We start from the raw sequence: 57,671 nt of genomic DNA, 5'->3' as shown, positions 1-57,671 counted from the left end.
TCCCGTACGCAACAGGACATCAGCATTGAGTCGCAATGATTTATTTTTAAAACCATTTTCAGTACTTTCAACATACTGTGCAGTTGGAAGTCCCTGCTCCCATGCCAATTGACCTACGGGCGTAATGCCTGTGCTGAAACTCGTACCAGGTCGATCGAAGGCAAAATCTGCAGCCATCGCACTTACACTCGCGGTTGAGCAAAGTATCAAGCTCAGTTGTTTTAATTTTGTCATGGGGCACCCAAATTAATTTAATTCTTTCGTCATTTTTGCGCCACGGCTACGTAATAACTCGAGTGTCTCACGTTCTTCCGGTAAAGCCTGTGACCAATCAATGGTATCAAAATCGCAGTCGAAAAATAAATCACTAATTGAACTCAGAATGGTATTCCCCTCTTCATCTTTGGTATTAGGATCAACTTGATGATCAAGTAAGCGTTGAACTGCAGGCACACATGCAGCACTCGCAGCATCCCAAAGTGGGCCGTAACATTCCTCTGCATCCCATAAATGGAAATTAGCTTTCGCTGCAATCAGTGCATCTAGAATATCAAGATGTACTTGTAATTTCTGTTGTTTTTCTTCTGTTGAAAGCGCATTTCCTTGCTCATACGCTTCACAAATTTCTTCCCACCATTGAAATAAAGTGTCTGACCACACAGAAACCGCAGGGCCTTTCTCTCCTGCGATAAAGTTTGGATCTAAACCTTCTGCTAACAGGCGCTGTACCTGTGCTAGGTCTAATTCTTCTAAGGCCTGTAAAAACACTTGTTGATGTGCTGTTAGCATTTACTTTCTCTACTATTTATCTATAACGACATTATGCCTAATAATGCAGATCATTATTCAATTAAATAAATCAAAACTGTTCATTCAAAATTTTATTCAAAAAAAAAAGCCCCGAAGGGCTTTTTGCTATTCCACATCCACTTCATCTTCTTTCAGTTGGATGGGCGCTCCACGAGGGTTCTCTTTTTTCTCGAATACATGTTCAAGACTACGCTTTAATCGGTCAATCGCACCATGAATCGCTGTGTCGATATTATGACCTCTGTGATTGACCACAACTGGTTTTAGTCCAGCTGGGCGAGCTTCGATCATACATTGAATATCGTCTGCACCGCCTTTATGGGCATTTTCATCACTTAAATGAACCGAAAAATGGGTAATTCTTTCACTATGGCGTTGAAACTCTGTATTTAGTTCTGCACGTACATAATCAATTAATCGCTCACTGTTTTGAATATTCTTATCTGTACGGATTTCTATGTTCATAAATATCATCCTCACTCTTCTTCTGAATCATTTTTGTGCAAAACTTTTTATCTTGGCACGTTTGTAGCTTGCAATCTAATTGCATCGAACATCTTCAATTGCTGTTTGGAATACGTCCCTCCACATTGAATGATGAACACTTTTTGAGTCTGCAGAACCGTGTCCTTATACTTTGAATATCGGGCCTAACTCAAAAATATGCAAGTGGTATTTTAAAAAATTAATAAAAGGATTACTCATTGTGACAAGTACTTACTTACGCGGACAGGCGCTTATTGATTCGATTCAAAATGCACCTTATTCCAGAGACTTGAGAGGTTATGGGGCGAATCCACCTCATCCTCATTGGCCTAATCAAGCGCGTATCGCAGTGCAATTTGTCTTAAATTATGAAGAAGGTGGTGAAAACCACATTGAGCACGGTGATCAAGGTTCAGAGCAATTTTTATCTGAAATCGTTGGTGCTGCCAGTTTTAATGCTAAGCATATGTCAATGGATTCTATGTATGAGTATGGGTCAAGAGTCGGTTTTTGGCGTATTCATAATGAGTTCAAGAAACGTCAATTACCCATGACTATTTTTGGTGTGGGAATGGCTTTGGCACGTCATCCAGATGTGGTCGAAGCAATTAAATCTGCGGATTACGATGTGGTATCTCATGGTCAACGTTGGTTGCATTATCAGAATATGGATATTGAGACCGAAAGGCAGCATATGGATCAAGCCATTAGTGTACTTGAAACGCTATTCGGACAAGCCCCAATCGGTTGGTACACAGGTCGAGATAGTCCCAACACACGTCAACTTTTAACTGAATTTCCTCAAATCAAATACGACTGTGATTATTACGGCGATGATTTACCTTTTTGGACACAGCTCACCCATCCCAATGGCGAGCAGCATCCGCATTTAATTATTCCTTATACTCTGGACACCAACGACATGAAGTTTAGTTCAGCAGGTGGCTTCAATCATGGTGAACAATTTTATCAATATCTAAAGGATGCCTTTGATGTCTTGTATGCCGAAGGGGAAACTGCACCAAAAATGATGTCTATTGGGATGCACTGCCGTCTTTTAGGACGCCCAGGACGCTTCAAGGCACTACAACAGTTCTTAGACTATGTTCAATCTCATGAACATGTTTGGATTTGTCGTCGTGGAGATATTGCGCAACATTGGATCGATCATTTCGCACCATAATTTCACATTCATGAGAAAAAGAGTGCTTTATAAAGTGCTCTTTTGATCTTTTTCAGTCACTTTTTCCACCAAATCTACGTTGGCATTGTTATTGCAATTTAAGCCTAAAGTTTCAATGTATAGGTTTGAATTGTGTTGCTTTCAGAATTTAATCAAACATCTGTTGAACATCAGAAAGCATTTTTATTGCAATGTGTTCATATCCCACGATGGGGCGAGGAAATCATTCATCACGGTCCTTTTGACACACGAGAAGGACTATTAAAGTATGCTGAACAACATGCCATTACATGGACATGGGATGAAATTTTAGCAGCCCTAAATACACACCCAAGGATTGGCGAAAGAAAAGCAAAACTTGAATTATCAGAACAAGAACAAACTTTTTCAAGGCGTGAACAAGCACGCATCACACATGATCAAGAAGTTCTAGATGCGTTATATAAAGGCAACTTGGCCTATGAAAAAAAATTCGGTTTTATTTTTCTGATTAAAGCTTCTGGTTTGAATAGTGAAGAGATTCTGACTGCATTGGAATACCGCTTGCTAAACGATTTTGAGACTGAAAAAAGAATCGTCCATCGCCAACTTTTAGAAATTGCTTTACTGCGCCTCTCACAGGAAATTCAAGCATGATCAGCTCACATATTTTAGATACCCACCTTGGACGTCCTGCAAGTAATGTTGAAGTTAAGCTTTTTTCTGCGTCTGGAGAGTTATTAGCGATAGCCAAAACCAATTCTGATGGACGTGTGACAGCAGCAGATTTTGGACTCGATCAAATTGATGTCGCTGAATACAGCATCGAATTTATGACGCAAACTTATTTCTCAGCGCAGAACATCCCAACTTTTTTTCCAAAAGCCGTCATTCATTTTTCAGTAACCGATGCTCACCAACATTATCACATTCCCTTGCTCATTAGCCCTTATGCCTACTCCACCTATCGTGGCAGCTGAGCACTCGCAAATTTAAAATATAGAGGGATTTATTATGACTGCACACGAACAACAACAATCACCCGAACATGAATATCTTGGTACTGGTAAAAGTGCTGCTTATGGCTTACAACATGTTTTAACCATGTATGGTGGTATTATAGCGCCTCCTCTGATCGTGGGTACGGCTGCAGGCTTATCAGGTATGGAAATTGGGCTACTCATCGCTGCTGCTTTATTTGTCGGTGGCTTAGCGACAATTTTACAAACCATAGGCGTTAAACATATTGGTGCACAATTGCCCTTGGTTCAGGGTGTCTCTTTTGCTGGTGTAGCCACAATGGTCGCAATTGTCACCACAGGTGGCGGATTACAGGCAGTCTATGGTGCCGTCATTGTGGCATCACTTTTAGGGTTTTTCTTAGCGCCCTACTTCTCTAAAATTATTCGATTTTTTCCCCCAGTTGTTACAGGCTGTGTAATTACAATCATAGGCTTATCACTCCTGCCAGTTGCTGTGCGTTGGATGATGGGCGGCAATAAAAGTGCACCTGATTGGGGAAGTGCTGAAAATATTTGTTTAGCGTTAGCGACGCTTGCAATCGTCATAATATTGAATATGGCTGGCAGTGCCACAATTCGACGCCTTTCAATTTTACTGGCAATTATTCTTGGCACTGTCTTAGCATTTATGTTTGGCTTTGGTGATTTTAGCAAAGTTGGGGAAGGTCATTGGTTACAGGTTCCTAGCTTCTTTGCATTTGGTATGCCGACCTTTGAGTTTACAGCAATACTTTCCATGATCATTGTTACCCTCGTGATTATGACTGAAACTACAGCTGATATTATTGCAGTCGGTGAAATTATCGGTACGGATGTAGATTCAAAACGTATTTCAGATGGTCTACGCGCAGATATGTTATCAAGTGCAGCAGCACCGATCTTTGGTTCATTTATGCAAAGTGCGTTTGCGCAAAACGTTGGTTTAGTTGCAATAACAGGGATTAAAAGTCGCTATGTTGTCGCTGCTGGCGGGATAATTCTGGTCGTACTTGGATTACTCCCAGTGATGGGGCGTTTTATTGCAGCGATTCCTGTGCCTGTACTTGGGGGGGCTGGCCTTGTTTTATTTGGTACAGTAGCCGCGAGTGGTATCCGTACACTGGCAAAAATTGATTATAACGATCAGAAAAACTTAATTATTGTCGCGACTTCAATTGCTGCAGGAATGGTACCCATTATTGACCATTCATTCTATTCCGACTTCCCAAAATGGGTCCAAACCTTGTTCCATTCGGGTATTAGCTCAACCTGCTTAATGGCGATAATCCTCAATATATTATTTAATCACTTAAAATTATTTGGACCGAAAATTAGTATTAAAAGTAAACAAATAATTGATTCTCATCATTAATTTAAACCATCTTTGTATCAATGCCTGCATAGGTGGGCATTAATTTTTCCTTTCATCCACTTTTGGCTTTATTTTTGCAAAAGAATCGTTATTCTGTTACCGCTTTCTCTGGGGATTCTTTTATGAAACTTAATCAAATCGCAGCACTTTGCGCCTTAGCTTCTACAGCAGCGTTTACTCAAGCAAGTCCAATTGTTTGGCAAGATTTCAGCCTAACTGGTCTTTATGGCGATAACTACCTAAACCCTTTCTCTCAACAAGAAGGTGAACGCTATACCATCACTGCTGAATATGCTGCAAAGCTTAAGTACTCGGATGTTTTCTTTTTCGTCGATCAACAATGGGGCGGAAAAGATGGTGATTCAACTTATCTTGAATTAGCTCCACGATTAAGTTTAAGTGAAGTTTCTGGCCAAAAACTAAGCGTTGGTCCAATCAAAGATGTATTGATTGCAACGACTTGGGAACACAACGCTGGTTATAACAACAATACTGAGTTCAATAACTTCTTGTATGGCGTAGGCTTTGCTTTAGATATTCCTTACACGCAATATGCAAATATTAACTTCTATCGAGTTGACAATGACTTGACTGAAGATGACTACCAAATGACGATCACTTACGCTGTTCCATTCAAGCTAGGCAATGAAGAATTCTTGGCAGATGCATTCCTTGATTGGTCTACAAATGAAGGTCCTGGTCATGCGAGTGAATTGAACTGGACAAGCCAATATAAATGGAATGTTGGTAAACATATCTCTCCAAAAACCAAATTGTATGTAGGTGTTGAACACTCTGTCTGGAACAATAAATTCGGTCAAAAAGGTCAAGACCAAAACGATGTAAGCGCATTGGTTAAATATCATTTCTAATTGATATTTATAATAAAAAAGCAAGACTAGTGTCTTGCTTTTTTTATGCTCAATAATCAAAATAAAGTTATAAATACTGACGATTAGAATAAAAAATGTCTTTTAAAATTCGTTTCGCAACTGAACAGGATTTAACTCAAATCCAAGATATTTACAACGATGAAATTCTGAATGGTTTTGCAACATGGAATGAGCAAGATCAAGACATTTATTATTATCAGAATTGGTATCGTCAGCATCTAATAGATCATTTCCCTATTTTTGTGGTTGAAAACGAACTCACCCAACAAATTGCAGGTTATGCTGAATATAGTACATTTAGAGCGATCAGTGGTTTTAGACAAACTGTCGAACACTCTGTGTATATTCATCCCAATTTTACACGTTTGGGTTTAGGCAAAGCTTTACTCCAACATTTAATTCAACACGCAAGCCAACATAAAATTCATGTCATGATCGCTGCTATAGATCATGAAAATTTTGCATCCATCAAATTACATGAATACTTTGGATTTAAACAAACAGGCTATTTACCTGAAGTCGGACAAAAATTTGGATCTTGGCGCAATCTCGTCTTATTCCAACTGAATCTAAATACTTAAAAAGGGCATTTAGCACTTTTAGTTGAAATCTTTAATCCAAAGGATTTCCAACAATATTACTGATAATACCTTTCATAATATGAGGTCCTTGTTCTTTTCTTAAGTCCTCATACCATTCACGAGTAATCGATTCGTCTTTCATATGCGTCACATCACAACGTTTACGCGCTCTCAATACCATTTCAGCAGTGCGTTCATTACGTTTGTTTTGATAACGTCTTAAAGCATCCTGAATTCCCAGTGTATTAATCTGTAATGCCCGAGCCAAATAAATGGCATCTTCCATCGCTTGGCAACCGCCCTGCCCAATATCAGGTGTTGTACTATGTGCTGCATCGCCAACAATCACCACTCGCCCTTTATAGAAATCTGCAAATGGTTCTATATCATGGATTTCAACACGATTGGTTCGCTGTTCATCAATAGCATCAATCAATGTTTGTACTGGCGGACACCAACCGTCAAAATATTGTTTTAGTAATTTTTTATACTGAGTACGATCATTTTCCAAACCTAATTCAAGTGGTACATCAAAGAAGAAATAAAAACGATTACCTGCGACTGGCATTAAAGAAGCTCGCTTCCCTTCTCCTACAAAGGTGGTCCACTGATCAGCAGGTGCCAGCGACTCAGAAATTTCGACCAACCCATTCCAATTCACATAACCTGCATAACGACGCTCAACTTGCTCACCTAAAACATAGGCACGCGTGATCGAATGAGTGCCATCCGCGCCGACCAATAAATCCGTGGTTATTTGTGTTCCGTCAGCAAAATGGATTTTGACGTCATCACCTTGATCCTCAAGTCCGATCATTTTTTTTGCAAGATGAATATCTTCACGTCCAAACTCATCCATTAACATATTTTGTAATTCAGCGCGAGAAACAGGATAAGGTCGCTGCCCGACTTCTTCAATCAATGGATATAAACTAAATTGCGTCATGACATCACCCGTAAGCCCATCGACATAAGCAAGGTGATCCATTTTCCCACCAAGTTGAGCGACTTGATCCGTGAGTCCTAGATAGTTCAAACATTTCACACCATTTGACCACAATGAAATCGCAGCACCCACGGGTAAAATTTTTTCAGTTTGTTCATATATTGAAACTTGATGACCAAATTTCTTCAGCGCAATTCCGGTCGTTAATCCTGCCATTCCGGCACCAATAATGGTGATATTCATTTTTACTTCCACAATTTTTTTTGCTTTAACCCACTGCTTAAAGCGAAAAACGTGCCATTTCCACCAATATAGCGCTACATAAGTGCAAGGTTGGCACATGCTGTGCATTCTTTTTAAAGCCCTTAAGCAGATGCGACATAACAACGCATTACGATTCTAAGAATGCATTCTTTTGATAAGAATCAAGTTTTAAAGTAATAATGGAAGATGACATGGCAACACTATTGGCACCGGAATTTGAAATCCCTACTCATTTACAGCAACTTACTAACCTTGCAGATGCCCGAATTGGTGCAAAAGTCACAACATGTTCTGATGATTTTTTTGCTGAAGCTCAACGTATGCTTCAGTTTGATGCGCCTATCTTTGTAGAAGGTAAATTTGATGATCATGGCAAGTGGATGGATGGATGGGAAACCCGTCGTAAACGTTACAGTGGTTATGATTGGGCGATTGTTCAGTTAGGTGTTGCAGGTAAAATTAAAGCACTCGATATTGATACCACTTTTTTTAGTGGTAATTATCCCGCTTCTGCTTCAGTAGAAGGGTGTTATGCACCAAATGAAAACTTAGATGATGCTGAATGGCACCAAATTTTACCAAATAGTATATTGGGACCAAGTCAGCACCATGTCTTTGAAGTTTCAATGAATCAGATCTTTACCCATCTTCGTTTAAATATTTTTCCAGATGGGGGTATCGCACGATTCCGCGTATATGGTGAAGTCAGCGTTAAAATCCAAGATCAAAGCCAAACCCTCGACCTGCTTGCACTTGAAAATGGTGGACGTGTTATTGCCTATAGTGATGCACACTTCGGACATCCACGTAATCTGATCAATCCAGGACGTGGGGTTAATATGGGTGATGGTTGGGAAACCGCGCGCCGTCGTGCACCCGGTTTCGACTGGTGTATTTTAGCTTTAGGGCAAGCTGGTCACATTGAAAAGATCGAGATTGATACAGCCCACTTTAAAGGAAATTATCCTGCTGAAGTGTCCATTCAAGCCATTTATATAGAAGATGCAACGGATCCTCAATTGATTCCACAAAGTATGTTTTGGCCTTTCTTATTAGATGCTCAACCAATGCAAATGGATCACATTCATAACTTTGTAAATGAAGTATTGGGACACGAAAAAATTTCTCATATTCGGGTGAATATGATTCCTGATGGAGGGATTAGTCGTATACGCCTCTGGGGTAAAGTGAATCCTTAGTTGAGCATTTGTTACTTTTAAAGTGATCTTATTTTGACTGCATTTTCGACTCAATTCTAAATTGAAAATGCAGTATCTTTTTAGCGAATTTTTATGATGCATACCATTACCCTACAACCTTTAACTTCCGAAAATTTTGCACCTTTTGGTGACGTCATTGCTTGCCAAGGAAATGATTATTTTCATATTAACGATGCGCATACAGAGCGTTATCATGCTTTAGTGACCACTGAAATTATTGGCGATGCCAAAGCCGGGATTAGTATTTTTCGAAATATTCAAAGTACCAATATTCCGTTCAAAATTTCGATGCTTGAACGTCATCCTCATGGATCACAAGCTTTTATCCCGATGCAGGGACAAAAGTTTTTAATAGTGGTTGCACCAGTCTTAAATGCGGATCAGCCCGATATTTCAAACCTGCAAGCTTTTATAACTAATGGCTCTCAAGGTGTAAACTATCGTACGGGGACTTGGCATCATCCACTTTTAACATTGGAAAGCCCGAGTGATTTTGCGGTGGTGGATCGGATTGGCAGTGGATCTAATTGTGACGTGTTTAAGTTTGATCAAATTGAAATATCACATTGAATCTGGTGCTTATGCATCTCAGTTATGCAGATCATGAGACCATCTAATTTTATGTCCATCTTTGACTATTATTTTACAACCAGGTAATCATTGTCATTCACCGATGTCGCATATTCTTCCATTCTTGAAATTAGTCCATTTTCAATGGTGTACTCTTGTACCCATTTTTGCTCAAATTCACCATCTTGACCATCAATCGTAAATTTTTCGCGTCCAAAAACCACTACTTTGTTACCTTCTTTGACCATACGTAAAATATCAAAGTATGCGACATGCATGGTTGTGAAATTGGTATTGAAGAACTGTTCTACACCCGTTTTTCCTTCAAATCGAATTGAAGGCAGTTTTTGTGAGCCATGGTGAATCAATACCGTATCCTCAGTTACTGTTGCAACAGCAGCCTGTAAATCTTGAGACCTAAATGCCTCAAACATTTGGTCTATGATTTGAAGTGAATTGATCATACTCATTTTATTTACTCTTTTTATCTTAGGATAAAAAGAGGTTAATGAAGGGAGAGTGAAAGATCACTATCAGCTGGTATAGCGATTTAAAGATTTTGCTAGAAACGATGAGTTCTATACGACTGCTTGATTTTGACAAGCTGACATCACATGTAACACCGCAGCAGTTCTCGTTTCCACAAACAGCTTCTCAAAAACGTGCTCTAAATGTTTATTGACGGTGCGTGGACTCAACTCCAAAATTTCTGCAATATCTCGGTTGGTTTTGCCAAGCGTTACCCAATGCATAACTTCAGCTTCACGTGGTGTTAAATTCGGACAAGCTTGAGCGATCTCTTCAACACTTGGCATGTGTGTTTGCTCTTTGATCTGAACCAAAACATGTTTAGGTAATTGTCCTTCTTTCAGCTTGGTCAATAAATTTAATTGTAATTGCTGATGCCCATGACCATATTGACCATGTAACATTTCTTCTTGATACGATTGCTGGAAAAGTGCTTTTAACCAATGATTTATACTCTTTCTAAAATGAGTAATATCAATTCCATGTTGCGTTAATAAACCTTGCACTACAGGTGTCTGCCAAATAATTTCCCCATCCATATTCATCGACAAAATTGCACTGCCTGTTGCATCGAGCATTTGTTTCTGTTGGTGCATTAAACGGGCTTGCAGTAAATGCGTTTTGACACGTGCTTGTACTTCATCGATATTCAGTGGCTTTGTCACATAATCTACGCCCCCGACTTGAAAGCCTTTTACAATATGTTCGGTTTCCGTCAAACCCGTCATAAATATGACAGGGATGTGCTCAGTCATTGGACTCGCTTTAAGCTGGATACAGGTTTCAAAGCCATCAATCTCAGGCATACTCCCATCCAATAAAATCATATCTGGCTGTGAACGGTGCGCAATTTCAATAGCAGTAAAACCATTGGTGGCAACTAAGACCTGATAGCCTGCTTGATCAAGACTTTCATGTAATAAACTTAGATTTTCAGGAATATCATCCACAATTAAAATACTTTCTAACATAGCTTAACTCCCTTCCAAATCAGATCTGATATCAGATAGGTGCTCGTGTAATCGTTGTAATGCACGTTGGGTATCGAAGCGTTGAATATCAAATTCTATGTGCTGCCATATAGAAGGATCACAGACATTGAGTTTCTTGCAAATTTCGAGCATCTCTTTGGCTCCACGGATATAACCAATACTCAAATAATCTTCTAGTTTGATTAGCGCTTGTTCTGGTGCTTCATCATCCTCATCAATTACGCTGACAGATAAAGCGTTGCCATCATGGTGTAAGGGTTCAACCTGTCTTTGAGGTTCTTCTGCGGCTTGATTCGGCTCATTCTGATGAAGCCAGTTTAAGCCTAATTTATCTCCAATCTTGTTCAGTAGCAGATTTAAGTCCACGGGTTTGACCAAAAAGTCTTCATTCAATACATCGGTTTCAGGGTTCTGCATTCGTTCATTGGCATCTGCGGAAATAATGATGATGGGAACATTGGTCATTTTATTATTTCTCAATAATTTCGCAGTTTCCCACCCTCCCATTAAAGGCATACTCAAATCCATTAAAATTAAATCTGGTCGAAACTCAGGGACTTTTCTTAGACATTGCAATCCCGATTCTGCTTCTTCAAGAATAAAGCCGAGAGGTTTAAGGAAATTTAAAACTAGTCCACGATCAGTTGCTTCATTGTCTACGACCAATATTTTACGGCGATGTCCCGTATAGCCAGATACCGTATTCGATGCGACATCAGCAATGGGATGAATGACCGACTTTGAAGGTAAATATAGTTTTATTTTAAAAATTGAACCGTTTTTTAACGTACTGCTTACCTTTAACTCCCCACCGAGAATATCCACCAATAGTTTAACAATTGGTAAACCCAAACCTGTTCCAGCAAAGCTACCTTGTACGACATTTTGTCCGCGCTCAAAAGGCTGGAATATTCGCTCTAGATCTGCTTCAGCAATCCCGCATCCCGTATCATGAATTTCAAAATATGCCGTCTGAAAGCGATAATCTACTCGAAATTTCACCTCTCCTTCGAGCGTAAATTTCAAAGCATTTCCCATTAAGTTGATAAGGATCTGTTCAAGTCTTTTTTTATCTATACGCACGTATTGTGGTATTTTTTCACTAATTTCGACCGTAAATTTCAGTTGTTTTTGTTGGAATTGTGGCTCAAACATATTCACGATTTGTTGGAGAAACTTCGGAAATTCAATATTCGACATTTCTAAAGAAATTTTACCTGTTTCAATCCTTGCAAGATCAAGTAAACCATCAATCAAGGACGTTAAATGCTGCCCACTACGACGAATCACACCCAGCGCAGCTTTTCCTTGTTCAGAGAGTTGTTCTTGTTTATTGAGTAACTGGCTATATCCTAAAATACTATTTAGAGGTGTTCTCAGTTCATGACTAATTCCAACAACATAACGACTTTTGGCCTCATTGGCTTTTTCAGCTTGAGTTCGTGCATCTTGTAATTGCCGATCTGTAATTTTATGCGCTTCAATTTCGTCCATGAGCAGTTGTGTTTGCATATTACTTTCAAGCTGAGCTTGTCGGCGACTTTCATCATTCAGCACCAACCACCATGCTGCAACACATAACAGTAAAAATAATACGGCATAAATTTTCACAAATAGCATCAGCAACTCATGCTGTTGAGTTGATCCAAATACTGTGCCGAATTTACTCAGTTCTTGTAAATAAACCAGACTTAAACTGACTGCCAATACCACACTCAGAACAAAGATCATCAAAATATAAAGACTCAATCTAGTATTGATGTATCTCAACCATTGGCGCGGTAGAAACCAAACTGCAAAATGCTTAAGTTGTACAGACCACCGTGCATGAGGCTTACATAAATCATGGCAACGAGCTTCTAAGGTACAGCACAAAGAACAAATAATATTGTTATAAGCAGGACAAGTCGCCATGTCAGCTGTTTCATACTCATGCTCACAAACCACACATCGTTGTGTCTCTATTGGTTTTAATGATTTATCTTCATGACGTGCGATGTAGTATTTGCCACGAGTAAAATAAGCAAGCATTGGGACACAGAAGATAGCTGAACCTAAAGCAATAAATCCTGCTAAGGATTTTGCGATATCACCAAATAATCCCCAATAGCATAAAATCGACAACAAGGATGCAATACATAAACTGCCAACACCGACTGGATTAATGTCATAGAGGTAAGCACGCCTAAATTCAATTCCTTTCGGGCTCAGCCCCAATGGCTTACAAATGACGAGATCAGCAACGATGGCACCCACCCATGCCAAGGCCACATTACTATAAAGCCCCAATACACGCTCCACCGCATGGATGACGCCTAGCTCCATCAACAATAGCGCAATAAAAATATTGAATACTAACCAGACCACACGTCCGGGATGACTGTGTGTTAAGCGTGCAAAGAAATTAGACCACGCCAATGAGCCAGCATAAGCGTTGGTTACGTTGATCTTTAACTGTGCGATACACACAAACATGACTGTAAGAAATAATGCAGCACCAGGGTGCTCAATGACTTGTTGGTAGGCGATCCAATATAGATAATTCGGATTGCTTAATTCATGATTCGGTACCATAAATTTAAGGGCGAGTACCATTAAAATCATGCCCATAAAAATTTTAATGAATCCCACCAATATCCATGCAGGACCGCCTAAAAATACCGCCCAATTCCATTTGTTTTGAGCATGTTTTTTGTCTGGCAAAAATCTTAAATAATCAGCTTGTTCACCAATCTGCGTAATCAGCGCAAACAAAACAGTGCAAGATGCGCCAAAAAAAGCCAAATTGAATCCTGCACTTTGACTTTGCGCGCCTTCTATTAGGGCAACTTCAGAGAGCAGAGTCGGATGCTTCACCAAAACAAAGCACCATGATAGTAATAATAAAAAAATCCATAATGGTTGGGTAAACGCTTGTACTTTATTAATAAATCCTATGCCTTTGATCACTAGGGGCAGAATAATAAGCGCAGAAATTAAATAACCTAGACTCAGCGGCACACCTAAACCAAGCTCAAGCGCCAAAGCCATGATAGCGGCTTCAAAAGCAAAGAAGATGAAAGTAAAACTGGCGTAAATGACTGAAGTTATAGATGAGCCGATATAGCCAAAGCCTGCGCCCCGTGTAAGTAGGTCAATATCAACATTGTATTTGGCCGCGTAATATCCAATAGGCCAACTGGTCAAAAAGATAATGATTGAAACGACCACTAAGGCCCAGAATGCATTGCTAAAGCCGTATTGCCATAACATGGTTGCACCAAGCGCTTCCATCGCTAGAAAACTGACTGCTGCAAGCGCTGTATTGGTCACCGTCCAAAGGGACCACCGTCTTACTGACCTCGGTGCGTAGCGTAGTGCATAGTCTTCAATACTCTCATCAACCACCCAAGTATTGTATTTACGGCGTGTATGAATCACCCGTTGCGGTGCTTGAGGAGTATTGCTAGATGAAACCATAAAGCTAGGCAATTTAAATAGACCCTTACAGTTAGCAAAATCTATGCCCAGCTTAACTTTCATCAAAAAACATTTTGAGGAACATCGATATACGTAAAGTGACGTATATGCTCATTTTTTAACACCCCTTAGGCTTAAGTCCATAGCAAGCGCAAACAATAAATCGCGCAATGGCCTTATCCACTTCATCAGGGGAACACCAATGACCTTAAAATCTAAAGTTAAAACATCTGGCTTACTCGCAGGACTACTCGCTGTTCCTTTTTTACTGGCACCTGTCTTGACCACTGCGAGTGCTCCAGCGACAGCAAAAGTAAATACAACCAAACTTAACGTAAATGATAAATTCGTCTATGTCGGTCAGCTTCATTCAGCGACGGGAACGATGGCAATCTCTGAAACAGGGGCCATCCAAGCAGAACGCTTAGCCATTGAGCAGATCAACAAACAAGGTGGTGTATTAGGTCGTCAGATTAAAATTGTTCAAGAAGATGGTGCATCTGACTGGCCAACTTTCGCTGAGAAAGCCCGAAAATTAACTGAAAAGGATCGTGTTGCAGCAATTTTTGGTTGCTGGACTTCAGCTTCTCGTAAAGCCGTATTACCTATTATTGAACGAAATAATTCACTTCTGTATTACCCAACATTCTATGAAGGTCTAGAACAATCTAAAAATGTGATTTATACCGGTCAAGAAGCTACACAACAGGTGCTTGAGTCTCTGAATTGGCTTGCACGTGAGAAAAAAGCCAAAACATTCTATTTGATCGGTTCTGACTATATTTGGCCACGTACCACCATGAAAATTGCCCGTACACACATTGAAAAAGTGTTGAAAGGTAAAGTCGTCGGTGAAGAATACTACCCGCTTGGCCATACGCAATTTGGTTCTTTAATTAACAAAACCAAACTTCGTAAACCAGATGCAATTGTCGCTGCCGTGGTGGGTGGATCAAACGTTTCATTCTATAAGCAAATGAAAGCTGCAGGCGTGACTGGCGATAAGCAAACACTGCTCACCTTCTCTGTGACAGAAGATGAATTACTGGGGATTGGTGGCGAAAATATGAAGGGTTTCTACTCTTCAATGAAATATTTCCAAAGTCTAAATAATCCAAGTAACGCAGCTTTCGTAAAAGCATTTAAAGCAAAATATGGTCCTAAAGCAGTAATTGGTGATGTGACTCAAGCCGCTTATCTTGGTCCGTGGTTATGGAAAGCCGCAGTTGAAAAAGCTGGTAGTTTTGATGTTGCCAAAGTTACCAAAGCCTCTCCAGGCATCGAAATGAAAAATGCGCCTGAAGGTTACGTGAAAATTGATGCCAATCATCATTTATGGAGCAAATCACGTATTGCACAAGTGCAAACCAATGGTCAATTCAAAGTGGTCTACGAATCAAAAGGTTTAATCAAGCCTAATCCATTCCCTAAAGGCTACTAAATCGACAGCACATGATCAGGAGAGCCCTCTCCTGATCTTTTCATTTCAAACCTATTATTTAAAGCTTGGAGGATGAGGCGATGGATTTATCTTTAGCTGACTTCGGTGCAATTTTTGCGATGCAAGGCTTTAATGGTCTTTCTGTTTTCTGTGTGCTGTTGTTAATGGCACTGGGCCTTGCAATTATTTTTGGGCAAATGGGTGTCATCAATATGGCACATGGTGAATTCCTCACAATAGGCGCGTATACCACATTTGTCATTTCAACCCTGACTGAAAGCTATTTTCCTCAATTGCTTCCCTATTATTTTATTGTAGCGATTGTGGCAGCTTTTCTGACAGCAGGCATTATCGGCTATATGGTCGAACGGCTCATGATTAGTCGGCTTTATCAGCGGCCACTCGATACTTTGCTTGCAACTTGGGGCTTGAGCTTAATCATGCAACAAGTGTTTCGCTCTACATTTGGTCCCAAAGAAGTGAGTCCAACACTACCTGATTGGCTTATGGGCTCTTATCAACCGACAGAGACGATTGATATTCCTATTAATGGCTTATTCCTTGTCGGTGTCACACTCACCGTGACCGCTTTCGTCTATTTCCTTATCTATCGTTCTCGCTGGGGCTTGCAGCTTCGTGCAACAAACCAAAACCGTTTCATGAGTGGTGCCGTTGGTATTAATACAAAGTGTGTGGACAGTCTAACATTCGCGTTAGGTTGTGGTTTGGCCGGTATTGCTGGTGCGGCGTTTACGACAATTGGCTCAACTGGTCCAACTGCAGGCTCTCTCTATATCGTAGACACGTTCTTGGTTGTGGTGTTTGGTGGAGCTGCAAGTCTATTAGGCACTATCGCTTCGGCTTTCAGTATTGCACAAGCCCAATCAATCCTAGAGTTCTTCCTGTCAGGCTCTGTTGCCAAAGTCATTACCTTAGCGACGGTCATCATCATTTTGATGTTACGTCCTCAAGGTTTGTTCTCAATCAAAGTTCGTAAATAGGTATTCAGGAGAGATTGATATGAGTAATCCAATGAATGCCTTGTTAGGCGGTAAAGAAGGTGCGATTGGACTGGCTATATTGGCAGTACTGATCCTACTTGTAATGCCCATGTTTTTAGATATTTTCCGTCTCAATTTAATGGGTAAATATCTTACGTTTGCCTTTGTCGCGATTGGTTTAGTGCTGTGCTGGGGTTACGGCGGCATTTTGAGTTTAGGTCAGGGTATTTTCTTTGGGATCGGTGGCTACTGTATGGCCATGTTCCTCAAACTTGAAGCTTCTGACATGCAATCCACAGCAGCTCAAACCACACCCGGTATTCCTGATTTTATGGACTGGAACCAAATTACCAGCCTACCAATGTTCTGGGAACCATTCCATAGTTTCACATTTACCCTATTCGCGATTGTAATTATTCCAATTTTATTGGCTTTTATTATTGGTTTTGCAATGTTTACTCGTCGTGTAGGAGACGTGTATTTCTCTATCATCATGCAAGCGATTGTGGCGATTTTGACAATTTTGATTATTGGTCAACAAGGCTTTACTGGCGGTATTAACGGTATTACTGATCTCAAGACATTACATGGCTGGGACATCCGTACGGATGAAGCAAAGTACGTTTTGTATTACATCAATGCATTGTTACTCATCGCAGTCATCATGATCAGTCGCTTTGTTCTCAGCTCAAAGTTAGGTCGCTTACTTTCTGCAATGCGTGAAAAAGAAGAACGTGTACGTTTTTCTGGCTATGACGTTTCAATGTACAAAGTCTTTATCTTCTGCTTTGCGGCAGTCGTTTCTTCCGTCGGTGGGGCAATGTTTACGCTGCAAGTCGGCTTCATGTCTCCAACGATTATTGGCATCGTCCCATCTATTGAAATGGTGATCTTGGCTGCAGTAGGCGGACGCTTATCACTGATTGGAGCTGTATATGGTGCAGTTTTAGTTAACCTCGGTAAAACTTACTTCTCTGAAGCATTCCCTGAAGTATGGTTGTACTTCCTTGGTGCATTGTTCATAGGCGTTGTGATGTTCTTACCGAATGGTTTAGCTGGCTTATATGAAAAATATGTTCGCCCACTTATCTTCAAAGATAAAAAAACAACGGCTTCGCCTACCCCCCATCAACCCACGGAGTCCAATAAAGATAGCAATGTTGAAGTAGAAGGAGGTATGAAATGAGTAAAGTCGGCGTAGAAATGGCAAAACCTGTACTTGTAATTGAAGACCTCACAGTCTCGTTTGACGGCTTTAAAGCCGTCAGCGATCTCAACTTCTATCTCGATAAAAACGAAGTTCACGTGGTGATCGGCCCTAATGGTGCAGGTAAAACAACAGTATTGGATTTGATTTGCGGTAAAACTAAAGCAACTTCTGGCACGATCAAATTTAATGATATTGAACTGACTAAGCTCAAAGAGTTCGAAATCGTTCGTAAAGGTGTCGGTCGTAAATTTCAAAATCCCAATATTTACGAAAACCTTTCAGTCTATGACAACCTCGAAATGTCTTTCCCACGTGGTCGTAATGTGTTTGGGGCTTTGTTCTTTAAGCGAACCAAAGATGTCGAAGAACGTATCCAAGAAGTCGCTTCAAAAATTTTCCTCACTGATTTATTACACACCTCCGCAGGCCTATTGTCTCATGGACAAAAACAATGGCTTGAAATAGGGATGTTGCTTATGCAAGACCCCGAGTTGTTAATGCTGGATGAACCTGTGGCAGGCATGAGTGTTTCTGAGCGCGAACAGACAGCACAACTGCTTCGTGAAATCAGTAAAGGACGCTCAGTCCTCGTGATTGAGCACGATATGGAGTTCGTAAAAACTATTGCAGATAAAGTGACTGTATTGCATCAAGGAAAAATCCTCGCAGCAGGAAAAATGGATGATGTGCAAAGTGATCCAAAAGTCATTGAAGTCTATCTCGGACACTAAGGAGGCCTTATGAGCGGATTATTAGAAATTAGTTCTTTGTGTTCAGGTTATAAACAAAGCCAAGTCATTCATGATCTAGAGCTTAAAATTCAACCCAAAGAAATTGTGGCGATTATGGGTCGAAATGGGATGGGAAAAACCACACTGTTTAAAACCCTTATCGGTGATATTAAAAATACTCAAGGCGAAATCAAGCTCGATGGTAAAAACTTAGAAAAGCTTGACCCGTATCAACGCGTGGAAAATGGTGTTGCCTATGTTCCTCAAGGTCGTATGATTTTCTCAACCATGTCTGTTCTAGAGAATATTCAAACGGGTCTCCCAGCGTCTGCCCATGGCAAAGTACCTGACGATCTGTATGAGCTTTTCCCTGTACTTTGGGATATGCGTAAACGCAAAGGGGGAAATTTATCTGGTGGACAACAGCAACAATTGGCAATTGCACGTGCACTCGCCACTAACCCCAAAGTATTGCTGCTCGATGAACCTACCGAGGGAATCCAGCCCTCGATTATTAAAGATATCGCGAAAACGCTAAAAGAAATTCGCGATCAACGAGACCTCACTATCGTGGTTTCCGAGCAAGTACTGAGCTTTACTATGGCGATGGCAGATCGCTTCTTGGTCATCGATAAAGGCCGTTTTGCTTATGAAGATGTCAGAGCGAATGTCGATGAAGCAACCATTAGCAAATATCTTTCAGTTTAAAGCACGTCATCTCATCAATTCTTAATTTGGCATCTCCCTCGATTTTTCGGGGGATTTTTTTGACCATTTGTTGGAGTGGTATTGTTATTTCGATCTAAAGACTCATTCGAAATATCGCTTCATATACGCAATTCACCGTATTTTGCATCGATCAATTTCACGCGAAACTCCTTACATAGATTTTAATTTTAAAGATATGGGGAGTAAGTTGAATGCGTCACGGTGATATCTCAAGTAGTCCAAATACAGTAGGTGTAGCAGTAGTGAACTATAAAATTCCACGCTTGCGCACCAAAGCAGAAGTACTTGAGAATGCAAAAAAAATTGCTGAAATGTTGAAAGGAATTAAACAAGGTATTCCAGGTATGGATCTCATTGTTTTTCCTGAATACAGCACCATGGGCATTATGTATGATCATGATGAAATGATGGCAACGGCAGCCACAATCCCAGGTGATGAAACGGCAATTTTCTCTCAAGCTTGTATTGAAGCAAATGTTTGGGGCGTATTCTCAATTACTGGGGAACAGCACGAAGAACACCCGCATAAAGTGCCATATAACACCTTAGTGCTCATCAATAACAAAGGTGAAATCGTTCAAAAATATCGCAAGATTATTCCATGGTGCCCAATTGAAGGCTGGTGCCCTGGAGATACGACTTATGTGACAGAGGGCCCTAAAGGCATCAAGATGTCACTCATTATCTGTGACGACGGTAATTACCCTGAAATTTGGCGCGACTGTGCGATGAAAGGTGCTGAACTTGTAGTGCGATGCCAAGGTTATATGTACCCGGCTGATGAGCAGCAAATCAATATGGCCAAATGTATGGCTTGGGCAAATAACGTTTATGTCGCTGTTGCCAATTGTACTGGTTTTGATGGGGTATATACCTACTTTGGACATTCGGCAGTGGTCGGCTTTGACGGACGTACATTAGGTGAATGTGGTACGGAAGAAAATGGTATCCAATACGCACAGTTATCACTCACAGAAATACGTGATGCACGTAAATACGATCAATCACAAAACCACTTGTTCAAGCTGCTACACCGTGGCTATACAGGCGTATACAACAATGGTGATGGTGATAAAGGGGTTGCCGATTGTCCATTCGACTTCTACAAGACATGGGTCTTAGACGCACAAAAAGCACAGGAAAATGTTGAGCAGTTTACGCGTTCAACCATTGGCGTTGCAGAGTGCCCAATTGGCAACTTACCTCACGAAGGGTTAGAGAAAGAAGCTTCTTAAAGAAGCTTCGTCCGACTTGATTTCAGGAGGTTTCGAACATGACATTTGCCAGTGACCGTATACATGCCAATCAGGAAAGTTTGGCAAAACAACGCTATGACATGCAAAGCAAGGAATGTATTGCACGTACTTCCCGATTCAGTTTTGAACCAGATGCCGTGATGACCCATCTACGTGAACATATTATTGGACAAGAAGCCGCACTTGATGAAATTGAAAATATGCTCACCACAGTGAAAGCAGATTTTAACGCAGCTCATCGTCCTTTAAGTGTCACACTGATGTTAGGTCCTACCGGTGTAGGAAAAACTGAAACAGTCCGCCTCATTGCTGAAGCGATACACGGTAAAGCTGATGCATTCTGCCGAATTGATATGAATACATTGGCACAAGAGCATTATGCAGCCGCCCTGACAGGTGCCCCACCAGGCTATGTCGGCTCTAAAGAAGGAAATACTTTATTCGATGAAGCCCTGATTCAAGGGAATTTCTCCAAACCTGGCATTGTTCTCTTTGATGAAATTGAAAAAGCCAGTACTGAAGTCATTCGAGGGCTACTCAATGTGCTTGAAACAGGAACTTTAAAATTAACTGCGGGTACAAAGGTTTTAGACTTTAAAAACTGCATGATTTTTATGACCAGTAATGTAGGTGCCAAAGATGCTCAAAAGCGTCTGAAACAACTCAGTCAATTACCAAAACCACTCCAGAATTTAGCCAAGCATTTGAAATTAGATGACAGTGAAATCACGACAAAAGCACTCGATAAAAAGTTTGATCCTGAGTTTCTAAATCGAATTGAGCGAATCTTACATTATCAGCCAGTTGAATCTGATTTTGCTGCAACCTTAGTCCAACTCGAAATTGACAAAATGAACCAACGTCTAAAAAAGCAAAGTCGAACCATTGCTTTGACCGATGCTGCCATTCGATTCCTGAGTTCAGGACATGATGTTCGATTTGGTGCTCGGGGTTTAAGCCGTCGTTTTAAAGTGTTAGTTGAACCCGCACTCGCGAAAGCTTTTCTAAACAACAAGCACATTAGTGAATTCATCATCGATTACGACAATACGAAGCTTCAAATTCAGATGATTGAGCCTGCAGTGAAACAACTTGATCCGTTACTGATACACGAAGCATCACAACAACACTGAGACCTAAACTTTATTTGACCTCAATACAGGGGATACATTATGCAACATATTAAAATCAAACCAGGAGTTCCACTTGCGGAGCAAGCCGAAATTGGTCACAACCGTTGGCACCCAGACTTACCTTTTCTGACATCAGTAAAACCTGGTGAAGAAATTCTGATTGAAAGTTTGGATTTCCTTGACGCACAAATTAAAGATACTGACGATATTTCTGATGTTAAAAATGTGGATTTAACACGTGCTCATCCTTTAACAGGTCCATTCTATGTTGAAGGTGCAGAACCAGGTGATTTGTTGGTCATTGATCTACTAGACATTCAACCGATTTCTGATGTGGGTTTTTCGGGTGTTTTTGCCAAGGAAAATGGTGGTGGCTTCTTGGCGGACTATTTCCCAGAGGCAGATAAAGCCATTTGGGATTTGAAAGGTTTATTTGCAACTTCACGTCATATCCCTGGTGTACGTATTGCAGGATTAAAACATCCTGGCTTGATGGGAACTCTACCATCACATGATTTACTGAAAGAATGGAATCGCCGTGAAGCATTGCTCGTTCCTAAAGGTCAGGCAAACCCTCCTGATCCACGTACAGCCGTTCTGCGTGGTGTGAAAGGTCCAGAATTTGATCGTATGGCGGCTGAAGCTGCACGCACAGTTCCTCCACGTGAACATGGGGGTAACACAGACATTAAAGACCTTGCTGCAGGAAGCCGTATTTACTTTCCTGTTTATCAAAAAGGTGCTGGCTTCTCAATGGGCGACCTCCACTTCTCACAAGGTGACGGTGAAATTGGTTTCTGTGGTGCGATTGAAATGGATGGCGTTACACGTGTCGGTTTCGATTTAATCAAAGGTGGAATGGAAAAATACAATATTGATTCACCTATCTTTGTTCCAAGCAATGTACGTCCAAATTATGATCAATGGCTGACTTTCGAAGGGATCAGTGTTGAAGATGGTGTAAATCACTATCTCGATGCGACAGTGGCTTACCGCCAAGCATGTTTAAAAGCCATTAAGTATCTTGAAAACTTTGGCTTTACTGGGTCACAAGCCTACATGTTACTTACCGCTGCACCGGTTGAAGGTCGTATCGGAGGTATTGTAGATATTCCAAACTGTGCATGTACCGTCTCACTCCCAACCTCCATTTTTGAACAAAATATCTTGCCGCAAGGTGCTTTAAATGACGATAAATTTTGGGGGCATAAACGCTAATTAGCGCATTATTGTTGTTACAGGTTTCACCATTTTACGGGGTAGCTTGAGTAAGCATGCGAGCTACCTCCTTTTTAACTTTTAAACATGCGCATGCTTAAAAATAAGTAGGAGCACGACCATGCCATTATACGATTTCCGCTGTGATCACTGCGAAGGAATTTTTGAACAACGTGTGCCTATTTCTAGGATTGCAACTGACACCATCGAATGTAAATACTGCCAACAACAAACCTTAGCAAAACCGATGATAACTGGCAGACAACAAATCAACATGAAGACCAAATGGCGCCCAGGGTCAGGCGCAGAACAACTTGCAGGACCTTTAGTCGGCGGTCCAGGTACCAATAAAAATAGTGCGCGCAGTTCAGTGCTACACAATTGTCGTGGTGTGAATTGTTCACTCTGTGAAGTATAAAAAAGCCCGCAGATGCGGGCTTTAATGCTCGTGTCTACGGACAATTAAACGACTAATTCAGCTAAGTTGCCTTTTTGTTCCAACCATTCTTTACGATCACTTGCGCGTTTCTTGGCTAATAATTTATCTAATAAACCTGAAGTAAAATGCACATCATCCAAATCTAGTTGCACCAAACGACGAGTATTGGGATCCAATGTTGTTTCACGGAGCTGACTTGCATTCATCTCACCCAAACCTTTAAATCGTGTGATTTGTGGGGATTTAGTTTTGGCTTTTTTCAATATGCCTTCTAATTCTGCTTCATCAAGCGCGTAATGCACATCTTTACCGTCATCAATACGGAATAAAGGTGGCATCGCAACAAATAAGTGCCCTGCTTCAACTAGACTTGGGAAGTGCTTCACAAATAATGCACATAGCAAAGTCGCAATATGTAATCCATCTGAGTCTGCATCGGCAAGAATACAGATCTTGCCATAGCGAAGTTCAGACAAATCATCAGAACCCGGATCGACTCCTATTGCGATTGCAATATTATGAACCTCTTGAGAAGCAAGTACTTCATCTGAAGAGACTTCCCAAGTGTTTAAAATTTTTCCGCGGATCGGCATAATCGCTTGGAAATTCTTATCACGCGCCTGTTTGGCAGATCCTCCAGCAGAATCACCTTCCACAATAAATAGTTCTGACTCTTCCAAACTATGTCCCACACAATCAGATAATTTGCCTGGTAAAGTTGGACCTGAAACGATTTTTTTGCGCTCAACTTTCTTTGCAGCTTTTAAACGACGTCCCGCTTTTGAAATCGCCATTTCAGCCAATTGCATTGCAATTTCTGAATTTTGATTCAACCATAAGGCAAAAGCATCTTTTGCGATGTTCTGCACAATCCCAGAGGCTTCACGACTTGAAAGACGCTCTTTGGTTTGACCTGAAAATTGTGGCTCTTGAAATTTCAAAGACAGAATATAGTTCACGCCATCCCAAACATCTTCTGCTGAAAGCTTCATATTACGTGGTAAGAGATTACGTAACTCACAGAATTCACGGATCGCATCCGTCACACCTGAACGTAGACCATTCACATGTGTGCCACCTTGCGCCGTTGGAATCAAGTTCACATAAGATTCTTGAATGCTCTCTCCGCCTTCAACATTCCAACAGATCGCAAACTCCGCACTGGCACGTTCCGCGTCACCTGTAGCGACAAATGCAGGCTTAGGGATGATTTCACGATCTTCCAACTCATCCATCAAATAATCGACGAGACCATTTTCAAACTGCCAAGTGATCTTTTCGTCGTTAATTTCATCAACATAATTGATTTGTAAGCCAGCAGCTAATACCGCCTTCGCTTTTAAATTGTGTTTAAGTGCCTTTAATGCGAATTTAGGTGAATCAAAATATTTCGCTTCAGGCCAAAAGTGAACTAAGGTACCCGATGCACGTTTAGGGGCTTTACCTTCCAGAACTTCAAGTGGTGCCGTTGCTTCACCTTGCTCAAAGGCCATTTTGTATAAATTACCTTGGCGCTGAACTTGGACTTCCACACGTGTGGAAAGCGCATTTACAACAGAAATACCAACCCCGTGCAAACCACCAGAGAATTGATAATTATCTGTACTGAATTTCCCACCTGCATGCAGTTTAGTCAGAATAATTTCAATGCCGCTTTGACCATATTCAGGATGAATATCAACTGGCATACCACGCCCGTTATCTTCTACTGACAATGAACCATCTTTATACACAGTCACTGTAATTTTATTCGCGTGTCCTGCCAATGCTTCATCGACCGCATTATCAATGACCTCTTGCGCCAAATGGTTTGGACGTGTGGTATCGGTATACATGCCTGGACGACGGCGTACAGGATCTAAACCAGATAAGACTTCAAGGGATTGGGCCGTATATTGAGACACGTTGAATTGTTTCCTTATTTTAAGCTGTCAGCTAAAAACTGATATACCAAGGGTATTTTATCCGCGAAATCATCCATCGCGTGATTGCCATATGTTTCTGTAATGAGGAACGCTTGATGACCATCGCAATTATAATAACGTTCCGCTTCACGATAATCCAAAACTTCATCACCTTGTTGTAACAAGACCAAGATTTTGTCTGCATCTTGCACAAACGGAACTGCCATATGCTCCAATTGATCAAGCTGAGCTTCATCTAACGACCAATTCGCAGTGACTGGATGAGGAAACTGCGCCGTTGAAAACAAGTTTCTAAATAATTTCCATGGTTGCATAGCGGGATTAATCAGTACAGCTGCGACTCCATGTTTCGCGGCAAGCTGCGTCGCATAAAATCCACCTAAACTGCTCCCAATCAAAACGACATTTGACATAGACTCGATGAGTGTCGAAATCGAAGTAATGACCTGATCAGGCGGCATATTTAAATCAGGCAAATGCACTTGTACATGTTCATGTCTTTCAAAATACTGACGAATCAGTTGCCCTTTAATCGAAAAAGGACTACTTTGAAATCCATGTAGATAGATAATATTCATGAACTGATTAATTGCATTTTCCTCAAAATTGTTCTAATTTTTATTGTGAATCAGATCACATATTTGTTTCTCTTTTGTACGATAACAAATATTGTCAGACAAAAAAATTAGAGCCGATCTGAAATCAAAGTTATCTTAAAAATTGTTCGGGATGAACAACATAAGATAAATACAAGGAATTTTATACAGTGATCATTGCTAAAAATAAAGTGTCTTTAGATGATCATGCACTATCAGGATAAGACTAGATGCCGAGTTTAACGCCACTACATGAAACCTATTGTAAATGGGATCGATCTCCTCCGAGTCAGGCCGATGTGCTTGAAGGTTTGGCACAACTGGTCAGCACTCCAATCAACCTTGCTGTTCAAAATCTCATTCAATCACTTCAACGTGAAGTGCTCTTAACCGTATTTGGTTTAAGTAAAAAAACATCAAAAGAATTTCAAAAAAAAACCTACGTTCGAAAGTTATATCAATTTTCATATGACACGCTTCTAAATTACGGAAATTATTTGGTCGCACCAGCCCTGCGCAAAATCATTGATCAATTTCCGAAACTCCATGATAAACCCCTCACGCCAAAAATGATTTTTTTAGTCAGTGCTCTTAATGGCGTGATTGGCGACTATTTACTCAAAAATCAAAATCCGTTGGCGATTACCAGTAATCTGTATGATCACTATGGAGAGTTACAACAGGGTGACCTGTCAGGTCGTGTCGTGATCTTTTGCCATGGTCTGTGCATGAATCATCTTGATTGGACCAATCGTAACTATGGCGGTATTGGTGAAAAACTGCTTGCACAACGCGACAACAACACCATGCTTTATTTGCATTACAACACTGGTCGCAGAATTTCAGCGAATGGTCGTTCGTTGGCCAATATGCTTGAAGACTTGGTAAAGCGCAATCCACGTATCACCAGCCTTGATTTAATCGGTCACAGTATGGGTGGTTTGGTTTCTCGAAGTGCTTTGTTTTATGGTAAACAAAATCTCCATCAATGGTTTCACATGGCAGAGAATTTGGTCTGCTTAGGTTCTCCACATCACGGTGCGGTTCTAGAACGTATTGGCTTTGCCGTTCAAGAAAAAATTGGACACTTTCCCATCATCAAGTTAGCCAGCCACATTGTGAATATTCGCAGTGATGGTATTTTGGATTTACGCCATGGTAGTGTCCGTGATGATGACTGGGAACACAATCACGCTCGTATTGGCATGATGGATGATAATCGTAAACCTGCACCGCTGCCTTCACATATCAATACATTCTTAGTAGCTGGAACAATTGAGTTTGAAAATCGTAAAAATCGTACACTTAAAGTCATTGGCGATTACTTAGTGAGTGTGCAAAGTGCTTTGGGTGAGCATCCAAATCCGCGATTCCAACTGAAATTGCCAGAATCACATAAAGCGGTGTTCTACGGGCTCAATCATATGGAAATTCAATACCATTCCAGTGTTGCTGAGCAAATCGTTAAATGGTTCTATCCACATCACGATGAATTAGCTGAAGAGCAAATCCGTAAATATTTAATCAAATTAGAAAGCATGGAAGGAATCGTAGAAACCTGACCATCTTCAATAAAAAAGCCAACTATTAGTTGGCTTTTTTATTTTAAGCAGAATACTTTCTGAATAACTGCCAAATCGAGATGATCAACAAAATACTAAAAAATACCAAAGACCACACAGGTAAAGACTGACCTAGGAAAGTCCAGTCTACTACCGCACATTCGCCTGATCCTGACAGCACTTGTTGAAGCACTGTTTTAAGCGGCAAAGCATCTACCAAATAATCTAAACCAGGCCCACAACTTGGCACTTTATCTGGAGGTAAACTCTGCAGCCAGACATGACGTGCAGCAACACCCGCTGACCATAAAATCGATAATGTCCCTAGGAAAGCATATACTCGTTTTAACCCATTACGGACAGGATTGTGTAGAAACGCAATAAAAGAAATCAGCCCCAACCCGATCAGACCTAACCGTTGAAATACACACAATGGACAAGGTTCAAGACCTTGGACATGTTCGAGATACAACGCGAAGGCCATTCCAATCACGCTGGCTATAAACAACAGACCACTCACCATGCGATAATTTTGCCACTGCATATACTTTCCTCAATATTTTTATCGATATGCTTTTAGATATTCTTTAAAGCTTAGACTAGACTCTGCTTCCAACTGTTGTTGCTGTTCAATTGATTGCACTGTGAGTTGTTCAAAATAGGTGACTTTATCCTGAGATAACACATAATTTTGATAATGATCAGCATGTTGATGCGCGAGCACACTACCTAAGCTCCAAGTACCACTATGTTTTACTGTATCATCTACTATTTTCGCAGAGAAGGTTTCATCCACTTCATCTACTCGTGATTGCATAATTTGCATTGCATCAGAATACAACGAGGTCGAGTGAGCTTGATCTAACGTTTCTGCTAAAGGCTGCATCTGTTTGAGATATTGATTTGCCCATGTCTCAATTTCAATTGATTGACCATTTTCAACAATGGCAGCATTTGGTGCACGCCCACGATTCACAACTTCTTGCTGGTTTTGTTCAATCACTTCAAGTTCATCATCTAGCAGTTCAGGACTGTCTTTTAATAAACAATAAAGCGCTAATACCTCAAGGAAGCCTGCAGTATCTTCATTGATACCAATTGGGCTGTATGGATTCACATCTACTGCGCGCAATTCTACATACCCTACACCACGGTTTGCTAATGCATCAGATGGTGTTTCACCAGACTGTGGTACTTGTTTAGGACGTACAAGACTGTAGTACTCGTTTTCAATTTGCAGTACGTGATCATTAATTTGGATCGGCTCACCCGCTTCGTCATCTAATCCCAAACGACTGAAAGCAGCATAAGACGTTTTCACCGCCTTTTGTAAACCTGCTAAATATCCTTTCAAATCATTGTAATGAATACCTAACTCTTTCTGCGCCGAGTTTTGATATCCAAAGCGCCCCATACGCAATGCAGTGGCATATGGCAAATACAATGTTCCCTTAATTAAAGGCAATAAATGATGTTCACGACCCGTCATAAAACAACGACAGACCGATGGGCTTGCACCTATCAAAAACATAACCAATGGGGTTAAACGAATGAAATTTCGAATTAAAGCGAAATATCGATGGCTGCGATAATCCTGCAAACTGAGCTGTTTTAAAGCTTCATCTTGCTCGTTTGCTTGCAACTGCTCAAACAACGCATCAGGGAATGAAACATTGTAATGTACACCTGAAATCGTCTGCATACGACGACCATAACGTACACCTAAACCACGACGGTATAAGGTTTTGAATTTACCAATATTGGACGAGCCATATTGCGCAAGACGAATACTTTCTTCTTCATCATCCAACATACATGGCATCGACATTGGCCATAGCTTTTCACCATCTTCTAGATGTCGATGAGTGAAAGCATGAATATCTTCTAAGTAGCTTAATGCTTCAGGAATTGAAGATTGAGGAGGCGTAATAAACTCAAGTAAGGCTTCAGAATAATCTGTCGTAATATGAGGATGAGTTAACGCAGAGCCTAAACCCTTAGGATGATCTTTCTGGGAGATAAAGCCATCACTTTGCATCCTTAAGCTTTCGCGCTCAATGCCTCGTAACATACCTTTAAACACCGTCGAATCCACCCAATTTGGTAAAATTGTTTCAGAGAGCGCTTCGGGTTGACTCATTACTTACTCGCTTATCTAGAAGAACGACTGAGATAAAAAATTATTGATTTATATCAAGTATACCGTGATTTATATTCGCAAATGCAGTTTGCATATACATTTCAGTTGGATAAACCTTTTATTTTGGCAAATTTTTAACACAATCTTAGTCTTTAAGACATCTGAAATTTGTGATTTTATTGCAGAATAAATGCTAACAAACTGTAAAGAATATGAATTATCACAACGTTATAGATTTTTGGTTCAGTGCTGAAACTCAACCACATTGGTTTGCGAAAAGCGATGCTTTCGATCAACTTATTCAAGCGCAATTTGGTCACACCATCCAACAAGCTGCCGCAGGCGAACTATGGACATGGCGGGAAACTGCTTTAGGACGCTTAGCAGAAATCATTGTCTTGGATCAATTTTCTCGTAATGTTTATCGTGGCAAAGCTGAATCTTTTGCCCAAGATCCATTAGCACTTGGGCTAGCTCAAGAAGCAGTTCGTCTTGGTTTAGATCTCGAACTGGAACCTGAACAACGTAGCTTCTTATATATGCCTTTCATGCATAGCGAATCAAAAATCATTCACACTCAAGCGCTTCGTTTGTTTGAGGCATTAGGCAACCCTGTAAATTTAGACTTTGAGAAAAAGCATCAAGTCATCATTGAACGTTTCGGCCGCTATCCTCATCGTAATGAAATTTTAAATCGTCTCTCTACGCCTGAGGAAATAGAATTCTTAAAACAGCCAAACAGTAGCTTCTAAATTGATATTGACACAACAGACTTCAGGAGAGCGAAATGAAAAACTTATGCATGATTTTGGGATTATCTGGCATGCTCCTGCTGTCTGGTTGTGTCACGACGCCAAGTAAACCGCGTACATTTGATCAGCTTGGGCAATTCGCAACTATTCCCTTGAACCAATCAACGTATCGTATTAGTTTTCAAGGCTCATCCAACATGAGCTATGGTACAGCTGAAGAAATAACCTTACTTAAAGCTGCACAAACAACGGTCAAACAGGGCTTTCATTTTTTTAAAGTCCAAGATGATCCAAGCAATCGCACACAACAACCACCTCGTCAAGCTGTGGTTTATTCCAATCCTTACCCGTATGGTTATGGATATCGTAGACATCCTATGTTCTTTGATCCTTTTTATGATGTGCCACAGGTGGTCAGTTTAGAGCCAGTTCAAGTAGCCTATACCATCACCTGTTTTAAAGATCAAAAAACAGCACCTCAAGATGCTTTTGATGCACGTTTAATTTTACAGGCCTTAGGGTCTAAATATGGTTTAAGTGCTACAGGCGACGTACTGCCTGTACAAACACAGCCTTCTCTATCACAATAAAATAATATTAATACAACAGCTTACATAGGAATTATGCATGAGTGCACCACCAACAATGACTACCCCTAGTCTGGATCGAAGCAAACGATTTGCCATGATCGCACTGGTTGTCGCTGTATTGGCTTGGATATCGCTCATGGTGGCTGCCAAAATTTTTCCAGAATATGTTTGGCTTATTCATATTTTAATGTTGTCTGCTGAAGCAGGTGTGGTTGGTGGTTTAGCAGATTGGTATGCCATTACGGTTTTGTTTCGGAACCCATTCGGCCGTATCCCTATTCCTAAGTTTTTAAAAGATCACACCGAAATTATTCCACGTAACAAAGCGCGTATTGCAGAATCCATGGGACGTTTTGTTCAAGAAAACTTCCTATCGCCACAGATTGTGGCAAAAAGCTTGAGTCAAACAGATGTGAGTTTGGCAGTAGGACAATGGCTAGCCAATCCAGATAACAATCGTCAAGTGACTCAAGTGATTCAACAGACAGTGCCTAAAGTTTTTGAGTTTGTTGGACAAGAACAAGTCGGTAGGTTTATTCAAACTAACAGTGTGCAATGGGTAAAGAACACTCAAATCAATACCCTGGCCAGTGAAATGATTCGTGCCGTATTAGAAAATGACTTCCACCAAGATGTTTTACAACGTGGTCTCGATGTTGCGCACGGTTGGGTGACTTCACATCCTGAACAAACTCGGGAGCTAACCCGCACCCTATTTAAAGAACTCGGAGTGTGGCGTTTAGCCAAAGGCGCAAGTTGGATCGGTATCGATGTTCAACAAAGAACGATTGACTCTTTAATAGAGCGTGTCGAGTCAATGTTGGCAGATCCAGAGCATCCATGGCGTCAAAAAATTGAGAGTATTGCACAGCATTTAATGACTGAACTGGCAAATCCTGAAAGTCAGGCGAGTCTTAAATTAAATGAAACTAAAAATGCATTGTTAGATAGTCCTCAAGTTTTAAATTTTATTACTGGTGCCGTCGTCATTCTGTGCAATGCCATTCGTGAAGATTTGGAGAAAGCAGATTCAGGTATAGCTGAAAATTTACGTGTTGCGATTCAACAAGTCGGTCAAAACATCATTTCCAATCCTGCATTACGCCAATTATTAAATGAAAAAATGAGTTCAATGGCAGTCAATCTCAGTGATCAATACAGCGAAAAAGTCATTTTATTTATCAGTGAACGCATTCACGAATGGGACTCACGAGAAATGATCGATAAAATTGAAAATGAAGTCGGTGGTGACTTACATATGATTCGCGTCAACGGTGTTGTCGTTGGTGCATTTATCGGTTTAGTGTTAGGGATCATCCGAGCAGCAGTTGAATTTTTGATTTAACTTAGAAATGAAATTTAAATTTGGTCGCTGACTAAAATTGAATTCATTATGAATTGACGTCATCAAAAAGCCCATTTCTGCATGAATGGGCTGTATTTATTATTCTTAATCCATTTAAAGAACTAAGCTATCACTAGAGTCATTCCTATCTGCTTCATCTTATATAAACCATAATAATATTATAAGGTTACATAATTTTTTTTACGATTTAAATGTGAAATAATATCTTGATAAGAGTCTACTTTACAAAAATAAGCTGGGGAGTTCTTTCTCACGTCTTCTGAGGGTTGAAATAAAAAACCATAATCAACTAAATGCAACATCGAAAAATCATTGAATGCATCACCGATCGCAATACTATTGGTCATTGAAACGTTTTCTTTTTGGAACTTTACAATAATTTCATGTTTCCCTTTATCTCGTGTATACAGAACATTTTCTATAAATCCATCTGGTCCAATTTCTAAGTGATGACAATATGTATTTTTAACAGGAAGATTTAATTTTTCAAAAAAGGGAAATAAAAACTCATAAAAGCAATCTGAAATAATGTTAACTTCAAAATTTTCAGCCTTTTGCAAATATTCTAAAAACTCCTTAGCATCTGGAATGACATCCAGTTCTTTAATGTCATCGATTAATTGTTTTAAAGGAATTTTATTTTCTTTCAGTAAATTAATTCTAAATTCCATCAGAGACTTATAGTCTGCGACTTCTCGAGTTGTAATCGCCAACTCTGGGATATTGTATACATTTGAAAAGTGTTTCCATATTTCAGGGACAAGAACACCTTCCATATCGATAAAAGCCATCTTTTTCATATTGCTACCCTATTATTGAAATTTAGCAAACAGAAGTGCTATCCCTAGCAGACATAATACAGTTCCAATCACTCTGTTAATCTGTACTTGCTTAGCTAACATTTTCTGTCTTAAAACAATCGATGAAAAAAGCAAAGCCACCAATCCAAACCATAAAAAATGAGCAAAAGACATAAATAGCCCATAACCGACTAGAATCGCTTTCGGCGTACTCACACTGATGATTTGAGTGTATGTACTAATCACAAATAAAGTCGTTTTAGGATTAAGTGCATTGGTGAAAAAGCCATATTTCACTGCTTGAAAAGGATTAATTGCAGCAGTTGATGACGTCTCGACAACCGGACTTTGTACAAAAGTTTTATAACCGATATAGATGAGATAGATGGCTCCAATATACTTCACAATATTTAGAATTTGAGGTGTATACGCCATGACAAATGCGACAGCAATGAGCGTATAAGTCACATGAATCAACACACCTAAAGAAATTCCCAGTGAAGTGAGAACACCTATCCTTCTACCATATAAGTAACTGTTTTTTGTCACGATAGCGAAATCAGCACCAGGACTCACAACAGCGAGTATGGTGATGAGAATAACTGCTATAAACTCACCCATTCATTATGCCTTTTTAAACGTGATCACTAATACATCTCTTAATCCAATATCACCCAACGTAAAATCATTGACTTTGATTTCCGTTACGCTGTGATAGACCTGATGATCATCCACAAGTGCGATATCTAAAAAATTTTCAAGCATAAATTCTGCTTTCAAATTCTTATTTAAGTCATAAATTCGGGTCATTCCACCCTGAACATTTTGACGGTTGATCATGGCCATTAAAACGAAATCCACCCCATCGCGATGTATCCCCTCAGGGGTTGGCTTACCACTATCGTTAAATTTTGCTTCAATGCGAAATTGATGCGCTTCGATAAACCAATTTTCAGTTTCAATTTCTGAAAAGGTGAGATATGCGAATTGTAGTAAATTTCTAAAAATTGGATTTTCAATTGTATTTTTATCAATCTCTGAAAAATATCTCGCAATTCCACGATTCAAAGTGTTGTATTCAATCGTCTGAAAATGAGGAATATAAGAATTTTTCAGTAAAATTTTATGCTTATCATTAATAGTAAAAGTTGCATGTTTTCTTGTTCGATATTTACCTTTATCCGACATAAATTGATCTAAATCTAGAGCGTTCCAACTGTCTATAAAATCACTGACATCTTGCTCATTAACATCGTGAAAATTATTATTTTTCTGTATTTCTTGGAATGTATTTAAATCAATAAACGCATAACCCTTTTTGATTATCTCTTTTGAATATGTGTATTCATCGAGATGCTGCTTGTTAAATGGACTGAATTTTAATATATTTTCCATTGTATTAGCTTTGTTTTGCTTTTGGTAATCTTAATTTTGAACAAAAGTTAAAAAAATAAAATCAATAAAATCGACTAAAAATATATGAGTTTTTGGAATGATAGAAAAAATATCTTTGAATTCACTGAAGTTTTTTTATTTTGTCGCTAAATACAGCAGTGTCACGATTGCAGCAAAGAAATTATTTGTTACGCAAAGTGCCGTCAGTAAGCAAATTTACAATCTCGAAGAAATATTAAATATCACATTATTTGAACGACGCAATAAAACCTTGATACTCACCAAAGAAGGAGAAACTCTTTTTCATTGCGCTCAGAATATTTTCAATCAATTGGATGATTGTTTAATTGGACTAACTCAAAATAAAAATGAAAACAAACAATTGGTACTGTCCTGTGAACCAACCATTTCGATGAAGTGGTTAATTCCACGACTTGTTGAATTTAAAAAACTTGGACATGATTTTGAAGTGGTTTTGCTCACAGGTGGTGGTATAGTCGACTTTGAAAAAGATAATATCGATATCGCAATACGAAGAAATGATTTTGAATGGGGATCGCATCTGTTTAGTGAGAAAATTGGCGATGAATATATTGTGGCAGTCCAAGCATCTCACCACCCTAAAACCAAAGAATTGTTAATTTCTAAATCACGCCCTTATTTTTCAAAAAAATTACACCAATTGGATGAACTCAAAGATATTTTGAAGAAACATTCCAAAATAGAATTAGAGCATTTTTACTTATGTTTAGAAGGCTGCTTGGCTGGCTTAGGAAAGACGATCATTTCTATCTACATGATTGAAAAAGAATTAGAGCTCAAGTCTGTAAATAAAATAACACCAATTCTTCAGGATGGTTCTGCCTATTATCTACTGTCCCATACTAGATTTATTGAAGATCCTCGGAAGATTATTTTTTTAAATTGGTTAAAAAATGAAATGAAGCAAAGTCAGATCAATCATTTTTAACATGAGATCACATAGATCATCTAAGGTTTTAAACTTAATTGAAGATCATTAGAATCTTATGAAAATTAAAACGAATATGTCGCAGATATTTGTATTTAGTGCAGGCATTTCAACTGCTAAACTACGAAGAAACGGGCTAAATATTACTATCCAGCATGATTAAAATTGAATCTAAATTACCAGACTTAGGTGTCACTATTTTTAGCGTGATGTCAGCACTCGCCCAAAAGTTGAACGCATTAAATCTTTCTCAAGGTTTTCCTGATTTTCCACCTCCTCCTGAATTAATTGCAGCTTTAGCTCAAGCCACACAACAAGGCTATAACCAATATCCACCTGGTGACGGTCTGCTGAGTTTAAGACAAAAAATTGCAGCCCAATTCTGCCAACGAGACCAAGTCGATTTAGACCCGATCAGCGAAATCACCATTACACCTGGTGCAACGACTGCAATTTTGTGTGCGATTCAAGCTGTTGTAAATGCTGGAGATGAAGTAATTATTTTCGATCCTGCTTATGATAGTTATGCACCTGCAGTGAAACTCGCTGGGGCGCAAGCGATCCATATCAACTTGGTACATCCAGACTTCCATGTTGACTGGAATGTGGTGAAAGATCGAATAAATGAACGAACGCGATTAATCATTGTAAATACACCACATAATCCCTCAGGTGCAATTTGGTCCAAGCAAGATTGGCAACAACTGATCGAGTTGATTCAGGATAAAAACATTTGTGTACTTTCTGACGAGGTCTATGAACATTTAGTATTTGATGGTCAACAACATTATTCTGCGCTTAGTTTTCCTGAACTTCGAGATCGTAGTTTTGTGATTGGTTCATTCGGAAAAACGTTTCATGTTACTGGTTGGAAAACTGGATATTGCGTTGCACCTCAGGCACTGATGAAAGTATTTCGTCAAATTTATCAATTTGCCAATTTCTGTGGTGTCCATCCGATTCAAGTCGCGCTTAATCAATTCATCGAACAACATCCTGAACATATTTTAGATCTCCCCAATTTTTATCAAGCTAAACGTGACTTATTCATCCATGGAATTCAGCATTCAAAATTTCAATATCTGCCGTCACCAGGAACTTATTTTCAAAACTTAGATTTCCGTACACTAAGACCTGAGCTCACAGATATAGAAATGTGCCAATATCTTGCAGAACAACACAAACTGGTAGCGATTCCTATATCAGTGTTTTATCAACAGCCACCTCAAGATCTGAAGCTCATTCGAGTCTGTTTTGCAAAACAAAAAGAAACCTTGCATCTTGCAGGAGAAATTTTAACGAAGGTTTAATCACAATAACGAAAAGAGATGCAACGGATTACTTTATTACTAAAGCAATTTGAATGATAAGGTGCTAAGGTCAATCCGTTGATATAGAAAACAATAATGGATAAGACTTATATATGGCGAGAACCTTACGGCCGATTGATGAACCTGGTTTCTGGAAAGTTTTTTTAGTTTTTTTAGTTCCGCTGATTGCAACCAATATCCTGCAAAATTTATCAGGCACAATTAATACGATCTTCGTCGGGCAAATGATGGGCGTCCAAGCAATTGCTGCTGTTTCAGTCTTCTTCCCTATTTTGTTCTGTCTCTTGGCTTTTGTAATTGGGCTTTCGGCTGGCTCGACGGTATTGGTTGGTCAAGCGTGGGGAGCACAAAATTTAGAAAAAGTTCGAGCAGTTGTCGGCTCTACTATTTTTATGACATTGATCGGCGGGACGATTATTGCCATTTTAGGTGTTCTATCTGCACGCCACATTCTTGAGGCCTTGGGCACAGACCCAAGTGTCATGCATTTATCTTTGCCTTATGTTCAATGGATGTTAGCAGGTAGCCCACTCCTCTTTATCTATATTATTTATACCTCTATCTTACGTGGTGTCGGTGATAGCATTACACCTCTCATCGCTTTGGGAATGACCAGTCTAATCGGGCTCTTTATTACTCCTGTTCTCATCGCTGGATATTTTGGATTTCCTCAATTGGGTATCATTGCACCCGCCATCGCTACGATTGTGGGTTATCTGGCCGTGCTTATTTTTCTGTACGTTTATTTAAATAAAAAAAATCATCCATTACGTCCAGATTTAGCAATGTGTAAACATGTACGCCACAATCCTGAACTAAGCAAGATTATTCTCAGGCTTGGCGTTCCTACTGGAATTCAAATGGTCACGACTTCTGTGGCAGGTTTAGTCATTGTCGGCTTGGTCAATCGCTATGGTTCAGAAGCAACAGCTGCTTATGGCGCAGTCAATCAGGTTTTGAACTATATCCAATTCCCTGCTCTGTCTATCGCAATTGCCGCTTCTATTTTTGGGGCTCAAGCGATTGGTGCAGGTAAAGCGGATTCTTTATCACGTGTAACTAAAACAGCACTGGGCATGAATTTTGTCTTTACAGGCGGGCTCGTAATCTTGGCTTATTTGTTCTCAAAATATCTCATGGCATTATTTATTACAGATGATAAAGTTGTGATACTCGGGCAACAATTATTGTTTATTGTGCTGTGGTCAATTTTATTTTTTGGCGCGAGTGCTATTTTCGCCTCAATTATGCGTGCAAGTGGCACTGTGACTATGCCAATGATCATCAATATTGTAGCCATACTCTGTATTGAACTCCCAGCAGCTTATCTATTTAGCGCATGGTGGGGGCTGGCGGGAATCTGGTACGCTTATGCTTTGGCTTTCGTTTGCTTATGTGTGATGCAAGGTTTGTATTATCAATTTGTTTGGAAAAAGAAAACTGTTCAAGTACTGATTTAAATTAAAATCAAGAAAATAAAAAACCCGCATGACGCGGGTTTTTTTAACGATTATTTAGAATCGAAACGTTTACTCATTTTAGTCGCAAATGCAGTCACTTTTTGATAGCCCGTTGGCATCACACGTTGCATTAAATCAATCACTTTCGCATCGTTACCAATCAGTAAACGACGGCGATCTTTTTGCACTGCTTCTAGAATTTGACGCGCTGCTTCTTCAGGTGGACAACGTAATAATTTATCAAATGTCTGTGCAGATTTCTGTGGATTCATGCCCAAAGATTTTAAACTGTCATTCATTTTTGCAGCTTTCGCAATATTGGTACGAATGCCGCCTGGATGTACGCAAAGCGCGCTCACACCCACATTTTCAATATCTAGCTCTTGACGAAGAGATTCAGTGAAACCACGTACAGCAAATTTAGTTGCATTATAAGCAGACTGAGTTGGTTGCGCAGTTAAACCGAATAGACTTGAAATGTTGATAATGTGTCCATCACCTGTTTTCTTAATATATGGTAAGAATTCTTTGGTGCCGTACACGACACCCCAGAAGTTAATGTTAACAATCCATTCCAACTCTTCGTATGTTGCGCCTTCAACGGTCGAACCCAATGCCACCCCAGCATTGTTGAAAATCATGTTCACTGAACCATGATTCTGTACAGTTTCAGCCGCCCATGCTTTAACTTCGTCACGATTCGCAACATCTACTTTCTTGGTTGTGACTCGTACATTTGCATTCTTCGTCAGTTCAACTGTTTCTGCTAAGCCCTTTTCATTTACGTCACTTAAGGACAAATGACAACCTTGCTTAGCCAGTAACACTGCAAGTTGTTGACCAATACCAGAACCTGCACCTGTGATTGCAGCCACTTTGTTTTTAAAATTTTTCATTGTGAATCCTTTTTTTGATTTTTATGCACCACAGCGTTGATCTGGGTCATTCATGTTCACTATAATTTTGACAATTATTATTGTCAATGTAACTATCGACCATTTTTATTGTTACTATAGGCCAATTTAGTATCTTTAGCTGATCAGTACTCTATACTGACCGCAGCATAACACTTTTATAAAAAGACTCGAATTGCTATGAACCCAGAGAACCTCACTCCATCAGAACACGAGCAAGCGATTGAAAAGCCTCCCGCAAAAGAGCGTCAATTTAAAGGGATGTCCTTAACTGAACGCAAACAAGCACGCCGTGAGAAACTTATTGAAGCGGGTATTGAAGCATATGGAACTCATGGTTTTTTCTCAGTAACCGTTAAAGATATTTGTACACAAGCGAAATTAACTGAACGTTACTTTTATGAATCTTTTAAGAAAAGTGAAAACTTATTCCAAACGATCTTTTTAGAACTGATTGAGAAGCTTCAACAAACATTAATGCAAGCTATTATGAAAGCCTCTCCTGAGCCTCTAAACATGATTGATGGAGGTCTAAATGCGTTCTTTAGTTTTTTAGAAGATGATCCGCGTACCGCTCGGATTATTTATATTGATGCAATGCTCGTCCAAGAACTTCATAATCATGCAACCATTCAAGAAACAATGGGCCGTTTCGACCGAATGATTCATGCCTTTGTCACATTAATGATGCCACATACCCATCTCACTGAAAAAGAGATCTCCTTGATTGCAACTGGTCTAAATGGCTATGTCACTCAAGTTGCTGTTCGCTGGGTAGTAGGTGGTTTTAAACTTCCACGTGCTGAGGTCGTTCAGGCATGTAAAACCGTTTTTCTCGCCCTATTGAATGATCTAATGAAAAAGTAGCATCAAATTAAGATGAAGAAATTGTGACAAATCGTAAGTAAATTTAAGATATTGATTTAATTTCAGATTAATAAATATCAATGAGACAAAATATCAGCCTAATTGTCACAAAACATTGCTATATTTAACTTCGATTTCCATCTTGCAATGATACTGTCATAATTAATCTTTGTAATAAGCCTGTCATAAATATAAAACGGTTCACCGTTCATCATAGGATATTGCGTTGTGAAAGATGACTACATTTTAATTGTCGACGACGAGCTCCCAATTCGGGAAATGATCCATACTTCTTTAGATATGGCAGGCTTTCAATGCTTGGAAGCAGAAGATGCGAAACAAGCACATCAAATGATTGTTGATCAACGTCCAGCGCTTATCCTACTCGACTGGATGTTACCGGGTGGCGTGAGTGGCGTAGATTTGTGTCGTCGCCTTAAGCGTGATGAAACACTTTCAGAAATTCCAGTCATTATGTTGACTGCGCGTGGCGAAGAAGACCATAAAGTTCAAGGTCTTGATGCTGGAGCAGATGACTATATGACAAAACCATTTTCAACACGTGAGTTGGTATCCCGTATTAAAGCGGTGTTAAGACGTGCAAATGCGTTAAATGGCGAAAAAACCATTGATGCAAATGGCTTAATTCTTGACCCAGTAAGCCAACGTGTCAGCTATAATCAAAATATTCTTGATATGGGGCCAACAGAATATCGTCTATTGGCATTCTTTATGACTCATCCAGAACGTGCCTATACCCGTGCTCAATTACTTGATCAGGTATGGGGTGGAAATGTGTATATTGAAGACAGAACCATCGACGTCCATATCCGTCGCTTACGTAAGGTGCTCGAACCTTATGGTGCAGACCGTTATGTTCAAACTGTGCGTGGTACTGGCTATCGTTTTTCAACACGAGCTGATGTTGCTTTAGGTTAATTTAGATTTTATGTACGAACCCTACCCCGTCCCAGAATTGGCACGTGAACATCAAAAGTTTCTATATAGCAGTTTATGGACTTTTGCCAAGCAAGACTTACGTTTACTGGTATTTCTACTGATTATTGCGGGCTGTATCGGGTTAGGGATTGGCTATCTTTGGATATGCTTAGGCATTGCCTGTCTCATATTTTTTGGTATCCAATTACGCTCATTATATTTAGTCAATGATTGGATTTCGAATCGTCCTTACGATGTACCACCAAATTTAAATGGAATCTGGGGGGCATTACTGTTCAATGTATATCGGGCTCAACGCCAAGAACGTATTGTTCAGTCTGAAATGGTTGGACTGATCGATCGAACTCAATCTTCTCTCGTGGCTTTATCAGAAGCGATTATTCTTACGGATGATTCCCATCAAATCGAATGGTGGAATCCTGCTGCGGAAAAGTTATTTGGCATTCAAGCTGTTGATCGTGGCCGCAACCTGCTCACGATTATTCGCCAGCCAGATTTTATTGAATATTTTCATAATACCCATCAAGCACCAGATGGTGTAAAAATTAAATTGGTGAACCATGATAATAAGTACGCGCAAATCAAACTGACTCGCTTTGGCAATGAAAGTCGCCTCTTAGTTGCGCACGACATTACGCGTATGAAAAATCTCGAGCAAATGCGTTCAGATTTTGTTGACAATATTTCACATGAATTAAGAACACCACTCACAGTGTTAAGTGGGTATATCGAAACATTCACAGATCAAGAAGATATCAATCCGCGTTGGAAACGTGCCTTTGAACAAATGCAATCGCAAACTAAACGCATGAATGCATTGGTCAATGATCTTTTGCTTTTGTCTCGTTTAGAAAATGAAAAACAAATTGCGAAAAATCAAATTATCGAAATGCCAAGTTTAATGAACCATCTGTTTGATGATGCGCAAGCTTACAATATTGATTATGGTCATACACTTAACCTTGATATAGACAGCCACTGTGACTTAATTGGTTCAGATATGGAATTGGCGAGTGCATTTAGCAACTTAATTACCAATGCCATAAAGTACACCCCGAAAGGTGGCACCATCACCATCGGCTGGCATGATGATGGAGAACGTGGCTATTTTTCTGTTCAGGATACTGGTATTGGAATTGATCCAAAACACTTACCGCGTTTAACTGAGCGTTTTTATCGTGTGGATAGTGCACGCAGTCGTCAAACAGGTGGTACTGGTTTAGGCCTTGCCATCGTTAAGCACGTACTTATGCAACATGGCGCACATATTGAAATCGAGTCGAAAGAAAACGAAGGCTCTACATTTATTGCCGTGTTTCCCAAAGAACGCTTGTATAAAATGCACGAATAAAAAAAGCGCCTTAGGCGCTTTTCTTATTCAAAAGATATACTCAAATAAGATGACCCAACGCTTCACCCATTACTACAGTTGAGTTCGCCTTAAATGCTTGGTCCCATTGCATTTTATCTTTCTCAAACAAAACTACAGCCGTTGAACCCAAATAAAAACGTCCGAGCTCATCACCTTTTTCAAGTTTCATCGCATGATGGTTCAGCTCTAAGCGACCTGTTGGTTTTACTTTACCTGTCGCAACAGTTTCAATTCCAGCAACAATCATTGCGCCAACTAAAACAACAGCCATACGACCAATATCAGTATCAAATAAACATACCATTCGTTCATTACGTGCAAACAAACCCGGAATATTTTCAGCTGTAGTTTGGTTGACTGAAAATAATTCACCTGGAATATATAAAGTTTCAGTCAATGTACCAGAATAAGGCATATGCACACGATGATAATCACGCGGTGATAAGTACACTGTTGCAAATTCACCATTTTTGAATGGTGCTGCCAATTGAGGATCACCAATTAACTTTTCAACTGAAAAGCTTTGACCTTTTGCCTGAAAAATATCGCCCTCATTGATTTTACCCAATTGTGAAATTGCACCGTCTGCAGGTGACACGACACTTTTAGGATTAGGATCAATTGAACGAACGCCTGTTTTCAAAGAGCGAGTGAAAAACTCATTAAAGGATTTAAATTTCAAGGCATTTTGTTGCTCAGCAATTGACATATCAATGCCATATTTTGCTTTAAATGCTTGAATGACAACATTCTTTAATACTGGGTTTTCACTAGCTGCGACTTTACCCACCAAACGGCTGAGTTTTTGTTGCGGGACGATTTGCTGCGCTTGAATAAATAGTTTCTTTTTTAAATTTGTCAGACTCACTCAGGTGACTCTCCAGTAATGATTGGACTGTCGAGGCGGTTGCCCCACTCGCTCCACGCACCATCATAAGCTTGGATATCCCAACCCAGTAATCGACCAATAATGTAAGCTAAACCTGAACGGTGATGAGACTGACAATATACGACGACTGGCTGATCAAATTGAAACCCCAATTGTTCTAAACGTTGTTGCGTGCGTTCTAAGGGGTGCAATTTTAAATGATTTTGACGATTAAGTGCAGTACTCCACTCAAAATGTCTAGCCGTTGGAATATGTCCACCACGACGTGCTGCGAGACGTTGCCCGGTATACTCTTCAGCCGTCCGGCAGTCCCATACTTGGCAAGTTTTATTTTCAATTTTTTTTATTAAATTTGAATAATCAATACGGTGTTGATCAACATTGGATGTCTCCACTTCAAAAAGACATGTGATTGGCTGAACCTCTTCAACTTCTGAAGACGTAGGATAGTTGGCGCCTAACCATGCATGAATACCACCATTTAATAAACTGGTGTTATAAAAACCCATACAGTGTAGATTCCAGATCAGTCTACCAGCCCATGCCCCACCTTCATCATCATAGACCACGACATGATGCTCAGGTGATATGTTTAATATCTGGACTAGCTGCTGAAGCCCTTCATCATCAGGCAATAAACCCGTAGCTTGTTCCTCTTGGCGCACTAAAAATTTTGGCTTCAGATGTATAGCATGCGGAATATGTAATTGCTCATAGACCGAACTTCGGGTCAAATCAACAATACGTAACTTTTCACTTCCTAAATGAGGAACAAGTTGTTCTGCTTCAATGAGCAGACCGAAATCAAAAGCGTTAGTGGTCATATTTATTGAATAGTTCTATTGGCCTTGTTCAAATCTTAGCACAAGACTTTTTCAAAATTATTCTGATTTTTTGCATGGTATTAGCAAAAAATCAGAAAAGGGAAATTATGATTAAGGAGACTCAACATCAAATACCTGACGCAAATATGCGAGGAAGGTATCATTATCAGTCATCGTTTTTCCTGGACTATCAGAGAGTTTAGCTACCGATTGACCATTGCATTCGACTAACTTTAAAACAATATTCAAAGCAGTTTGCCCCATATCATTGGTGAGGTTAGTACCAATCCCGAAACTGACTTGGAAACGATCTTTAAAATATTGATGCAAATCCCATGCCTTCTCTAAGTTTAGACCATCACTGAAAGTGAGCATTTTAGTTTTGCTGTCAATTTTTAATTTTTTATAATGTGCGTAGGCTTTATCGCCCCACTCATATGGATCACCACTGTCATGTCGTAGACCATCAAACAATTTGGCAAAATACAAATCAAAGTCTCTTAGGAATGCATCCATACCAACAACATCTGTCAGTGCAATGCCTAAATCTCCGCGATATTCCTGCACCCAAGTTTCAAGTGCAGCTTTTTGGAAATCACGTAAGCGAACATCAAGTGCTTGGAAAGCTTGTAAAAATTCATGCGCCATCGTACCAATGGGTGTAATACCCAACTGCTTTGCCAATAAAACATTACTTGTGCCACGAAAAATATGTGGTGCAGCCTTATTAAACTCTTCCACCACATGTTTCTGCCAGTCAAAACTATAGCGACGGCGTGTTCCAAAATCGGAAACAAGAAATGGTGGATCATTCGGTTGTTGACTACTTTCATAGTGTTTCAACAATTCAATTTTAGCTTTAAGACGGCGCTCTCCTTCTGCCAATACCTGCTCATCGCGAATACGACGAAAATAGAGTTCATTGACGATTGCAAGCACGAAAATTTCAAACATCATTGCTTGAACCATAGGTCCTTCGATACGAATATCTAAACGACCTTGATCATCGATACTGGCTTTAATAAAGCGGCGCTTAAGTTGGAATAATTCTAAATAGTCTACAAAATCACTTTTAATAAAGCGTAAACTTCTTAAATATTGTAATTCATCTTCTTTAAATTTGAGCTGACACAGTAAATCTAACTGTTCGTTCAGTTCCTCTAATATATCCACGAGTGGATAGGCTGTATCTTCAAGGTTACGACAACGAAATTGATAGACACTATCCGTTTGAGGAAATTGATGTAATACCACTTGTAACATCGTGAATTTATACAAGTCAGTATCAAGTAAGGATTGAATAATGGCAGACATATTATTTTTCAGTTTTTAGCAACTTATTGCATTAAAGCACATTTTGTTGCGATTCATAGCTCGTTTTAGTAATTGTCGAAGATTATTCGACTAATTACTAAAACTTAAACTGATTATTTTTTTGCATTGTCTTGACTATATGACTCAGTCAAAGCTTTCAATGCTTTATCTTGCCCAATAACTTTTGCGAATTCTTCTGTGGTCTTGTGTCCTGTCTGTTTCGCTTGAGCATCACAATCGACCTGGCGTAATTGTTTGGCAATCGACCATTCAAGCTTAAAGATAGCACCCATCAAAGCTGTATTACCCTTATTATCACGAGCACAGCGGTCTGCGCCGTTTTCCAATAGAGTCGTTACAATATCTTGATGACCATAGTAGGTCGCCATCATTAATGGTGTAAAACCAGCATGGTTTTTAATATTGACTGGAAAACCATGTTTCAAAAATTCATGAATAACTTCTTTGTTTCCTGTTTTCGCTGCTGCAAAAAATAAGTCAATCACTTCTTTCTGATCTGATTGTTGTGAGCTACTGACAGACGTCGTTTGAGCGTGAAGCATTACTGAACTTAAACTCAGTAAAGCGATTAATAAACTATATAAAATATTTTTCATTCTTCCCTCACCTGAGTTTAAATTCGATAACGAATGCCTGTAAAACTCCCCTAGGGTTGCAGGAAAGGAATTGAGTTTTACAGGACTTTTTTGAGGTGACACCTTAGACCCTAATCACCAATTCAAGGACTAATCTTGATTAGTCTTTTAAAGCTGCCGCTTTCGCTTTAACAGTCGCTAAGTTACCGTTTACAGCTTTAGTCATACGTGTGCCGTAATCCGCATCTGCTTTATAGAAATAAGACAACATGATGTGTTTAGTTTCTGAATCTTTTACGTTACCAAGATCAGCTGCTAAGTTCATAATGAGGTCAGATTTCTCTTTAGCAGAGTATGAACGGTATAAATCACCCGCTTGCTTAAAGTTTTGCTCTTTCACACCACGTTGCTGAACTGTGCCAGAAAGTGGAGTTTCAACAGCACGTGCTTTAGGAGTCGATGGTTTTGGCTCCATACGGCTTGGTTCATAGTTCACATTAGATGAAGTTGCACCAACATTCATATAACCGTCTTGGTTATTGTTGTTCACATTTACCAATGGACGGTTTACTGGAATTTGCTGGTGATTTGCACCCAAACGGTACATTTGTGTATCAGAGTAAGAGAATATACGACCTTGTAACAGACGGTCTTCTGATGGCTCGATACCTGGTACTAAGTTACCCGGAGCCATTGCCACTTGTTCCGTTTCTTGGAAGAAGTTTTTAGGCATACGGTTAAGCGTTAACGTACCTACTTTAGTTTCTGGAACTAAATCTGTAGGCCAGATTTTAGTTGGATCTAATGGATCAAAATCAAAGCTGTTTAAATCTTTAGGATCTAACACTTGGATATAAAGATCCCATTTCGGGAAGTTACCCGCGTTGATGTTCTTATAAAGATCATTCGTTAAGTGGTTGAAGTCTTTACCTTGTAATTCAGCAGCTTCTTTAACGTTTAGACCTTTAACACCTTGCTTAGAACGGAAGTTAAATTTAACGTATTTATATTCGCCTTTGTCGTTGTACAATTTGAATGCATGTACACCGAAACCGTCTTGTTCACGGTAGCTCGTAGGAACACCTTGGTTACCATATACATAAGTCAACATATTTGTTGCCCATGGCTGGCTAGACAAGAAGTCAAATACGCGATTAGCGTCTTGAACGTTGTCAATTGGGCTTGGTTTCATTGCGTGGATGAAGTCTGGGAACTTAATCGCATCACGAATGAAGAATACAGGCGTTTGGTTACCTACTAAATCCCAGTTACCTTCTTGAGTATAAAACTTAATTGCGAAGCCATGTGGGTCACGTAAAGTTTCTGGAGAATGCTTACCATGAATTACTGTAGAGAAGCGTAAGAATACTGGAGTTTTCGTACCTGCTTTGAAAAGTGAAGCAATAGTAAGATCTGATAAATCTTTAGTTGCAACGAATTCACCATAAGCTCCCGTACCACGTGCGTGTACAACACGCTCAGGGATACGCTCACGACCGAAACGTTGAAGTTTTTGAATCAACTGTACATCTTGTAATAATACAGAACCATTTGGACCTGCAGTGATTGAATTTTGGTTATCACCCACTGGTGCGCCGTTATCTTTTGTTAATGGTGCAGCTGATGCTGCTGTCGCAGTTGCAAGCATTGCAACCAACATTGAACGCTTAAACATCGTTTTCTCTCTCAAATTTACCTTTCCTGCAGGCGTAAATTACCTTCTTTAATAAAATTGGTAAAAAGGTTAATTTTTATCATTTCAATCGCTTTATTAGATCAAAGGTATATACTCAGATTAATTATTTTTTTATCAATAACTTATGAGGATAGATGACGACTTTATCCCTTTTCTTTTTTCCAATTTGATACAATTCATTTGAATTAAAAAACATCAAACTTGGTTGAATTATGCGTGCTTTACTCCAACGCGTCCTTGAAGCGAAAGTCGTTGTGGATGGTAAGATTACTGGTCAAATCGAAAAAGGGATTTTAGTTTTTATTGGTATTGGCAAAGAAGATAACTTTGAAAAAGGTAAGAAGCTCATCGATAAGATTTTAAAATACCGTTTTTTTGATGATGACCAAGGAAAAATGGGTTGGAATCTTAGCCAAGCCGGAGGCGGGTTATTATTAGTCTCGCAATTTACCCTGATGGCACAAACCCAAAAAGGTTTGCGTCCTGACTTCGGCCCTGCAATGCCACCTCTCGAAGCAAAAGAACTGTATGAACAGTTAGTTGAATACGCAAAATCTCAGTTTGAACATGTACAAACAGGAATCTTTGCAGCGGATATGAAAGTGCATCTCATCAATGATGGTCCGGTAACCTTCAATCTTGAAGTTGAATGACTAGAAAAGCCCTCTGATGAGGGCTTTTTCTCTTGCATTTAAATACTCATTTCTAGAATCAAAACGAGAAAAGTCCGTATGTAGGTGATGTATTACTTACCTGTCTTTTCTTTAATAAATTGACGAGCAAATTGTATTTTTTCTTTTACAGGTTTAGGAATTTTTGGTGGAATTAATTTAGCAACTTGGTTAAACCATACCAATAAGCTGAAATCACCTTCCATTTTAATACTGCCATTTTGCATACCCGTCATGAATGCAGTTGGATCACCTTTCATCAGGGTTTTAACACCTTGCTCGCTATCAGCAAACTGAAGTACGAAATCTGCTTTCTCTGCATCACCTGAAACAGAATCAATCTGACCATTGTTGACTAAAATCTGACGTGCAACACCTAGATCTGTACCAATTTGAATACGGAACTGACGATCATGAATTAACTCAATAAATTTTGGACTCGTACGTGACAATTGTTTCATACGCAATGCCAAACCTAACACCAAAAGGTCTAGTGGATCTGTGCTTGCATCAACGATAGGTAATTTCACAACAGGTATTGAAGATAGTTTCATGACAATTTAAGTCCGTTTTTTTAATATCAAAAATAATTGATTCATCCTAGCATATCTTATAAGTAAGGAAATGCAGCTTTGTTTAACAAAACGTATAGGCAAAAAAAAGGTATATCATTTTGATACACCTTTAAATATAAAATTGTTACTACGCAGTTTTGGTCTACATCTCATCTGTCATGCGCAGGATTTAATCGTCCTCATATACAGGAGTATGTTCAATATAACGACGATTTTCTAAAGCCTTTTGCGCACGACTATCTTCGCGAAGTAAGAAAGCCGTTAAAGCCACCATGGCTAAGCTAATCGCTGTTAAATAACTATATGCCAAGGACATGTCAAAGACGTGTTGAACACTATAACGAATACCTTCAAGTAAACCCCAGAAGACCATACCCGCCAACATAAACCCTAGCCAATGACGATAAGGTGAAAAGAATACGGCCGCCAATGCTACAGCGATCAGAGCAAATCCGAGTATCGTTGCAAAAGTTAAAGTGACCATAAAAATCTCCGTCAAAATTTAGATGTTTCAAATACTGCCTAATGGTGTTTCACAACAAATTAAATAACGCTTCACTTTCTTCAATGGTCTTGTTGGCGTCTATGAAAGCATTATGGTGAGTTTTTTTCAGAAAAAAAGACCTGATGCTTTTGTAAGCGACACATATTGTCGCAACATTCTTTTGTCATTACATTTTTTAAGATTAGACATTTTTCATAGAGTCAGAATCAGTCAAACTTGGCGTGTCATTACAAAAAAATACCTCGTAATTTTTTGTCAAAACATCTTTTTTTCGATGATGATCATCTGTTTTTTCGTCTGAACTTAACTGATTAAAATTTGTCTAAGAATGATTTACTTAGATAAAAAAAAGCGACCATTTGGTCGCCTTTTTAATAAGCTTTTTTTGATTTTAAGCTCGACTTAAATCTTTATCATGTACACCTAACAGGTACAGAACACCATCCAAACCAACACTTGAGATGGCTTGATTTGCATTTTGACGCACCAATGGTTTAGCACGGAATGCAACGCCCAAGCCCGCTATAGAGAGCATTGGCAAATCATTCGCACCATCACCTACTGCAATCGTTTGCTCAAGTGAAATGCCCATTTCATCCGCAATTTGGCCTAATAAAAATGCTTTACGAGCGCCATCCACAATATGCCCTTTAACTTCGCCAGTGACCTGCCCATCTTGAACATCCAAGATATTGGCATGAACTTCATCAATCCCAAGTTTTGCTTGTAAATATTCAGCGAAGTATTGGAAGCCACCAGATAAAATAGCCGTACGATAACCCAAAGATTTCAGGGTTGAAATAAGACGTTCTGCACCTTCAGTAATCGTTAAACGTTCTGCAATATTAGGCAATACAGAAGCATCCATACCTTTCAGTAGCGCCACACGCGCACGGAAACTGCTCTGAAAGTCCAGCTCACCTTGCATAGCACGCTCAGTAATTTCTGCGACTTGTGCACCGACACCTGCTTCAATTGCAAGCTCATCAATCACTTCTTGTTCGATCAACGTTGAATCCATATCAAAGCAAACTAAACGACGATTACGACGGTACGGCGTGTCTTCTTGTACTGCAACATCGACACTAAGGTCATTTGATAAACTTAAACATGCCGCTCGCATCGTTGCAGCATCTAACATCTGACCGCTCAAACCAAATTGCACACAAGCACGTTTTGGTTCATTTTCAAAATGATTCAACGTTGGGCGACCAGACAAACGAGTGACTGTTTCAATATTAAACCCTTGACTTGAAACAATATTAGTCACTGCTTGCAAATGTGCTGCAGTAAGTTCAGGTGCCAATGCCGTCACGATATATCGTGTACGTCCACCCTCTTTCACCCATTGCTCATAATCTTCTGAATCGATCGGTTTAAAGCGCACAGTAAGACCAATATCGTGTGCTAAAATCAGAATATCTTTCATGGCCAAAGCCGTTGCTGTCTGGTCTTCGGAAGCAACCACGATGCCGAGAGTCAATTGGTTATGGATAACTGCTTGTCCTACATCTAAAATTTGCAAAGAATGTACGGACAACACCTGCATCAATCGAGTAAACTGATTCGGTTGGTCAGGTCCTAAAAATGAAATAAGAATGATTTCTCGCATGAATTGACTCGGGTCTGAGCTACGAATATTGTAAGAATCATAATCGAAATTGAATTAATTTTCTTTGGAAGTTTACGTTGAATGCGCCTAGACAAGGGCTATTTGCTAGCCTGCTGATTGTAAGTTTTGCCTTGCATACCTTTTTATTGGTTATTGCAACGACACATCAATTAAATGAAAACCGTGCAAGCCAAGGTTTGCTAATGACGACTCAACTGGTCGCAGATAGCTTAACTGAACTTGAACCTGCCAATACTGTATCTCTTGCATTATTAGCCAACCGCTATGCAACGAATCCAAGTGTTGCATATATACGTATTCTTGGCACAGGAGATCAAGTTCTCGCGACTGCAGGCTTGTCTAAGACGCGTCAGGGTGAAATCTTCGTTCGAGATGCACTACAAAATGAAAAGAAAATTGGCAGTGTGGAAATCACATTGGTTAAACCAAGTATCGGTGAAATATTAAGAACACAATGGCTGGCGATCCTCTCGTCACTCTTTATTCATGGCTTATTATGGTTGGCTTATCGTGCCATTGCTCGCCCTACGCGTAGCGAATATCTTGCGAGATTAAATAATGAGTCCCGTTTACGTCATGAGATCAAGCTGCTCACTGAAGCATTAGAACTGGAAAAGAGTCAGCCTAAACAACCTCATACGCCAGAGCAAAATAAAGAACAAGCTGCAATTACGCCAAAAGTACCGACTCTGCAGTTAGATCAGGATGCTTTATCACTGAATATCCAATTTTATGATCCGAAACAATTAATTAATACGGTCAACAAATCTGTCTCTTTACCTTATTTTAATTTATGTCAAATTTTCTTAAATAAGAGCATCGAACTGTGTACAGCGCATTATCATTTGAATGTTGATGATATCGTTGTGAATCGTAGTTTTGATCAACAAGGCGCTGTCATCAGTATTTCTTCACTCAAGAATAACTCGATTGCTTGCATCTTAATGATTGGTTCGGTGTTTCAATTATTGTCAGAAGTACTCTATAAACGTTACCGTGAGGATAAACGGTTCGTATTGCAAACACGTTGTGCTGTAACCGCACCAGTGGAGGCAATGCAACTCGATTCAGTACAAGCGGCGGAAAGACTCACACATCACCTGATTGCGAAAGAAATGGCGCTATATTTGACCCACGATCAGTTAAAGCATATTGGTGAATGCTACCAATTGGTTCCGATGCCGAATCCAACCAGTGTGTTAACACGTCACGCTTTCATGATTAATGGTATGAACGAAGCCTGTGCCGAACTCGCACAAAATATCCGTACTGAGATTTTGAAAGGCAAAGCCCAAAGCTCCTCGACGGATCGTACAATCAGCTCTTAATTAGATTAAATTTTAATAAGTAAACCAGATTTGATGCTAAGTTAAATCTGGTTTTTCTTTTTAAAAGCTCACAGTCGTGAAAAGTTAGACTAAGCGTCTAGTTTGTATACAAAAGTGCTCTTTTGGTAATTTTATCTCTCTTTTCAATGTGCTATGAAGGTGTATGTTGGACTGTATTGAATGGTACAGTCATAAGCATAGGCAAACTGACTAAAAAAGCGTTAGACTATGGCGCAACAAATTTATTCAAATGTCAGAATGACATAACAAAAAGGTGAAGGTTGATGTCGCTCAATACTGTAGAAGAACTTGTAGCAGATATCCGTGCAGGAAAAATGGTCATCCTGATGGATGATGAAGATCGTGAAAATGAAGGCGACCTCGTTATTGCTGCAACGCACGTACGACCTGAAGACATTAATTTCATGATCACGCATGCTCGTGGCTTGGTTTGCTTAACGTTAAGTCGTGAACGCTGCAAACAATTAAATTTACCGTTAATGGTTGATGCGAATGGCGCTCAACACGGGACAAACTTCACGCTTTCTATTGAAGCTGCAAATGGCATTTCTACAGGTATTTCTCCAGCAGAACGTGCGCACACGATTCAAACAGCAGTTGCGGCACATGCAAAACCAGCAGATATCGTTCAGCCAGGCCATATTTTTCCACTCATGGCACAACCAGGTGGTGTGCTCCATCGTGCAGGTCATACCGAAGCAGGTTGTGATTTAGCTCGTCTTGCAGGTCTTGAACCAGCTTCTGTGATTTGTGAAATTATCAATGAAGACGGGACTATGGCCCGTCGTGCTGACCTTGAAATTTTTGCTGAAAAGCACGGTCTAAAAATTGGTACAATTGCTGATCTTATTCACTACCGTATGACCAATGAACAAACGGTAGAGCGTTTGGATCAACAAAAACTCGATACCGAGTATGGTACTTTTGATCTTTACCGTTATCGTGAAGTCGGGAATCCTGATATTCATTTGGCATTGGTTAAAGGTCAACCTGAAGAGGGTGTGACGACTGTTCGCGTTCATGGCTTCAATCCGGCGCGAGACTTATTAAAGCTTAATAAGCAAGATGGTGAAGCAGCTTGGAATTTAGATCGTGCTTTAAAAGAAATTGCTCAAAGCGATCGTGGTGTCTTGGTATGGATTGGACAACGTCAGCCGTCTGATTTAGGTCCAGCATTAGAAGCATTAACTGCGCCAAAACCAGCCAAGTCAAATGCTGCCTTATCGCAGCAATACCAAACCATTGGTGTGGGTGCACAAATTTTACGTGATTTAGGCGTACAGAAAATGAAGCTCCTGAGCTCACCTTTACGCTTCAATGCATTGTCTGGCTTTAATTTAGAAGTGGTCGAATACATCACAGCTGATCAGAGCTCTCATTCATAACTCTTATTAAATATCGAGGTTGCTATGGCGATTCGCCGTATTGAAGGTTTATTACATCTCGCGAGCGAAGATCGTTACGCGATTCTAGTTGGTCGTTTTAACAGCTTTGTTGTTGAACATTTATTAGAAGGTGCAATTGATACATTGCATCGACATGGTGTTAAAGACGATAATATCACTGTCGTTCACGCGCCAGGCGCTTGGGAACTTCCGGTTGTGGCGAAAAAACTCGCAAATTCTGGTAAGTTTGATGCTGTAATTGCACTTGGTGCAGTTATTCGCGGTAGCACTCCTCACTTTGACTTTGTTGCTGGTGAATGTGCAAAAGGCCTTGGTGTTGTTGGTTTAGAAGCTGGTTTACCTGTAATCAATGGCGTATTGACTACAGACAGCATTGAACAAGCCATCGAGCGTTCAGGTACAAAAGCAGGTAATAAAGGTGGTGAAGCTGCCTTGACTGCAATTGAAATGGTTAACTTGCTAAAGGCGATCTAAAGCATGTCGCAGACACTCCAAGCTACTTATGCAGCTAAACGCAAAGCACGTCGTTTTGCTGTACAAGGGATTTATGAATGGCAAATGAGCCACAACCCTGTGCATGAAATTGAAGCACGTACACGTGCTGAAAATGCCATGCATAAAGTGGATCTCAGCTATTATCACGAGTTGCTCACACAAGTGATTGCAAATCATGAAGCATTGGATGCGTTATTAATTCCAGTACTAGATCGTGAGATCTCGGCACTGGACGGCGTTGAATTAGCTACTTTGCGTCTTGGCGCGTATGAATTGAAAGAGCATCTTGAAATTCCATATCGCGTCGTTCTCGATGAAGCAATTGAATTGGCTAAACACTTCGGCGGTGCAGATAGTCACAAATACATCAATGGTGTATTAGACCGTTTGGCACAAAGCCTACGTGAAGCAGAAAAGCAACAAGCAAAATAAGTTGTTGTTGAAATGGCTGAGTTTTCTATTATTGACACCTATTTCAATCGACCGAGTTATTCTTCAGTCGATCTAGGTGTCGGTGATGACTCAGCCCTGCTCACCCCGCCTCCACAGCAACAATTGGTCATTTGTGCCGATACCCTCGTTGCTGGTCGACATTTCCCCATCGATACAGATCCCCATGCGATTGGATGGAAATCTGTAGCTGTGAATCTTTCAGACATTGCAGCCATGGGTGCAAAACCTCAAAGCATTCTCTTGGCATTGAGCCTACCCCAAATTGATCATCACTGGCTAAAAGGGTTTAGTCAGGGTTTGTATGATTGTTGCGATCAATTTGGAGTAAGTTTAATTGGCGGCGACACAACGCAAAGCCCACATCTCACATTATCAGTTACCGCTCTAGGCTGGGTGGATATTGGAAAAGCCGTGCCACGTTCTGGTGCTCAAGCAGGTGATTTAATCTGTGTATCCGGCACTGTCGGTGATGCTGCATTCGGATTAAAATATCCCGATCATGCTTTAAAAAAACGTCTCGATTATCCCACTCCACGTTGTGAACTCGGTCAAGCGCTTAAAGGATTGGCGCATAGTATGATTGACGTATCCGATGGTTTAGCACAAGATCTAGGACATATTCTCAAAGCATCTCATGTTGGTGCCGACCTACACTTAGATCAACTTCCACTTAGTCCTGCCTTACAAGCATTGCCCAATCAACAAAAATGGCAATTGGCTTTAGCAGGTGGTGATGATTATGAATTGTGTTTTACCATTCCTTCACCTGCCTTGGATGAATTAAAAGCTCGACACTGCGATACACCGATCACGGTGATTGGTGTCGTAAAAGAGACACAGCAATTAGATTTTTATCATTATCAACAACCACAAGAACTAGAATTACAGGGATATCAGCACTTTGCAAAAACAACCAATTAATTTTAAAACGATGACTTGGTCTGAACGTTTCATTGTTTTTTGTGGCGTTGGATTCGGTTCTGGTTTAGCGCCAAAAGCACCTGGTACTTTTGGTTCAGCTTTTGCCTTGTTGTTTATCCCTGCTTTCATGGCAATAGGTTTTTTGTATAGCACGATTGCCATAATCGTTATGTCATTGATTGGGATATATATTTGTGGAAGAGCCGCTGATATAATGCGCGTCCATGATGACGGACGAATTGTGTGGGATGAATTTGCGGGTCAATCGATCACGTTTCTCCCTTTAATCTATCTAGGCCTGATGAATTGGGTATGGCTTTTTATTGGTTTTGCACTTTTCCGTCTCTTTGATGTTTGGAAACCTTGGCCTATTCGCGTCATTGATCGTCAAGTCGACGGTGGTTTCGGCATTATGCTTGATGATCTGATCGCAGGTCTGTGGGCAGCACTTTGTATTATAATTTATCTCTATATTGATATGGCTTAAGCCAAGCTCCAAAGAAAGGATGTTGTATGTCAACCACAGTTGTTATTCTTGCTGCAGGTAAAGGGACGCGAATGCGTTCAAAACTACCAAAAGTATTACAACCTTTAGCAGGACGTCCACTCTTAGGGCATGTCATTGAAACCGCAAAAAAAATACAAGCTGAAAATATTATTACTATTTTCGGTCACGGCGGCGCTCTAGTTAAACAAGCATTTTCGACAGAAAATATTGACTGGGTTGAACAAGCTGAACAACTTGGTACAGGTCACGCTGTTCAAATGACCTTACCTGTATTACCCAAAGATGGTATTTCTTTAATTTTATCCGGCGATGTGCCTTGTATTACAGCCGATACATTACAAAAATTACTTGAAGCAACACAATCTAAAGGTATTGGCTTAGTCACACTTACACTAGACGATGCTTCAGGTTACGGTCGTATCGTGAGAGAAAATGGTAAAATCCAAGCCATTGTTGAACATAAAGATGCTTCTGAAGCGCAACGTTTAATTCAAGAAATTAATACTGGCATTTATGCAGTAAGCAATGCCAAATTGCACGAGTGGTTGCCACGTCTGAATAATAATAATGCGCAAGGCGAATACTATTTAACAGATATCGTAGCAATGGCTATTAACGATGGACTCGAAATTGCTTCAGTTGAACCTGCTTTAGCTTTCGAAGTTGAAGGTGTAAATGATCGTGTGCAATTGGCAGCATTGGAAAGAGAATACCAAAACTACCAAGCGAAATTACTGATGCAGCAAGGTGTACATTTGATCGATCCGAGTCGTTTCGATCTCCGAGGTTCACTCAAGGTTGGTCAAGATGTGCGTATCGATATCAATGTCATTATCGAGGGCGAATGTGAACTTGGTGACAATGTCGAAATCGGTGCAGGATGTGTAATTAAAAACTCCAAAATTGCTGCAGGCACGAAAGTTCAACCGTATAGCGTATTTGATTCAGCCATTGTGGGTGAGCAGACTCAAATTGGACCATTCGCACGTTTGCGCCCTGGTGCTAAATTGGCAAATGAAGTACACATTGGCAACTTTGTTGAAGTGAAAAACACCACCATTGGTTTAGGCTCTAAAGCCAATCATTTTACGTACTTAGGTGATGCTGAAGTGGGTGAGGGTTCAAATATCGGCGCGGGTACGATCACATGTAATTATGATGGTGCCAACAAGTTTAAAACGATCATTGGTGACCAAGCCTTTATAGGTTCAAACAGCTCTTTAGTCGCGCCGGTTAAAATTGGTAATGGTGCAACAGTTGGTGCTGGATCGACGATTACTCGTGATGTGGATGATCATAGTTTAGCCGTAGAACGCTCTAAACAATTTGTGAAAGACAATTATCCACGTCCACAAAAGATTAAGAATTAAGGGGATTACAATATGTGTGGTATC

At 39.9% G+C, this 57,671-nt stretch carries 59 protein-coding genes (2 of these 59 cut by a window edge); 36 read left to right on the top strand and 23 right to left on the bottom strand.

Going from position 1 to position 57,671, the window contains the following annotated elements; all coding sequences use genetic code 11:
- From AC1M9F_RS04460 to AC1M9F_RS04450, 3 genes are all read right to left on the bottom strand, one after another.
- A protein-coding gene (locus tag AC1M9F_RS04460) for a transporter (protein ID WP_035264697.1) crosses the window boundary here: on the bottom strand, positions 1–234 show its 5' portion. Its footprint begins 534 nt before the window's first position; only the first 234 of its 768 coding nucleotides appear in the window; it begins with the start codon at positions 232–234; its stop codon lies off the left edge, out of view.
- Positions 235–246: 12 nt separating this feature from the next.
- Positions 247–789, bottom strand: a complete 543-nt coding sequence (locus AC1M9F_RS04455; protein WP_035264700.1) for an ankyrin repeat domain-containing protein — start codon at positions 787–789, stop codon at positions 247–249.
- Positions 790–915: 126 nt separating this feature from the next.
- A complete protein-coding gene (locus AC1M9F_RS04450; protein ID WP_035264715.1) occupies positions 916–1,275 on the bottom strand; it encodes an HPF/RaiA family ribosome-associated protein in 360 nt (119 codons plus the stop codon).
- A 241-nt stretch (positions 1,276–1,516) separates the two neighbouring features.
- Between AC1M9F_RS04450 and puuE the strand changes: the two genes are divergently transcribed.
- The 6 genes from puuE to AC1M9F_RS04420 all read left to right on the top strand — a co-directional run bounded on the left by puuE (position 1,517) and on the right by AC1M9F_RS04420 (position 6,305).
- A complete protein-coding gene (gene puuE, locus AC1M9F_RS04445; RefSeq protein ID WP_481588788.1) occupies positions 1,517–2,479 on the top strand; it encodes an allantoinase PuuE in 963 nt (320 codons plus the stop codon).
- 132 nt (positions 2,480–2,611) lie between these two features.
- The gene (uraD, locus tag AC1M9F_RS04440) at positions 2,612–3,115 is read left to right on the top strand and encodes a 2-oxo-4-hydroxy-4-carboxy-5-ureidoimidazoline decarboxylase (RefSeq protein WP_481591960.1); all 504 of its coding nucleotides are present in this window, start codon (positions 2,612–2,614) and stop codon (positions 3,113–3,115) included.
- Complete coding sequence (gene uraH, locus AC1M9F_RS04435) at positions 3,112–3,438, top strand: hydroxyisourate hydrolase (RefSeq protein ID WP_481597170.1); 327 nt, start codon at positions 3,112–3,114, stop codon at positions 3,436–3,438. Before uraD ends, uraH begins: the two co-directional genes overlap by 4 nt.
- A gap of 34 nt (positions 3,439–3,472) precedes the next feature.
- A complete protein-coding gene (locus AC1M9F_RS04430; protein ID WP_481591961.1) occupies positions 3,473–4,831 on the top strand; it encodes a nucleobase:cation symporter-2 family protein in 1,359 nt (452 codons plus the stop codon).
- Positions 4,832–4,953: 122 nt separating this feature from the next.
- On the top strand, positions 4,954–5,703 hold the full coding sequence (locus tag AC1M9F_RS04425) for an outer membrane protein OmpK (protein WP_092766621.1): 750 nt from the start codon (positions 4,954–4,956) through the stop codon (positions 5,701–5,703).
- 95 nt (positions 5,704–5,798) lie between these two features.
- Complete coding sequence (locus AC1M9F_RS04420) at positions 5,799–6,305, top strand: GNAT family N-acetyltransferase (RefSeq protein ID WP_179999697.1); 507 nt, start codon at positions 5,799–5,801, stop codon at positions 6,303–6,305.
- A gap of 31 nt (positions 6,306–6,336) precedes the next feature.
- Here AC1M9F_RS04420 and hpxO read toward each other — a convergent pair whose 3' ends face one another.
- Complete coding sequence (gene hpxO / locus AC1M9F_RS04415; protein ID WP_481597169.1) at positions 6,337–7,494, bottom strand: FAD-dependent urate hydroxylase HpxO; 1,158 nt, start codon at positions 7,492–7,494, stop codon at positions 6,337–6,339.
- Between the two features lie 212 nt (positions 7,495–7,706).
- Here hpxO and alc point away from each other — a divergent pair, with 212 nt between their 5' ends.
- On the top strand, positions 7,707–8,714 hold the full coding sequence (gene alc, locus AC1M9F_RS04410) for an allantoicase (protein ID WP_481597168.1): 1,008 nt from the start codon (positions 7,707–7,709) through the stop codon (positions 8,712–8,714).
- Positions 8,715–8,807: 93 nt separating this feature from the next.
- Complete coding sequence (locus AC1M9F_RS04405) at positions 8,808–9,305, top strand: ureidoglycolate lyase (RefSeq protein WP_481597167.1); 498 nt, start codon at positions 8,808–8,810, stop codon at positions 9,303–9,305.
- A gap of 68 nt (positions 9,306–9,373) precedes the next feature.
- Here AC1M9F_RS04405 and AC1M9F_RS04400 read toward each other — a convergent pair whose 3' ends face one another.
- From AC1M9F_RS04400 to AC1M9F_RS04390, 3 genes are all read right to left on the bottom strand, one after another.
- Complete coding sequence (locus AC1M9F_RS04400; protein WP_481597166.1) at positions 9,374–9,775, bottom strand: nuclear transport factor 2 family protein; 402 nt, start codon at positions 9,773–9,775, stop codon at positions 9,374–9,376.
- 108 nt (positions 9,776–9,883) lie between these two features.
- Positions 9,884–10,804, bottom strand: a complete 921-nt coding sequence (locus AC1M9F_RS04395; RefSeq protein ID WP_180028395.1) for a response regulator transcription factor — start codon at positions 10,802–10,804, stop codon at positions 9,884–9,886.
- A 3-nt stretch (positions 10,805–10,807) separates the two neighbouring features.
- Complete coding sequence (locus AC1M9F_RS04390) at positions 10,808–14,284, bottom strand: hybrid sensor histidine kinase/response regulator (protein WP_481597221.1); 3,477 nt, start codon at positions 14,282–14,284, stop codon at positions 10,808–10,810.
- A gap of 202 nt (positions 14,285–14,486) precedes the next feature.
- Between AC1M9F_RS04390 and urtA the strand changes: the two genes are divergently transcribed.
- From urtA to AC1M9F_RS04345, 9 genes are all read left to right on the top strand, one after another.
- Positions 14,487–15,725, top strand: a complete 1,239-nt coding sequence (urtA, locus tag AC1M9F_RS04385; protein WP_179999684.1) for an urea ABC transporter substrate-binding protein — start codon at positions 14,487–14,489, stop codon at positions 15,723–15,725.
- A gap of 80 nt (positions 15,726–15,805) precedes the next feature.
- Positions 15,806–16,726: an urea ABC transporter permease subunit UrtB gene (urtB, locus tag AC1M9F_RS04380; protein ID WP_481597165.1), complete on the top strand. Its 921-nt coding sequence runs from the start codon at positions 15,806–15,808 to the stop codon at positions 16,724–16,726.
- Positions 16,727–16,745: 19 nt separating this feature from the next.
- Positions 16,746–17,912 carry an urea ABC transporter permease subunit UrtC gene (gene urtC / locus AC1M9F_RS04375; protein ID WP_481597164.1) on the top strand — a complete coding sequence of 389 codons (1,167 nt, stop codon included), beginning with the start codon at positions 16,746–16,748 and terminating at the stop codon, positions 17,910–17,912.
- The gene (gene urtD / locus AC1M9F_RS04370; RefSeq protein ID WP_092766538.1) at positions 17,909–18,667 is read left to right on the top strand and encodes an urea ABC transporter ATP-binding protein UrtD; all 759 of its coding nucleotides are present in this window, start codon (positions 17,909–17,911) and stop codon (positions 18,665–18,667) included. Before urtC ends, urtD begins: the two co-directional genes overlap by 4 nt.
- Before the next feature lie 9 nt (positions 18,668–18,676).
- The gene (gene urtE / locus AC1M9F_RS04365) at positions 18,677–19,375 is read left to right on the top strand and encodes an urea ABC transporter ATP-binding subunit UrtE (protein ID WP_035264750.1); all 699 of its coding nucleotides are present in this window, start codon (positions 18,677–18,679) and stop codon (positions 19,373–19,375) included.
- Positions 19,376–19,587: 212 nt separating this feature from the next.
- Positions 19,588–20,631, top strand: a complete 1,044-nt coding sequence (locus AC1M9F_RS04360) for an aliphatic amidase (RefSeq protein ID WP_481597163.1) — start codon at positions 19,588–19,590, stop codon at positions 20,629–20,631.
- Between the two features lie 38 nt (positions 20,632–20,669).
- Positions 20,670–21,785 (top strand): AAA family ATPase, encoded by a 1,116-nt coding sequence (locus AC1M9F_RS04355; protein ID WP_481597162.1) that lies wholly within the window; start codon positions 20,670–20,672, stop codon positions 21,783–21,785.
- Between the two features lie 39 nt (positions 21,786–21,824).
- Entirely contained in the window at positions 21,825–23,003 is a 1,179-nt protein-coding gene (gene fmdA / locus AC1M9F_RS04350) for a formamidase (RefSeq protein ID WP_092766540.1), read from the top strand.
- Between the two features lie 121 nt (positions 23,004–23,124).
- Positions 23,125–23,421 (top strand): FmdB family zinc ribbon protein, encoded by a 297-nt coding sequence (locus tag AC1M9F_RS04345; RefSeq protein ID WP_481591968.1) that lies wholly within the window; start codon positions 23,125–23,127, stop codon positions 23,419–23,421.
- A 44-nt stretch (positions 23,422–23,465) separates the two neighbouring features.
- On the opposite strand, the gene parE is transcribed toward AC1M9F_RS04345, so the two are convergent.
- Both parE and AC1M9F_RS04335 read right to left on the bottom strand, forming a co-directional pair.
- Positions 23,466–25,346 (bottom strand): DNA topoisomerase IV subunit B, encoded by a 1,881-nt coding sequence (gene parE, locus AC1M9F_RS04340; RefSeq protein WP_481597161.1) that lies wholly within the window; start codon positions 25,344–25,346, stop codon positions 23,466–23,468.
- Between the two features lie 14 nt (positions 25,347–25,360).
- Positions 25,361–25,945, bottom strand: a complete 585-nt coding sequence (locus tag AC1M9F_RS04335) for a YqiA/YcfP family alpha/beta fold hydrolase (protein WP_481597160.1) — start codon at positions 25,943–25,945, stop codon at positions 25,361–25,363.
- A gap of 248 nt (positions 25,946–26,193) precedes the next feature.
- Between AC1M9F_RS04335 and AC1M9F_RS04330 the strand changes: the two genes are divergently transcribed.
- On the top strand, positions 26,194–27,525 hold the full coding sequence (locus tag AC1M9F_RS04330; RefSeq protein ID WP_092766543.1) for a PGAP1-like alpha/beta domain-containing protein: 1,332 nt from the start codon (positions 26,194–26,196) through the stop codon (positions 27,523–27,525).
- Between the two features lie 43 nt (positions 27,526–27,568).
- Here AC1M9F_RS04330 and AC1M9F_RS04325 read toward each other — a convergent pair whose 3' ends face one another.
- On the bottom strand, positions 27,569–28,069 hold the full coding sequence (locus tag AC1M9F_RS04325; protein WP_481597159.1) for a disulfide bond formation protein B: 501 nt from the start codon (positions 28,067–28,069) through the stop codon (positions 27,569–27,571).
- Positions 28,070–28,087: 18 nt separating this feature from the next.
- Entirely contained in the window at positions 28,088–29,665 is a 1,578-nt protein-coding gene (gshA, locus tag AC1M9F_RS04320) for a glutamate--cysteine ligase (RefSeq protein ID WP_481597158.1), read from the bottom strand.
- Positions 29,666–29,877: 212 nt separating this feature from the next.
- Here gshA and AC1M9F_RS04315 point away from each other — a divergent pair, with 212 nt between their 5' ends.
- Genes AC1M9F_RS04315 through AC1M9F_RS04305 form a run of 3 tightly spaced genes read left to right on the top strand, consistent with a single transcriptional unit; the run spans position 29,878 to position 32,352 of the window.
- Positions 29,878–30,417, top strand: coding sequence for a DUF924 family protein (locus AC1M9F_RS04315; RefSeq protein ID WP_035264779.1), 540 nt, complete (start codon positions 29,878–29,880; stop codon positions 30,415–30,417).
- 35 nt (positions 30,418–30,452) lie between these two features.
- Complete coding sequence (locus AC1M9F_RS04310; protein WP_481597157.1) at positions 30,453–31,007, top strand: CC0125/CC1285 family lipoprotein; 555 nt, start codon at positions 30,453–30,455, stop codon at positions 31,005–31,007.
- Between the two features lie 37 nt (positions 31,008–31,044).
- The gene (locus tag AC1M9F_RS04305) at positions 31,045–32,352 is read left to right on the top strand and encodes a DUF445 domain-containing protein (protein ID WP_481597156.1); all 1,308 of its coding nucleotides are present in this window, start codon (positions 31,045–31,047) and stop codon (positions 32,350–32,352) included.
- A 179-nt stretch (positions 32,353–32,531) separates the two neighbouring features.
- Here the strand turns inward: AC1M9F_RS04305 and thrH are convergent, their stop codons facing one another.
- Genes thrH through AC1M9F_RS04290 form a run of 3 tightly spaced genes read right to left on the bottom strand, consistent with a single transcriptional unit; the run spans position 32,532 to position 34,568 of the window.
- The gene (gene thrH, locus AC1M9F_RS04300; protein ID WP_481597155.1) at positions 32,532–33,173 is read right to left on the bottom strand and encodes a bifunctional phosphoserine phosphatase/homoserine phosphotransferase ThrH; all 642 of its coding nucleotides are present in this window, start codon (positions 33,171–33,173) and stop codon (positions 32,532–32,534) included.
- Between the two features lie 12 nt (positions 33,174–33,185).
- Positions 33,186–33,794 (bottom strand): LysE family translocator, encoded by a 609-nt coding sequence (locus tag AC1M9F_RS04295; RefSeq protein ID WP_035264787.1) that lies wholly within the window; start codon positions 33,792–33,794, stop codon positions 33,186–33,188.
- 3 nt (positions 33,795–33,797) lie between these two features.
- The gene (locus AC1M9F_RS04290; RefSeq protein WP_481597154.1) at positions 33,798–34,568 is read right to left on the bottom strand and encodes a 2OG-Fe dioxygenase family protein; all 771 of its coding nucleotides are present in this window, start codon (positions 34,566–34,568) and stop codon (positions 33,798–33,800) included.
- A gap of 97 nt (positions 34,569–34,665) precedes the next feature.
- Between AC1M9F_RS04290 and AC1M9F_RS04285 the strand changes: the two genes are divergently transcribed.
- From AC1M9F_RS04285 to AC1M9F_RS04275, 3 genes are all read left to right on the top strand, one after another.
- The gene (locus AC1M9F_RS04285) at positions 34,666–35,538 is read left to right on the top strand and encodes a LysR family transcriptional regulator (protein WP_481597153.1); all 873 of its coding nucleotides are present in this window, start codon (positions 34,666–34,668) and stop codon (positions 35,536–35,538) included.
- Between the two features lie 155 nt (positions 35,539–35,693).
- Entirely contained in the window at positions 35,694–36,848 is a 1,155-nt protein-coding gene (locus AC1M9F_RS04280) for a methionine aminotransferase (protein ID WP_481597152.1), read from the top strand.
- 113 nt (positions 36,849–36,961) lie between these two features.
- The gene (locus AC1M9F_RS04275; RefSeq protein ID WP_035264795.1) at positions 36,962–38,329 is read left to right on the top strand and encodes an MATE family efflux transporter; all 1,368 of its coding nucleotides are present in this window, start codon (positions 36,962–36,964) and stop codon (positions 38,327–38,329) included.
- A gap of 50 nt (positions 38,330–38,379) precedes the next feature.
- On the opposite strand, the gene AC1M9F_RS04270 is transcribed toward AC1M9F_RS04275, so the two are convergent.
- Entirely contained in the window at positions 38,380–39,225 is an 846-nt protein-coding gene (locus tag AC1M9F_RS04270) for an SDR family NAD(P)-dependent oxidoreductase (RefSeq protein WP_035264797.1), read from the bottom strand.
- 198 nt (positions 39,226–39,423) lie between these two features.
- Between AC1M9F_RS04270 and AC1M9F_RS04265 the strand changes: the two genes are divergently transcribed.
- The 3 genes from AC1M9F_RS04265 (at position 39,424) to phoR (ending at position 42,421) form a co-directional block, all read left to right on the top strand.
- Positions 39,424–40,110 carry a TetR/AcrR family transcriptional regulator gene (locus tag AC1M9F_RS04265; protein ID WP_481597151.1) on the top strand — a complete coding sequence of 229 codons (687 nt, stop codon included), beginning with the start codon at positions 39,424–39,426 and terminating at the stop codon, positions 40,108–40,110.
- 228 nt (positions 40,111–40,338) lie between these two features.
- Positions 40,339–41,049 (top strand): phosphate regulon transcriptional regulator PhoB, encoded by a 711-nt coding sequence (phoB, locus tag AC1M9F_RS04260; protein ID WP_035264799.1) that lies wholly within the window; start codon positions 40,339–40,341, stop codon positions 41,047–41,049.
- Positions 41,050–41,059: 10 nt separating this feature from the next.
- The gene (phoR, locus tag AC1M9F_RS04255; RefSeq protein WP_035264800.1) at positions 41,060–42,421 is read left to right on the top strand and encodes a phosphate regulon sensor histidine kinase PhoR; all 1,362 of its coding nucleotides are present in this window, start codon (positions 41,060–41,062) and stop codon (positions 42,419–42,421) included.
- A gap of 40 nt (positions 42,422–42,461) precedes the next feature.
- Here the strand turns inward: phoR and asd are convergent, their stop codons facing one another.
- The 5 genes from asd to AC1M9F_RS04230 all read right to left on the bottom strand — a co-directional run bounded on the left by asd (position 42,462) and on the right by AC1M9F_RS04230 (position 47,740).
- Entirely contained in the window at positions 42,462–43,310 is an 849-nt protein-coding gene (gene asd / locus AC1M9F_RS04250; RefSeq protein ID WP_035264801.1) for an archaetidylserine decarboxylase, read from the bottom strand.
- Entirely contained in the window at positions 43,307–44,155 is an 849-nt protein-coding gene (locus AC1M9F_RS04245; protein ID WP_035264802.1) for a sulfurtransferase, read from the bottom strand. The genes asd and AC1M9F_RS04245 overlap by 4 nt, the downstream gene beginning before the upstream one ends.
- A 111-nt stretch (positions 44,156–44,266) precedes the next feature.
- Positions 44,267–45,469: a nicotinate phosphoribosyltransferase gene (gene pncB / locus AC1M9F_RS04240; RefSeq protein WP_035264803.1), complete on the bottom strand. Its 1,203-nt coding sequence runs from the start codon at positions 45,467–45,469 to the stop codon at positions 44,267–44,269.
- Positions 45,470–45,582: 113 nt separating this feature from the next.
- On the bottom strand, positions 45,583–46,086 hold the full coding sequence (locus AC1M9F_RS04235; protein WP_481597150.1) for an ankyrin repeat domain-containing protein: 504 nt from the start codon (positions 46,084–46,086) through the stop codon (positions 45,583–45,585).
- A 139-nt stretch (positions 46,087–46,225) separates the two neighbouring features.
- Positions 46,226–47,740, bottom strand: a complete 1,515-nt coding sequence (locus tag AC1M9F_RS04230) for a catalase (protein WP_481595702.1) — start codon at positions 47,738–47,740, stop codon at positions 46,226–46,228.
- A 233-nt stretch (positions 47,741–47,973) separates the two neighbouring features.
- Here AC1M9F_RS04230 and dtd point away from each other — a divergent pair, with 233 nt between their 5' ends.
- The gene (gene dtd, locus AC1M9F_RS04225) at positions 47,974–48,414 is read left to right on the top strand and encodes a D-aminoacyl-tRNA deacylase (RefSeq protein ID WP_481597149.1); all 441 of its coding nucleotides are present in this window, start codon (positions 47,974–47,976) and stop codon (positions 48,412–48,414) included.
- Positions 48,415–48,506: 92 nt separating this feature from the next.
- On the opposite strand, the gene AC1M9F_RS04220 is transcribed toward dtd, so the two are convergent.
- The 3 genes from AC1M9F_RS04220 to serB form a co-directional block, all read right to left on the bottom strand.
- Positions 48,507–48,986: an SCP-2 sterol transfer family protein gene (locus AC1M9F_RS04220; RefSeq protein ID WP_092766561.1), complete on the bottom strand. Its 480-nt coding sequence runs from the start codon at positions 48,984–48,986 to the stop codon at positions 48,507–48,509.
- A 190-nt stretch (positions 48,987–49,176) separates the two neighbouring features.
- Positions 49,177–49,491, bottom strand: a complete 315-nt coding sequence (gene aciT, locus AC1M9F_RS04215) for a ciprofloxacin tolerance protein AciT (RefSeq protein WP_035264816.1) — start codon at positions 49,489–49,491, stop codon at positions 49,177–49,179.
- A gap of 412 nt (positions 49,492–49,903) precedes the next feature.
- Positions 49,904–51,124 (bottom strand): phosphoserine phosphatase SerB, encoded by a 1,221-nt coding sequence (serB, locus tag AC1M9F_RS04210; RefSeq protein WP_481597148.1) that lies wholly within the window; start codon positions 51,122–51,124, stop codon positions 49,904–49,906.
- Positions 51,125–51,201: 77 nt separating this feature from the next.
- Between serB and AC1M9F_RS04205 the strand changes: the two genes are divergently transcribed.
- The 8 genes from AC1M9F_RS04205 to glmS all read left to right on the top strand — a co-directional run.
- Entirely contained in the window at positions 51,202–52,473 is a 1,272-nt protein-coding gene (locus tag AC1M9F_RS04205; protein ID WP_092766563.1) for a hypothetical protein, read from the top strand.
- A 284-nt stretch (positions 52,474–52,757) separates the two neighbouring features.
- Positions 52,758–53,879 (top strand): bifunctional 3,4-dihydroxy-2-butanone-4-phosphate synthase/GTP cyclohydrolase II, encoded by a 1,122-nt coding sequence (ribBA, locus tag AC1M9F_RS04200; protein WP_035264829.1) that lies wholly within the window; start codon positions 52,758–52,760, stop codon positions 53,877–53,879.
- 24 nt (positions 53,880–53,903) lie between these two features.
- Complete coding sequence (gene ribH / locus AC1M9F_RS04195; RefSeq protein ID WP_035264832.1) at positions 53,904–54,374, top strand: 6,7-dimethyl-8-ribityllumazine synthase; 471 nt, start codon at positions 53,904–53,906, stop codon at positions 54,372–54,374.
- A 3-nt stretch (positions 54,375–54,377) separates the two neighbouring features.
- Positions 54,378–54,827 (top strand): transcription antitermination factor NusB, encoded by a 450-nt coding sequence (nusB, locus tag AC1M9F_RS04190; protein WP_035264834.1) that lies wholly within the window; start codon positions 54,378–54,380, stop codon positions 54,825–54,827.
- Between the two features lie 12 nt (positions 54,828–54,839).
- Positions 54,840–55,769, top strand: coding sequence for a thiamine-phosphate kinase (thiL, locus tag AC1M9F_RS04185; protein ID WP_481597147.1), 930 nt, complete (start codon positions 54,840–54,842; stop codon positions 55,767–55,769).
- A 10-nt stretch (positions 55,770–55,779) separates the two neighbouring features.
- Complete coding sequence (locus AC1M9F_RS04180) at positions 55,780–56,256, top strand: phosphatidylglycerophosphatase A family protein (protein WP_081403227.1); 477 nt, start codon at positions 55,780–55,782, stop codon at positions 56,254–56,256.
- Between the two features lie 26 nt (positions 56,257–56,282).
- Positions 56,283–57,647: a bifunctional UDP-N-acetylglucosamine diphosphorylase/glucosamine-1-phosphate N-acetyltransferase GlmU gene (gene glmU / locus AC1M9F_RS04175; protein WP_035264841.1), complete on the top strand. Its 1,365-nt coding sequence runs from the start codon at positions 56,283–56,285 to the stop codon at positions 57,645–57,647.
- A gap of 12 nt (positions 57,648–57,659) precedes the next feature.
- Positions 57,660–57,671 carry the 5' end (the start) of a glutamine--fructose-6-phosphate transaminase (isomerizing) gene (glmS, locus tag AC1M9F_RS04170; RefSeq protein WP_481597146.1) on the top strand. Its footprint extends 1,827 nt past the window's final position, so only the first 12 of its 1,839 coding nucleotides appear in the window; the start codon lies at positions 57,660–57,662; its stop codon lies off the right edge, out of view.

Source organism: Acinetobacter sp. ANC_7504 (assembly GCF_056779995.1).
The sequence above is the reverse complement of the archived record's forward strand: the minus strand, read 5'-3'. Positions and strand labels throughout refer to the sequence as shown.

Excerpts from the sequence above, each read along its gene's own strand:
- AC1M9F_RS04455 (WP_035264700.1), bottom strand. The coding sequence starts at position 789 with ATGCTAACAGCACATCAACAAGTGTTTTTACAGGCCTTAGAAGAATTA.
- AC1M9F_RS04450 (WP_035264715.1), bottom strand. The coding sequence starts at position 1,275 with ATGAACATAGAAATCCGTACAGATAAGAATATTCAAAACAGTGAGCGA.
- uraH (WP_481597170.1), top strand. The coding sequence starts at position 3,112 with ATGATCAGCTCACATATTTTAGATACCCACCTTGGACGTCCTGCAAGT.
- AC1M9F_RS04430 (WP_481591961.1), top strand. The coding sequence starts at position 3,473 with ATGACTGCACACGAACAACAACAATCACCCGAACATGAATATCTTGGT.
- AC1M9F_RS04425 (WP_092766621.1), top strand. The coding sequence starts at position 4,954 with ATGAAACTTAATCAAATCGCAGCACTTTGCGCCTTAGCTTCTACAGCA.
- AC1M9F_RS04420 (WP_179999697.1), top strand. The coding sequence starts at position 5,799 with ATGTCTTTTAAAATTCGTTTCGCAACTGAACAGGATTTAACTCAAATC.
- hpxO (WP_481597169.1), bottom strand. The coding sequence starts at position 7,494 with ATGAATATCACCATTATTGGTGCCGGAATGGCAGGATTAACGACCGGA.
- alc (WP_481597168.1), top strand. The coding sequence starts at position 7,707 with ATGGCAACACTATTGGCACCGGAATTTGAAATCCCTACTCATTTACAG.
- AC1M9F_RS04405 (WP_481597167.1), top strand. The coding sequence starts at position 8,808 with ATGATGCATACCATTACCCTACAACCTTTAACTTCCGAAAATTTTGCA.
- AC1M9F_RS04400 (WP_481597166.1), bottom strand. The coding sequence starts at position 9,775 with ATGAGTATGATCAATTCACTTCAAATCATAGACCAAATGTTTGAGGCA.
- AC1M9F_RS04395 (WP_180028395.1), bottom strand. The coding sequence starts at position 10,804 with ATGTTAGAAAGTATTTTAATTGTGGATGATATTCCTGAAAATCTAAGT.
- AC1M9F_RS04390 (WP_481597221.1), bottom strand. The coding sequence starts at position 14,284 with ATGGTTTCATCTAGCAATACTCCTCAAGCACCGCAACGGGTGATTCAT.
- urtA (WP_179999684.1), top strand. The coding sequence starts at position 14,487 with ATGACCTTAAAATCTAAAGTTAAAACATCTGGCTTACTCGCAGGACTA.
- urtB (WP_481597165.1), top strand. The coding sequence starts at position 15,806 with ATGGATTTATCTTTAGCTGACTTCGGTGCAATTTTTGCGATGCAAGGC.
- urtC (WP_481597164.1), top strand. The coding sequence starts at position 16,746 with ATGAGTAATCCAATGAATGCCTTGTTAGGCGGTAAAGAAGGTGCGATT.
- urtD (WP_092766538.1), top strand. The coding sequence starts at position 17,909 with ATGAGTAAAGTCGGCGTAGAAATGGCAAAACCTGTACTTGTAATTGAA.
- urtE (WP_035264750.1), top strand. The coding sequence starts at position 18,677 with ATGAGCGGATTATTAGAAATTAGTTCTTTGTGTTCAGGTTATAAACAA.
- AC1M9F_RS04360 (WP_481597163.1), top strand. The coding sequence starts at position 19,588 with ATGCGTCACGGTGATATCTCAAGTAGTCCAAATACAGTAGGTGTAGCA.
- AC1M9F_RS04355 (WP_481597162.1), top strand. The coding sequence starts at position 20,670 with ATGACATTTGCCAGTGACCGTATACATGCCAATCAGGAAAGTTTGGCA.
- fmdA (WP_092766540.1), top strand. The coding sequence starts at position 21,825 with ATGCAACATATTAAAATCAAACCAGGAGTTCCACTTGCGGAGCAAGCC.
- AC1M9F_RS04345 (WP_481591968.1), top strand. The coding sequence starts at position 23,125 with ATGCCATTATACGATTTCCGCTGTGATCACTGCGAAGGAATTTTTGAA.
- AC1M9F_RS04335 (WP_481597160.1), bottom strand. The coding sequence starts at position 25,945 with ATGAATATTATCTATCTACATGGATTTCAAAGTAGTCCTTTTTCGATT.
- AC1M9F_RS04330 (WP_092766543.1), top strand. The coding sequence starts at position 26,194 with ATGCCGAGTTTAACGCCACTACATGAAACCTATTGTAAATGGGATCGA.
- AC1M9F_RS04325 (WP_481597159.1), bottom strand. The coding sequence starts at position 28,069 with ATGCAGTGGCAAAATTATCGCATGGTGAGTGGTCTGTTGTTTATAGCC.
- gshA (WP_481597158.1), bottom strand. The coding sequence starts at position 29,665 with ATGAGTCAACCCGAAGCGCTCTCTGAAACAATTTTACCAAATTGGGTG.
- AC1M9F_RS04315 (WP_035264779.1), top strand. The coding sequence starts at position 29,878 with ATGAATTATCACAACGTTATAGATTTTTGGTTCAGTGCTGAAACTCAA.
- AC1M9F_RS04310 (WP_481597157.1), top strand. The coding sequence starts at position 30,453 with ATGAAAAACTTATGCATGATTTTGGGATTATCTGGCATGCTCCTGCTG.
- AC1M9F_RS04305 (WP_481597156.1), top strand. The coding sequence starts at position 31,045 with ATGAGTGCACCACCAACAATGACTACCCCTAGTCTGGATCGAAGCAAA.
- thrH (WP_481597155.1), bottom strand. The coding sequence starts at position 33,173 with ATGAAAAAGATGGCTTTTATCGATATGGAAGGTGTTCTTGTCCCTGAA.
- AC1M9F_RS04295 (WP_035264787.1), bottom strand. The coding sequence starts at position 33,794 with ATGGGTGAGTTTATAGCAGTTATTCTCATCACCATACTCGCTGTTGTG.
- AC1M9F_RS04290 (WP_481597154.1), bottom strand. The coding sequence starts at position 34,568 with ATGGAAAATATATTAAAATTCAGTCCATTTAACAAGCAGCATCTCGAT.
- AC1M9F_RS04285 (WP_481597153.1), top strand. The coding sequence starts at position 34,666 with ATGATAGAAAAAATATCTTTGAATTCACTGAAGTTTTTTTATTTTGTC.
- AC1M9F_RS04280 (WP_481597152.1), top strand. The coding sequence starts at position 35,694 with ATGATTAAAATTGAATCTAAATTACCAGACTTAGGTGTCACTATTTTT.
- AC1M9F_RS04275 (WP_035264795.1), top strand. The coding sequence starts at position 36,962 with ATGGCGAGAACCTTACGGCCGATTGATGAACCTGGTTTCTGGAAAGTT.
- AC1M9F_RS04270 (WP_035264797.1), bottom strand. The coding sequence starts at position 39,225 with ATGAAAAATTTTAAAAACAAAGTGGCTGCAATCACAGGTGCAGGTTCT.
- AC1M9F_RS04265 (WP_481597151.1), top strand. The coding sequence starts at position 39,424 with ATGAACCCAGAGAACCTCACTCCATCAGAACACGAGCAAGCGATTGAA.
- phoR (WP_035264800.1), top strand. The coding sequence starts at position 41,060 with ATGTACGAACCCTACCCCGTCCCAGAATTGGCACGTGAACATCAAAAG.
- AC1M9F_RS04245 (WP_035264802.1), bottom strand. The coding sequence starts at position 44,155 with ATGACCACTAACGCTTTTGATTTCGGTCTGCTCATTGAAGCAGAACAA.
- pncB (WP_035264803.1), bottom strand. The coding sequence starts at position 45,469 with ATGTCTGCCATTATTCAATCCTTACTTGATACTGACTTGTATAAATTC.
- AC1M9F_RS04235 (WP_481597150.1), bottom strand. The coding sequence starts at position 46,086 with ATGAAAAATATTTTATATAGTTTATTAATCGCTTTACTGAGTTTAAGT.
- AC1M9F_RS04230 (WP_481595702.1), bottom strand. The coding sequence starts at position 47,740 with ATGTTTAAGCGTTCAATGTTGGTTGCAATGCTTGCAACTGCGACAGCA.
- dtd (WP_481597149.1), top strand. The coding sequence starts at position 47,974 with ATGCGTGCTTTACTCCAACGCGTCCTTGAAGCGAAAGTCGTTGTGGAT.
- AC1M9F_RS04220 (WP_092766561.1), bottom strand. The coding sequence starts at position 48,986 with ATGAAACTATCTTCAATACCTGTTGTGAAATTACCTATCGTTGATGCA.
- aciT (WP_035264816.1), bottom strand. The coding sequence starts at position 49,491 with ATGGTCACTTTAACTTTTGCAACGATACTCGGATTTGCTCTGATCGCT.
- serB (WP_481597148.1), bottom strand. The coding sequence starts at position 51,124 with ATGCGAGAAATCATTCTTATTTCATTTTTAGGACCTGACCAACCGAAT.
- ribBA (WP_035264829.1), top strand. The coding sequence starts at position 52,758 with ATGTCGCTCAATACTGTAGAAGAACTTGTAGCAGATATCCGTGCAGGA.
- ribH (WP_035264832.1), top strand. The coding sequence starts at position 53,904 with ATGGCGATTCGCCGTATTGAAGGTTTATTACATCTCGCGAGCGAAGAT.
- nusB (WP_035264834.1), top strand. The coding sequence starts at position 54,378 with ATGTCGCAGACACTCCAAGCTACTTATGCAGCTAAACGCAAAGCACGT.
- thiL (WP_481597147.1), top strand. The coding sequence starts at position 54,840 with ATGGCTGAGTTTTCTATTATTGACACCTATTTCAATCGACCGAGTTAT.
- AC1M9F_RS04180 (WP_081403227.1), top strand. The coding sequence starts at position 55,780 with ATGACTTGGTCTGAACGTTTCATTGTTTTTTGTGGCGTTGGATTCGGT.
- glmU (WP_035264841.1), top strand. The coding sequence starts at position 56,283 with ATGTCAACCACAGTTGTTATTCTTGCTGCAGGTAAAGGGACGCGAATG.